Annotated in this window: 55 protein-coding genes and 2 riboswitches (1 of these 57 running past the window's edge); of the genes, 41 read left to right on the top strand and 14 right to left on the bottom strand. The window is 50.4% G+C overall.

What is annotated here, in order from left to right; all coding sequences use genetic code 11:
• The 3 genes from WFK81_RS02225 to sda form a co-directional block, all read left to right on the top strand.
• Positions 1–1,067, top strand: the final stretch of a protein-coding gene (locus WFK81_RS02225) for a DNA topoisomerase III (protein WP_336784823.1). The gene continues 1,093 nt to the left of window position 1, outside the view; the window shows 1,067 of its 2,160 coding nt (coding positions 1,094–2,160); its start codon lies beyond the left edge, outside the window; it ends in the stop codon at positions 1,065–1,067.
• Positions 1,068–1,180: 113 nt separating this feature from the next.
• Entirely contained in the window at positions 1,181–1,852 is a 672-nt protein-coding gene (locus WFK81_RS02220) for a YheC/YheD family protein (RefSeq protein WP_336784822.1), read from the top strand.
• A 333-nt stretch (positions 1,853–2,185) separates the two neighbouring features.
• Positions 2,186–2,329 carry a sporulation histidine kinase inhibitor Sda gene (gene sda, locus WFK81_RS02215; RefSeq protein ID WP_336784821.1) on the top strand — a complete coding sequence of 48 codons (144 nt, stop codon included), beginning with the start codon at positions 2,186–2,188 and terminating at the stop codon, positions 2,327–2,329.
• Here sda and WFK81_RS02210 read toward each other — a convergent pair.
• The gene (locus WFK81_RS02210; protein ID WP_336784820.1) at positions 2,315–2,575 is read right to left on the bottom strand and encodes a hypothetical protein; all 261 of its coding nucleotides are present in this window, start codon (positions 2,573–2,575) and stop codon (positions 2,315–2,317) included. The genes sda and WFK81_RS02210 overlap by 15 nt on opposite strands.
• A gap of 536 nt (positions 2,576–3,111) precedes the next feature.
• Positions 3,112–4,113: an NAD(P)/FAD-dependent oxidoreductase gene (locus tag WFK81_RS02205; protein ID WP_336784819.1), complete on the bottom strand. Its 1,002-nt coding sequence runs from the start codon at positions 4,111–4,113 to the stop codon at positions 3,112–3,114.
• Between the two features lie 354 nt (positions 4,114–4,467).
• On the opposite strand from WFK81_RS02205, the gene WFK81_RS02200 reads away from it, so the two are divergent.
• The gene (locus WFK81_RS02200) at positions 4,468–5,661 is read left to right on the top strand and encodes an NAD(P)/FAD-dependent oxidoreductase (protein ID WP_015846384.1); all 1,194 of its coding nucleotides are present in this window, start codon (positions 4,468–4,470) and stop codon (positions 5,659–5,661) included.
• Positions 5,661–5,921, top strand: coding sequence for a hypothetical protein (locus WFK81_RS02195; protein WP_127493161.1), 261 nt, complete (start codon positions 5,661–5,663; stop codon positions 5,919–5,921). Before WFK81_RS02200 ends, WFK81_RS02195 begins: the two co-directional genes overlap by 1 nt.
• A 47-nt stretch (positions 5,922–5,968) precedes the next feature.
• On the opposite strand, the gene WFK81_RS02190 is transcribed toward WFK81_RS02195, so the two are convergent.
• Together WFK81_RS02190 and hemQ are read right to left on the bottom strand one after the other, a co-directional pair.
• Positions 5,969–6,127 carry a hypothetical protein gene (locus tag WFK81_RS02190; protein ID WP_336784818.1) on the bottom strand — a complete coding sequence of 53 codons (159 nt, stop codon included), beginning with the start codon at positions 6,125–6,127 and terminating at the stop codon, positions 5,969–5,971.
• Between the two features lie 356 nt (positions 6,128–6,483).
• Positions 6,484–7,230: a hydrogen peroxide-dependent heme synthase gene (gene hemQ, locus WFK81_RS02185; RefSeq protein ID WP_336784817.1), complete on the bottom strand. Its 747-nt coding sequence runs from the start codon at positions 7,228–7,230 to the stop codon at positions 6,484–6,486.
• Between the two features lie 158 nt (positions 7,231–7,388).
• Between hemQ and WFK81_RS02180 the strand changes: the two genes are divergently transcribed.
• The 12 genes from WFK81_RS02180 to WFK81_RS02125 all read left to right on the top strand — a co-directional run bounded on the left by WFK81_RS02180 (position 7,389) and on the right by WFK81_RS02125 (position 19,932).
• Positions 7,389–7,676, top strand: coding sequence for a YuiB family protein (locus tag WFK81_RS02180; RefSeq protein WP_127493152.1), 288 nt, complete (start codon positions 7,389–7,391; stop codon positions 7,674–7,676).
• 221 nt (positions 7,677–7,897) lie between these two features.
• Entirely contained in the window at positions 7,898–9,418 is a 1,521-nt protein-coding gene (locus tag WFK81_RS02175; RefSeq protein ID WP_336784816.1) for a helicase DnaB, read from the top strand.
• A gap of 23 nt (positions 9,419–9,441) precedes the next feature.
• On the top strand, positions 9,442–10,398 hold the full coding sequence (gene dnaI, locus WFK81_RS02170; protein ID WP_336784815.1) for a primosomal protein DnaI: 957 nt from the start codon (positions 9,442–9,444) through the stop codon (positions 10,396–10,398).
• 360 nt (positions 10,399–10,758) lie between these two features.
• On the top strand, positions 10,759–12,501 hold the full coding sequence (locus tag WFK81_RS02165; protein ID WP_336784814.1) for a peptide-binding protein: 1,743 nt from the start codon (positions 10,759–10,761) through the stop codon (positions 12,499–12,501).
• A gap of 131 nt (positions 12,502–12,632) precedes the next feature.
• A complete protein-coding gene (locus tag WFK81_RS02160; protein WP_336784813.1) occupies positions 12,633–13,604 on the top strand; it encodes an ABC transporter permease in 972 nt (323 codons plus the stop codon).
• Positions 13,601–14,572, top strand: coding sequence for an ABC transporter permease (locus WFK81_RS02155; RefSeq protein ID WP_336784812.1), 972 nt, complete (start codon positions 13,601–13,603; stop codon positions 14,570–14,572). The genes WFK81_RS02160 and WFK81_RS02155 overlap by 4 nt, the downstream gene beginning before the upstream one ends.
• Positions 14,539–15,564, top strand: coding sequence for an ABC transporter ATP-binding protein (locus tag WFK81_RS02150; RefSeq protein ID WP_336784811.1), 1,026 nt, complete (start codon positions 14,539–14,541; stop codon positions 15,562–15,564). Before WFK81_RS02155 ends, WFK81_RS02150 begins: the two co-directional genes overlap by 34 nt.
• Entirely contained in the window at positions 15,561–16,550 is a 990-nt protein-coding gene (locus WFK81_RS02145) for an ABC transporter ATP-binding protein (protein WP_336784810.1), read from the top strand. The genes WFK81_RS02150 and WFK81_RS02145 overlap by 4 nt, the downstream gene beginning before the upstream one ends.
• A gap of 223 nt (positions 16,551–16,773) precedes the next feature.
• Positions 16,774–17,886 (top strand): sulfate ABC transporter substrate-binding protein, encoded by a 1,113-nt coding sequence (locus WFK81_RS02140; protein WP_336784809.1) that lies wholly within the window; start codon positions 16,774–16,776, stop codon positions 17,884–17,886.
• Positions 17,887–17,918: 32 nt separating this feature from the next.
• The gene (cysT, locus tag WFK81_RS02135; protein ID WP_336784808.1) at positions 17,919–18,761 is read left to right on the top strand and encodes a sulfate ABC transporter permease subunit CysT; all 843 of its coding nucleotides are present in this window, start codon (positions 17,919–17,921) and stop codon (positions 18,759–18,761) included.
• Positions 18,762–18,775: 14 nt separating this feature from the next.
• A complete protein-coding gene (cysW, locus tag WFK81_RS02130; protein ID WP_336784807.1) occupies positions 18,776–19,657 on the top strand; it encodes a sulfate ABC transporter permease subunit CysW in 882 nt (293 codons plus the stop codon).
• A gap of 56 nt (positions 19,658–19,713) precedes the next feature.
• Positions 19,714–19,932 carry a YezD family protein gene (locus WFK81_RS02125; RefSeq protein WP_127493128.1) on the top strand — a complete coding sequence of 73 codons (219 nt, stop codon included), beginning with the start codon at positions 19,714–19,716 and terminating at the stop codon, positions 19,930–19,932.
• 59 nt (positions 19,933–19,991) lie between these two features.
• Here WFK81_RS02125 and WFK81_RS02120 read toward each other — a convergent pair whose 3' ends face one another.
• Complete coding sequence (locus WFK81_RS02120; RefSeq protein ID WP_336784806.1) at positions 19,992–20,138, bottom strand: YqzM family protein; 147 nt, start codon at positions 20,136–20,138, stop codon at positions 19,992–19,994.
• A 430-nt stretch (positions 20,139–20,568) separates the two neighbouring features.
• Between WFK81_RS02120 and uvrC the strand changes: the two genes are divergently transcribed.
• Positions 20,569–22,449 carry an excinuclease ABC subunit UvrC gene (gene uvrC / locus WFK81_RS02115; protein ID WP_336784805.1) on the top strand — a complete coding sequence of 627 codons (1,881 nt, stop codon included), beginning with the start codon at positions 20,569–20,571 and terminating at the stop codon, positions 22,447–22,449.
• A gap of 72 nt (positions 22,450–22,521) precedes the next feature.
• Here uvrC and WFK81_RS02110 read toward each other — a convergent pair whose 3' ends face one another.
• Both WFK81_RS02110 and WFK81_RS02105 read right to left on the bottom strand, forming a co-directional pair.
• Entirely contained in the window at positions 22,522–22,929 is a 408-nt protein-coding gene (locus tag WFK81_RS02110; RefSeq protein WP_336784804.1) for a hypothetical protein, read from the bottom strand.
• Between the two features lie 313 nt (positions 22,930–23,242).
• Positions 23,243–24,835 carry a CPBP family intramembrane glutamic endopeptidase gene (locus tag WFK81_RS02105; RefSeq protein WP_336784803.1) on the bottom strand — a complete coding sequence of 531 codons (1,593 nt, stop codon included), beginning with the start codon at positions 24,833–24,835 and terminating at the stop codon, positions 23,243–23,245.
• Positions 24,836–25,085: 250 nt separating this feature from the next.
• A riboswitch (cyclic di-AMP (ydaO/yuaA leader) is annotated at positions 25,086–25,247 on the top strand.
• Positions 25,248–25,318: 71 nt separating this feature from the next.
• Here WFK81_RS02105 and WFK81_RS02100 point away from each other — a divergent pair.
• Together WFK81_RS02100 and WFK81_RS02095 are read left to right on the top strand one after the other, a co-directional pair.
• A complete protein-coding gene (locus WFK81_RS02100; protein WP_336784802.1) occupies positions 25,319–26,659 on the top strand; it encodes a TrkH family potassium uptake protein in 1,341 nt (446 codons plus the stop codon).
• A 17-nt stretch (positions 26,660–26,676) separates the two neighbouring features.
• A complete protein-coding gene (locus tag WFK81_RS02095; RefSeq protein ID WP_336784801.1) occupies positions 26,677–27,339 on the top strand; it encodes a potassium channel family protein in 663 nt (220 codons plus the stop codon).
• A 342-nt stretch (positions 27,340–27,681) separates the two neighbouring features.
• Here the strand turns inward: WFK81_RS02095 and WFK81_RS02090 are convergent, their stop codons facing one another.
• Positions 27,682–28,560, bottom strand: coding sequence for a LysR family transcriptional regulator (locus tag WFK81_RS02090; protein ID WP_336784800.1), 879 nt, complete (start codon positions 28,558–28,560; stop codon positions 27,682–27,684).
• Between the two features lie 333 nt (positions 28,561–28,893).
• On the opposite strand from WFK81_RS02090, the gene WFK81_RS02085 reads away from it, so the two are divergent.
• The 3 genes from WFK81_RS02085 to sdhB are packed head-to-tail and all read left to right on the top strand — an operon-like array spanning position 28,894 to position 32,111.
• Complete coding sequence (locus tag WFK81_RS02085) at positions 28,894–29,565, top strand: succinate dehydrogenase cytochrome b558 subunit (RefSeq protein ID WP_336784799.1); 672 nt, start codon at positions 28,894–28,896, stop codon at positions 29,563–29,565.
• Between the two features lie 27 nt (positions 29,566–29,592).
• Positions 29,593–31,350 (top strand): succinate dehydrogenase flavoprotein subunit, encoded by a 1,758-nt coding sequence (gene sdhA / locus WFK81_RS02080; RefSeq protein ID WP_336784798.1) that lies wholly within the window; start codon positions 29,593–29,595, stop codon positions 31,348–31,350.
• 2 nt (positions 31,351–31,352) lie between these two features.
• Positions 31,353–32,111 (top strand): succinate dehydrogenase iron-sulfur subunit, encoded by a 759-nt coding sequence (gene sdhB, locus WFK81_RS02075; protein WP_336784797.1) that lies wholly within the window; start codon positions 31,353–31,355, stop codon positions 32,109–32,111.
• Between the two features lie 170 nt (positions 32,112–32,281).
• Here the strand turns inward: sdhB and WFK81_RS02070 are convergent, their stop codons facing one another.
• Entirely contained in the window at positions 32,282–32,590 is a 309-nt protein-coding gene (locus WFK81_RS02070) for a winged helix-turn-helix transcriptional regulator (RefSeq protein WP_336774033.1), read from the bottom strand.
• A gap of 195 nt (positions 32,591–32,785) precedes the next feature.
• Between WFK81_RS02070 and WFK81_RS02065 the strand changes: the two genes are divergently transcribed.
• Positions 32,786–33,184 (top strand): DoxX family protein, encoded by a 399-nt coding sequence (locus tag WFK81_RS02065; RefSeq protein WP_336784796.1) that lies wholly within the window; start codon positions 32,786–32,788, stop codon positions 33,182–33,184.
• Between the two features lie 76 nt (positions 33,185–33,260).
• Here WFK81_RS02065 and WFK81_RS02060 read toward each other — a convergent pair whose 3' ends face one another.
• From WFK81_RS02060 to WFK81_RS02050, 3 genes are all read right to left on the bottom strand, one after another.
• On the bottom strand, positions 33,261–34,106 hold the full coding sequence (locus tag WFK81_RS02060) for a DMT family transporter (protein ID WP_336784795.1): 846 nt from the start codon (positions 34,104–34,106) through the stop codon (positions 33,261–33,263).
• 211 nt (positions 34,107–34,317) lie between these two features.
• Positions 34,318–35,127, bottom strand: coding sequence for a histidinol-phosphatase (locus WFK81_RS02055; RefSeq protein ID WP_336784794.1), 810 nt, complete (start codon positions 35,125–35,127; stop codon positions 34,318–34,320).
• A gap of 41 nt (positions 35,128–35,168) precedes the next feature.
• Entirely contained in the window at positions 35,169–36,071 is a 903-nt protein-coding gene (locus WFK81_RS02050; RefSeq protein ID WP_336784793.1) for a LysR family transcriptional regulator, read from the bottom strand.
• Positions 36,072–36,299: 228 nt separating this feature from the next.
• Between WFK81_RS02050 and WFK81_RS02045 the strand changes: the two genes are divergently transcribed.
• Both WFK81_RS02045 and cysK read left to right on the top strand, forming a co-directional pair.
• Positions 36,300–37,574 (top strand): MFS transporter, encoded by a 1,275-nt coding sequence (locus WFK81_RS02045; protein WP_336785464.1) that lies wholly within the window; start codon positions 36,300–36,302, stop codon positions 37,572–37,574.
• Between the two features lie 62 nt (positions 37,575–37,636).
• Positions 37,637–38,572: a cysteine synthase A gene (gene cysK / locus WFK81_RS02040; protein ID WP_336784792.1), complete on the top strand. Its 936-nt coding sequence runs from the start codon at positions 37,637–37,639 to the stop codon at positions 38,570–38,572.
• A gap of 576 nt (positions 38,573–39,148) precedes the next feature.
• On the opposite strand, the gene corA is transcribed toward cysK, so the two are convergent.
• On the bottom strand, positions 39,149–40,084 hold the full coding sequence (gene corA / locus WFK81_RS02035) for a magnesium/cobalt transporter CorA (protein ID WP_336784791.1): 936 nt from the start codon (positions 40,082–40,084) through the stop codon (positions 39,149–39,151).
• Positions 40,085–40,445: 361 nt separating this feature from the next.
• A riboswitch (SAM riboswitch) is annotated at positions 40,446–40,548 on the top strand.
• A 103-nt stretch (positions 40,549–40,651) separates the two neighbouring features.
• Here corA and metA point away from each other — a divergent pair.
• The 10 genes from metA (at position 40,652) to WFK81_RS01985 (ending at position 50,775) form a co-directional block, all read left to right on the top strand.
• Positions 40,652–41,569, top strand: coding sequence for a homoserine O-acetyltransferase MetA (gene metA, locus WFK81_RS02030; protein ID WP_336784790.1), 918 nt, complete (start codon positions 40,652–40,654; stop codon positions 41,567–41,569).
• A gap of 45 nt (positions 41,570–41,614) precedes the next feature.
• Positions 41,615–42,775: an aminotransferase class I/II-fold pyridoxal phosphate-dependent enzyme gene (locus WFK81_RS02025; RefSeq protein WP_336784789.1), complete on the top strand. Its 1,161-nt coding sequence runs from the start codon at positions 41,615–41,617 to the stop codon at positions 42,773–42,775.
• A 5-nt stretch (positions 42,776–42,780) separates the two neighbouring features.
• On the top strand, positions 42,781–43,953 hold the full coding sequence (locus WFK81_RS02020; protein WP_336784788.1) for an aminotransferase class I/II-fold pyridoxal phosphate-dependent enzyme: 1,173 nt from the start codon (positions 42,781–42,783) through the stop codon (positions 43,951–43,953).
• 153 nt (positions 43,954–44,106) lie between these two features.
• On the top strand, positions 44,107–45,246 hold the full coding sequence (gene mqnC / locus WFK81_RS02015) for a cyclic dehypoxanthinyl futalosine synthase (protein ID WP_132307809.1): 1,140 nt from the start codon (positions 44,107–44,109) through the stop codon (positions 45,244–45,246).
• Positions 45,247–45,798: 552 nt separating this feature from the next.
• Entirely contained in the window at positions 45,799–45,933 is a 135-nt protein-coding gene (locus WFK81_RS02010) for a hypothetical protein (RefSeq protein ID WP_336784787.1), read from the top strand.
• Positions 45,934–46,066: 133 nt separating this feature from the next.
• The gene (locus WFK81_RS02005; protein ID WP_336784786.1) at positions 46,067–47,014 is read left to right on the top strand and encodes a putative sporulation protein YtxC; all 948 of its coding nucleotides are present in this window, start codon (positions 46,067–46,069) and stop codon (positions 47,012–47,014) included.
• A 359-nt stretch (positions 47,015–47,373) separates the two neighbouring features.
• Positions 47,374–49,311, top strand: coding sequence for a threonine--tRNA ligase (thrS, locus tag WFK81_RS02000; protein WP_336784785.1), 1,938 nt, complete (start codon positions 47,374–47,376; stop codon positions 49,309–49,311).
• A gap of 60 nt (positions 49,312–49,371) precedes the next feature.
• Positions 49,372–49,971: a 3D domain-containing protein gene (locus tag WFK81_RS01995; protein WP_336784784.1), complete on the top strand. Its 600-nt coding sequence runs from the start codon at positions 49,372–49,374 to the stop codon at positions 49,969–49,971.
• Between the two features lie 76 nt (positions 49,972–50,047).
• The gene (locus WFK81_RS01990; protein WP_336784783.1) at positions 50,048–50,176 is read left to right on the top strand and encodes a hypothetical protein; all 129 of its coding nucleotides are present in this window, start codon (positions 50,048–50,050) and stop codon (positions 50,174–50,176) included.
• 221 nt (positions 50,177–50,397) lie between these two features.
• Complete coding sequence (locus tag WFK81_RS01985) at positions 50,398–50,775, top strand: hypothetical protein (RefSeq protein WP_132307798.1); 378 nt, start codon at positions 50,398–50,400, stop codon at positions 50,773–50,775.
• 63 nt (positions 50,776–50,838) lie between these two features.
• Here the strand turns inward: WFK81_RS01985 and WFK81_RS01980 are convergent, their stop codons facing one another.
• Positions 50,839–52,131, bottom strand: a complete 1,293-nt coding sequence (locus tag WFK81_RS01980) for an ammonium transporter (RefSeq protein ID WP_336784782.1) — start codon at positions 52,129–52,131, stop codon at positions 50,839–50,841.
• Between the two features lie 315 nt (positions 52,132–52,446).
• Between WFK81_RS01980 and liaF the strand changes: the two genes are divergently transcribed.
• From liaF to WFK81_RS01955, 5 genes are all read left to right on the top strand, one after another.
• Positions 52,447–53,556: a cell wall-active antibiotics response protein LiaF gene (liaF, locus tag WFK81_RS01975; protein WP_336784781.1), complete on the top strand. Its 1,110-nt coding sequence runs from the start codon at positions 52,447–52,449 to the stop codon at positions 53,554–53,556.
• A gap of 6 nt (positions 53,557–53,562) precedes the next feature.
• The gene (locus WFK81_RS01970; RefSeq protein WP_336784780.1) at positions 53,563–54,609 is read left to right on the top strand and encodes a sensor histidine kinase; all 1,047 of its coding nucleotides are present in this window, start codon (positions 53,563–53,565) and stop codon (positions 54,607–54,609) included.
• Complete coding sequence (locus tag WFK81_RS01965; protein ID WP_336784779.1) at positions 54,596–55,261, top strand: response regulator transcription factor; 666 nt, start codon at positions 54,596–54,598, stop codon at positions 55,259–55,261. The genes WFK81_RS01970 and WFK81_RS01965 overlap by 14 nt, the downstream gene beginning before the upstream one ends.
• 74 nt (positions 55,262–55,335) lie before the next feature.
• Positions 55,336–55,749 carry a YugN-like family protein gene (locus tag WFK81_RS01960; protein ID WP_336784778.1) on the top strand — a complete coding sequence of 138 codons (414 nt, stop codon included), beginning with the start codon at positions 55,336–55,338 and terminating at the stop codon, positions 55,747–55,749.
• A gap of 220 nt (positions 55,750–55,969) precedes the next feature.
• Positions 55,970–57,604, top strand: coding sequence for a S1C family serine protease (locus WFK81_RS01955; protein ID WP_336784777.1), 1,635 nt, complete (start codon positions 55,970–55,972; stop codon positions 57,602–57,604).
• Positions 57,605–57,671: the final 67 nt, after the last annotated feature.

Genomic DNA, 57,671 nt, shown 5'->3' with positions numbered 1-57,671 from the left:
ATGCGATTATTCCGACCGATGAATATGTGAATTTATCGGCTCTCAGCAACGATGAGCGCAAGTTGTACGATCTGATCGTGCGCCGCTTTATTGCGTTGTTTTACCCGCCGTATACGTATGACGAGACAAGCGTCGTCCTGACGGTTGGCCAAGACAAGCTGTACGCAAAAGGCAAAGTCCAGAAGGACATCGGCTGGAAGGAGCTTTACGGCGGCAGCGATACGAGATTTTCCGCGGACGAGGACGATGAAGAGGAGAACGGGCGCGGCGAGGACAAAAGCACGCCGGAGCAGCTGCTGCCTGAGCTTGTTCAAGGACAACCTGTCCCGGTGAAGCAGAGCCGCTTGAAAGAGCTGCGTACGCTTCCTCCTGCTCGTTATACGGAGGCTTCCCTGCTCTCGAAGATGGAGAAGCATGGACTAGGCACGCCGGCTACCCGCGCGGATATTATCGAGAAGCTGCTATCTACCGATACGATTGAGCGGTCCCAGAACCGCCTTGTTCCGACAGGTAAAGGCAAGCAGCTAATCGAGCTGGTTGTTGACGAATTGCGCAGTCCGGAGCTTACGGCAAAGTGGGAGCGGGAGCTTGAGCTTATCGCGCACGGCCAAGGAGACGCTAAGCGGTTTATGGCGGGGATCCGGGAGCAGGCTAACAAGTGGGTTACAGCGGTTAAGAATGAGACGAAGGAGTACAAGCCGCATAACTTGACCCATTCGCGCTGCCCGGAATGCGGCAAGCTGCTGATGGAAGTGAAGGGCAAACGCGGCAAGTCGCTGGTCTGCTCCGACCGTGAATGCAGCTACCGCCGTCAGGCGGAGCCCGCGCTGTCCAATAAGCGCTGCCCGCAATGCCACAAGAAGATGGAAATTCATAACGGCAAGGCAGGCAAATACGCGCAGTGCAGGCCTTGCAACGTTATTGAGATGCTGGGCGATAAGCAAGGCGGAAAAGTCAATAAGCATCAGCAGCGGAAGATGATAGAGCAGTACAGCGATAACGTATCGTTGTCCAATAGTCTTGCCGATGCACTGAAAGCGGCGATGAACAAACAGGATAACGAATAATCGGGAGAGGGAGTGCCGTTAAGAGCGGTACTCCCTTTTTTTTGCCCGGACAATCATCCAAGAGACAAACGTTCCTCTATCATATCCTATTAATAGGAAAGGAGATTGATAGCATGGAAGAACAACTTGGGCGGCCAGTCCCTGACAAGTGGGCAAAACAGGCGGCTCTTCTTGCCGACCCGTTTATTGCCCCGCATATTCCCCCAACGAAGCTATACAATGCAGGCAACCTAAGAAGTATGCTTGGCAAGCATCAGATGGTTGTCATCAAGCCGGTCATCGGCACGGGTGGACACGGCGTAATTAAGGTAGCGAAGACAAGCGCGGGCTACAGCTTTACCTCTCATTCGACAACGCATTCTTATGCCAGTTTTGCTGCTCTCAAAACAGCACTCGACAAGAAACGCAAAAATCGTCCTTATCTGATTCAAAAAGGGATCCGTCTCGCCAAGGTTGGCGGCCGTCCGATTGATTACCGGGTCAAATACGTAAAAACGGAAACGGGCTGGGTGTACCGCTCTATGGTAGGGAGGATTGCCAAGCCGGGGTTGTTTGTTACGAACCTGTGCCAAGGCGGCACGATGGTTACGGCGGCAGAGGGAATTCGCCGGTCCTTGTCCCCGTCTCTTGTGGGAGAGAAAAAGCAGAAAATGCGCGATCTGACCGTTGCGTCAACAAGAATGCTGGAGGCCAGGTTCCCAGGCATTGGGCAGTTGGGCTTCGATTACGGCATTGACCTAAACGGCAAGATCTGGATCTTTGAAGTGAATACGAGGCCGCGGTAAGAGGGCTAAGGCCTTTTGTCTTGTAATCTTGTTTGTTGTGCCATTTTTTCATTGAGAATCTACAAGCATATGCACAGAATTTCAATATATTCCATTAATGGGGCAAGTAATTTCGATTAAAGTTTTTTATCACAGTTTGGTAAAAAAAGGCTGTGTATAAATGTATCCACATCATCCACTGCGTTAAATCCTCATTTTTCGACTTGTATTCACATCTCATGCACAGCCTGTCCACAAGGATATGTGTATAATGGGGGCCATTGTTGTTGGGAAAAGGGCATGTTACGATGGGGACAGCTCAGGAAACTTTAGGAAGAAAGGAAGTGTCCAGGTATGGATCTGCTGTCAGACGAGCTGCTGGAAGACACCTACCTTGCCGCTATTCAGTACAAACTGGAAGACGACTTCATCCGAATGCTTCTGCTTGAGATGAAGCGAAGACAAATTAACAAGGCTGCCGGCTCAAACGCTGTTTAACGGATCAATCCCTATTTCCGTAACGGCAGCCTCAACCGTCCGATCGCAGGACGAGCAGTATACAATATGCAAGCAGTTTCTATCATCGGCCGATTGATTCCATGAAGTCATTTCTGTCTCAAGTGGCACGTACGGTGCATAAGGACCAATCAGGTCTGTCATTCGGCCCCAATCTTCCATTGCTTGGCCACAATTGGCGCAAGCTGCATTCAGCGGCTGCATGCCATTGCATACAGGACAAAACATAAGGGTATCCTCCTTGGCTTCGTGCAGATTGCGTGCACTTGAATGAAACGCCAACGTTAGGATACCCTTGTCATTTTTGTTTTACCACAATGGAATTCACAAGTTTTCTGGATAATGAAAACTGGAATTCCATTTGGCGATAAAACCTACATCTAAACGCGGTCGCTCATCATCGAGAGGCAACGATAGAGGTTTTCTCACCACATAAATTATGAATTCACAAGTTTTCTGGATAATGAAAACTGGAATTCCATTTGGCGATAAAACCTACATTAAAACGCGGTCGCTCATCATCGAGAGGCAACGATAGAGGTTTTCTCACCACATAAATTATGAATTCACAAGTTTTCGGGATAATGAAAACTGGAATTCCATTTGGCGATAAAACCTACATCTAAACGCGGTCGCTCATCATCGAGAGGCAACGATAGAGGTTTTTTCACCACATAAATTATGAATTCACAAGTTTTCTGGATAATGAAAACTGGAATTCCATTTGGCGATAAAGCCTACATTAAAACGCGGACGCTCATCCGCTACAGCTTCATGTTGCTGCTATGTCCCGGAGAAAGCTTTGCGTCCGGATCAAGATAGACCTTGGCGTTATTGACGGCGGTGGGAGCTTCCCCGAAACCAACGGCAATCAGCTTCAGCTTGCCCGGGTAAGTCGTAATATCCCCCGCGGCAAAGATACCGCTCACGCTGGTCTCCATTCTTGTATCCACAACGATGGAGCCGCCTTGAATCTCAATGCCCCACTCGGCAATCGGGCCCAGTGAGGACACAAAGCCGTAATTCACGATGACGGCGTCGACTTCGACCTCGGTTTGCTCTTTGGTTTTGACATCGGTAAGCGTTACGCGGCTGATCCGGCCATCTCCGTGGAGAGAGGTAATCTCTTTGGGCGTCTGGACGTCAACCTTCGAGTTCATGAGATTCTCCACGCTATGCTCATGAGCGCGGAACTTATCGCGGCGGTGTACAAGCGTAACCGACTCCGCGATCGGCTCGAGCATTAACGCCCAGTCAACGGCCGAATCGCCGCCTCCCGTGAGCAATACCTTTTGGCCCTTAAACCGGTTTAAATCTCCGACAAAATAATGAAGGTTGCTCTTCTCGTACTGTACGGCCTCGGGGAGCTCCAGCTTGCGCGGTTCAAACGCTCCAACGCCGGCCGTAATAATAACGGCTTTTGCATAATGTACGGATTTATTGGTAATGACTTCAAATAAACGTTCGCTTTGTTTGTTTACTTCAACGACTTTTTCTTCTAATAATACTTCCGGCTGGAACAGGCCGATTTGTTCAATTAACCGATCAACAAGCTCTTGGGCTGTAACTTTTGGGAACCCGGCCACGTCATATATGTACTTCTCCGGATACAATGCTGCAAGCTGACCGCCAAGTTGAGGCATGCTCTCGATAATTTTGACGGATGCCTGGCGCATTCCGCCATAAAAGGCTGCAAACAGGCCGGCAGGTCCGCCGCCAATTATGATAATATCTGCAAGGTTATTTGGCTGCTCTACGGATGACATGGAAAGCACCTCCAATATATTGATGATCTGCTTCCTATTATATGCCTGCCGTTTCCAAGAAGGAAATATTAATTTGTATGCTGCTCTAAAGTTTTTCGTATATTTTGCTCTTGAAGTTTAAGTAAAAACTATGTAATATTTCTGATGTATTGTATGTATGGCGCCGAATTTAGACAGTCAACAGTAGATAAATAAGACTGAAACACGGGTTTTAAGGCGTACAATCGGAGTGATAAATCGGACCAAAAAATGACACAATTCGCTGGGGTAGAAATATAGATCCAGCACGGATTGTGTAATTTTTCACAAACAAAAAGACACATAAACAAGCTAAGGAATGGATGGGATCATACGATGAGCAACATACCCAAAATTGTCATCTTAGGAGCTGGCTACGGTGGTGTGCTTACTGCGCTGCGGTTGCAAAAGGAGCTAAATTATAACGAGGCTGACGTCACTTTGGTGAATAAGCACGACTATCATTATATTACAACGCATTTGCATATGCCTGCTGCGGGAACGGACAATCCTGAGAATGCGCGCGTCAGCATTTCCAAGCTGATTGACGAATTCAAGATCGACTTCGTGAAATCGACAGTCGTACAGATTCGCCCGCAGGACAAAAAGGTTATTCTTGAGGATGGAACTCTTTCGTATGATTATCTGGTCATCGGTCTTGGCGGCGAGCCGGAAACCTTCGGCATTCCTGGTCTTGGCGAGTATGCAATGAATATTAGAAGCATCAATTCTGTCCGCCTGATCCGCGAGCACATTGAGTATCAATTTGCGCGCTTCAAGCGCGAACCGCACCGTACCGACTACCTGACCTTTATCGTAGGCGGCGCGGGCTTTACGGGCATCGAATTCATTGGCGAGCTGTCCGACCGTATCCCTGAGCTGTGCAAGCAGTTCGATGTCGATCCGGCACTCGTGAAAATTTATAATATTGAAGCAGCGCCAACCGCGCTCCCAGGCTTTGACCCTGAACTCGTGGAATACGCGATGGACGTATTGACGAAAAAAGGCGTAACGTTCCGCATCGGAACGGCGATCAAAGAGTGCACGCCGGACGGTGTCGTGGTTGGCGAAGGCGAGGAAATCAAATCGCAGACGGTTATTTGGACCGGCGGTATCCGCGGCAACCGTCTCATAGAGGATGCAGGCTTTGAAACGATGCGCGGACGCGTGAAAGTGGATGACAACCTGCGTGCTCCGGGCCATGAGAATATATACATCGTGGGCGACAACTCCCTGATGTTTAACCCTGAAGGCCGACCGTACCCTCCAACCGCGCAAATCGCCATGCAGCAAGGCGTTGTATGCGCGCATAACCTGATTGCCTCGATCCGCAACCAGCCTTTGAAGGCATTTGTCTTCAGCAACAAAGGCACGGTGGCATCGCTGGGCAAAGGCGAAGCGATCGGTATCGCGTTCGGCAAGAAATATAAAGGCCGCACGGCTGCTTGGCTGAAAAAAATGATCGACCTTCGTTACCTGTTCATTATCGGCGGTATTCCGCTTGTGCTGCGCAAAGGAAAATTCCTGTAATGCGTCACTGCAGCGTTCAAGTCCGCGGATTATTGACCCGGGATGAGCTCGACCGCTACAATGCGTTGATGGAGGTCGGCTCGTTCCTTGAGTCCCAGCAGCGTTATGATCTGTCGTACACGGTGCAAAAAGAAGTGGACATTCTCATCCTGCCCGCCATCGAGCGGCTGAAGGAGAAAGGCCGCGAGCGCGACCGTGCGACCGAGCTCTATCTCGAGCAAAAACGTCTCGGCCTCTTGGACGAGGACGACGAAGATTAACAAACAAAGCTTTCGCTTCGGCGACAATGTCATTAAGTTAAGCAAACTTAATAACATTGCGCTTCGGCGAAAGCTTTTTGTTTTGTGGTCGGAGGCTGGTTCGCCCAGCGATTCGATTTGCGCGATCGCTTCGCTACTTCACCCCGCGATTCGCTTGGCGTTCGCTTGGCAATTCGCCTCGCGATTTCGCCCCACGCTTCGCCCACGCTACGCTTCGCTTCGCGATCTAACGAAACGTCGTATCGCTATTTGCCGCAAATGAACTAGATATCAAATCTAACGAAACGTCATATCGTTATTTGACCGTTTTCGGGCATCATAATGCTTACAATCGGTAAATAACGATACCAGGTTTCGTTAGAATTCCAAAACCGCCATTTTCGGGCAAATAGCGTTACATAGTTTCGTTAGCCCTTTATCCCTAGAAAATAACGCCACCGGAATCATCCGGTGGCGTTATCGGTCTAAAAAATAGGTTGACGATGCCGTAGCAGCTCAAATGGGAATCCGAGAGCAACAGCGATCGGAAGAACATTTGACTGTGTAGGCTCGCTCTAACCTATTACAGCGAGAGCATCGCCTTAAACTTCTCGTCCGTCAGCAAATTCCCTACAAAGAATTCGCCAAAGTCGCCGTAACGAGCGCTGACATCGTCAAAGCGCATCTCGTATACGAGCTTCTTGAACTGAAGCGCGTCGTCGGCAAACAGCGTAACGCCCCATTCCCAATCATCGAAGCCGACGGAGCCGGTAATGATCTGTTTAACCTTGCCGGCATACTTGCGGCCGATCATGCCGTGGCTGCGCATCATGTTGCGGCGGTCTTCCATGCTGAGCATGTACCAGTTGTCGTTGCCCGAACGGCGTTTGTTCATCGGGTAGAAGCAAATATGTCTTGCTTTTGGAAGGGATGGCTTGAGACGCGCCACAACCTCCGGATTTTGCATCGGGTCGCTGCCCGGGGAATTCACGTAGTTGCTAAGCTCAACAACGCTCACATACGAGTGAGCCGGCTGCGTAAACTCGGCGAACAGCGTTTTGTTAAACGCGGTTTCGATATCGTTCAGCTCTTCGAGCGTTTCGCGCAGGTGCATAAAGACGAAATCGGCTTTTTGGCCAACGATGGAATAGACAGCCGTGCTGCCTTGCTTGTTCTCGTCGACATTGCTCCATTCCTTCAGGAAGGATTGAAGCTCGTCGAGCGCCTGGCTCCGTTCTCTATCGCTTGCAAGCCGCCATGCCGCCCAATCCATCGAACGGAAATCATGCAGCGCGTACCAGCCTTCTAATGTAATGGCTACTTCACTCATGGGTAAATTCTCCTCTCGTCTCATTGCTTTTAACATTGTATCGTAAATAATTCAGCAAGAGCAAATGGCGGACTTGTGACAAATGGACAGCTCCGATTGACTTCCTTATTTCCATTATTTAAACTGAGAAGCGAGACTTTCCATAAGGAGAAGAGGACATGCTTCAATTATTTGTAGCCACCGTGCTGTTCCTGGTCATGATGTTCGGCATCGGCTTTATTCTTAACATGCTTCTCAAAACAACCTGGTTTCCAATTTATGTCTTTATAATTGTACTGCTGCCTATCGGCATATGGTCGACGTGGGATCATTCGGTTTCGTTTGTCGACAATTTTACAGAGTTTACATATGTAGACGTTATTCCGGTAATTGGCGCTCTCGCCGGCGCTTATATCAGCGGTTGGGCTATTCGCGCGCTGCGCCGCGGCGGCTATAAAATGTTCTAAATCATACTACGGCTTTCGTTATTCCGAAAGGGGATCGCGGAGCCGTTTTTCATTTCTAAGAAAATGATTAGTTTCCTCTTATACCCGCGTATACCGTGCTCCGCCAAGGATAGCGACAGCCTTTTCACCTTGTCACCTCATATTTCTAGTTTTGTATTCGTCCCCGGTCCTTCTTTTTATGTTAGAATAATAGAAAGTACGAATGAGATGGAGAGATGCAATTGCGCATCGGTAATCTACTGCAATATACAGAACATCACCGTTATTACATTTTTCGAGATTTTTCGCTAAGTAGCTTGGACTATAAAATGTTGTCGCTCATCTATCAGCCGATGATAGGAGCATTTGCTATTGCTTTATATCAGCAGCTTTATCATGGCATTGCCGAAGGAACGTCCGGTTATTCCGCCATTGAAACGCAGCGCAAGCTGTTCCTGGGACTTGGACTGGACATGAACGAACGCGGCAGAAAATATTTGATCGATCAGGCATCGCGCCTGGAAGCGGTTGGGCTTCTGCAGACGTCGCGGGTAGGATTGCCGGATCAGGCGGATGTCATGTACGAATACGAACTGTCGCAGCCGCTCACGCCGGGGGAATTTTTCCGCAATCAGCATTTGACCCTGCTTCTTCGGGACAAGATCGGCAAGTACGCCGTTATTTCGCTTCGGGAATCGTTTGGGGCGCAAGAGCCGGACGAGCTTGCGCAGAAGCAGCTGACCAAAGAGAACATTTCGGTGCCTTTCTATGAGCTGTTCCAGCTGAACACCCAGTCGGTTGACCAGGAGCTTGAACAAGCTTTGACGGAAGTAGCGCCAACGCGCCAGGCTGCGCCTCGGGCACAGCTTGAGACGGCAGGTATTCCTTACGGGGAGATTATCCTTCGTTTTCCGCGTAATTCGGCGAACCGAAGTTATGTGGAGCGGATGCGCGGCAATTCCGAGCAGCTCGCGCAAGTCAATTATGTCGCTTACAAATATAATCTATCCGTAGCGGACATTTGCCGGTTATTGGATGAAGACGGCATTTTCGCTTCGGATGGCGAACTGATCGTAGACGAGATTCAACTTCGCGCGAATCAGCTGTACCGACAGGATAAGAAGCGCGAAGGAGAGCGGCAAAGAACGCTTGCCCGCGTACAGGCGGCAGCCGTTCAACCAAACGAGGCGGAAGAAGAGCTCGTCGAGTTTGGCGTTCAGGAAGAGTATTACATGCTGGTGCCAAGCCAGTTGGCTGGCAGATGCGACGTGCAGCAATATAATATGCTCATGCGGAACGAACCGCATACGCGGTTTTTGCAGCGGTTTTTCCCTGGAGCCGTACCGGATTGGATCGAAAGATCCTTTGAGCGGATTGATCTTAACTACAAACTTCCCGCACCGGTGATCAACGTACTTATTCATTATGTGATAGGCATGAACGATGCGCAGCGCGTAACGAAGACATTCGTGGAGGCCGTTGTGTCCAACATGCTGGTGAAGCAGGTGGATACATTCGAGAAGGCCGTTCTATACGTAAGAGAACAGGCTGAGGTAGAGGCCGACAAGGAACGTCGGAATGCCAGAGCGGCAGCAGGTCTTCCGGGAACGAGGGGGACATCGCGCAACAGCTCCCGCGGAGGTATATCACGCAAGCCTTCTATTCCGATTGTGCAGGATGAAGGAGCGGACGATACGGCTATACCGCCGGAGAAGCTGGAGCAAATGCGCAGGCTGGCCAGAAAGCTGGACGGCAAAGGTTAAAACATAAAGCGGGGTGAAAACGAATGGAATCGCTTGGTGAAATGTTAAAAGCATGGCCTGGCGGTAAGTCTATGACCGATCAAGCGGAACAAAAGCTTGGAGAGCTAATGGCGGACCCTCTTGTTGAGCGTCTGTTCGTAAAGCACCCTGAGCTGAATGAGCATGCGGTACGAATGAATATGAACCGGGTCTATCAATATGTGAAAGAATACCGGAACTGCTCGAACTGTCCGGGATTAAACAATTGTCCGAATGATTTCGAGGGCCATTATACGTTGCTTTCCTGCGAAACGGTAAATGATCAGGTTCAATTGATTGACCGGAAGGTGTCCTGCAAGAAGTTCCTCGCCCGGCGCAGCGAAGAACAGATCAAGAGTCGGATCCGCAGCTTCTATGTGGACGAGACCGCGCTAAATAACGGCTATTCGGCCGATGAAATATTGTTCAACGATCCGAAGCGAACGGAAGCAGCCTATCAGATTCTGGCTTATATCGACAAGACGAAGGAAGAAGGGCTGCAGAAGGAAGGCTTGTACCTGGCCGGCAAGTTCGGCACGGGCAAGACGTTTCTCATGTGCTATCTTCTTCATGAGCTTGCGAAGGCAGGATACTCGGGAGCTATCGTCTACATGCCGGAGTTCGTGGAAGACCTGAAATCAATGATGCATGATCAGGCAAAGCTTCGCGAGACAGTAGAGATGATGAAAGAAACCGATCTTCTCATCTTTGACGATATCGGGGCCGAGAACCTGAATCCATGGGTTCGGGACCATGTCCTTGGATCGATTCTGAATTACCGGATGAACCGGAAGCCTACCTTATATACTTCCAACTATGAGCTGGATGCTCTGGAGAGACACTTCAGCTTTACGAGCAAAGACGGCGATGAGCAGCATAAAGGAGAACGACTGATGAATCGGATCAGGCCTTATGTTGAAGTGGTTATGGTTACAGGCGAGAATAAGCGGGGACGCAAATGAAAAAAAAGAGGCTGCACATTTGTTCAGATGTGCAGCCTCTTTTTTTGAACATACTTTAACTATTTACCGCGTTAATAAGTTATAGTATACTCTCCTCATGGGGAGGTGAGAAAATGTTACATACTTGGAAAAATAAAGTTCAAGATGTACATCTATGGAAGTCGGAATCGGTGATCAGAAATTCAGAATGAACCGTTAATAGCACCTTACTAGTAAATTATGTAGGCGATGTAAACAGAATGCAATACTTACTTTCAAAATAATCAGAAAAATTAAAAGATTTGAACAAAAGAAAAGACAGCGATGCGAATAGACAGCAAAATTGGACTATATCACGTTCAAATTAAAGGAGGAGATAGGATGACTACCCGAAAGAAATCCATGAAGTTTTTGTTCCTATTAAGTATTCTGGCAATCCTGATCGCAGGCTGTTCCAACAAAAATACGAATAACAGCTCCAATTCCCCATCGCCTTCGTCAACAACGGCCGAGGAATCGGCTTCTCCTTCCGCAGAGCCGTCAGAGGATCCCAATGCGCCTAAAGTAGGCGGAACCTTAACGGCAAGTTCATTCTCCGATATCGTATCGGTCAATCCTTTATTTGTTAATGATACTGCTTCTGGCGATATTCAATATTTATTGTTTGCCCAGCTCTATGACCTGGACCGCGGCGGCAACCTGATTGTACAGCCATGGTCTATTGCTGCAGAGCTTCCGCAAATTTCGGAAGACGGCAAAACGTATACGGTAAAAATGAAAAATACGGCCAAATGGAGTGACGGTCAGCCGATCACTGCCGATGATTTGGTCTTTACGATTAATACGATAATTAACCCTAAAACAGGTGCGCCGGGCATCAGCTTGTATGACAAGGTGGGCAGCGTCGAGAAAGTTGACGACTACACGGTCAAATTTACGCTGAAGCAAGTGTATGCGCCATTCCAATACGCTTTGATGGTGAACCCTGTTCCTAGCCATATTCTGAAGGACATCAAGCCGGAGGATCTGCAGGCGAACGCATTTGGTAAAGATCCTGCCAAGACGGTTTCAAGCGGCCCTTGGAAATGGTCGGAATGGAAAACAGGTCAATATGTAAGCCTGGAAGCCGATCCGAATTATTGGGGTGAAGTAAAGCCGAATATTCAAAAGGTTGTTTACAAAATTTACGCCGATCAAAATACCGAAGTTCAGGCACTGATCAAAGGCGATGTAGATACGACATCGGCAATTCCAATTACGCAGCTTGAAGCGGTTGAGAAAAATGGCAAGATCAATGTCATTAAAGGTAAAACGGCCTCTTACGAATATGTCAGCTTCAACTTTGATCCAAACAACTTCCCGGATAAATTTGTTCCGTTCTCTACCCAGAAGAGCCGCCAAGCTATCGCTTACGCTTTGAACCGTCAAGGCATGGTCGATAATGTGCTGAAAGGCACGGGCGCATTGATGAACGCGCCATTCCTGCCAGGCTCGTGGGCCGACCCGGGTGACAAAGCGGTCAACTACAATTATGACGCCGAGAAGGCAAAAGCTCTGCTCGCCGATGACGGCTGGGTTGCCGGCAAAGACGGCATTCTGGTGAAAGACGGTCACCGCTTCTCCTTCGAGCTGCAATATAACGCCGGCAACAGCCGCCGCGAAGCGGTAGCGCAAATCATTCAGCAGAACCTGAAGGACGTAGGCATTGAAGTAAAACCAACCGCCGTGGATTTCGCAACCTGGATCGACCAGAATATCACGCCTGGTAAATACACTGCCATTCTTCTTGGCTGGTCGCTGAGCAACCCGGATCCGGATTCCGAGAGCATCTTCTCTTCGAAATACTTCCCGCCGGCAGGGCAAAACAGCGGCTGGTACAAAAACGAGAAGCTCGACAAGCTTTGGGTGGACGGCTACTCCGTTGTAGATCAGGCTGCGCGCAAAGAGATTTATAATCAAATCGCTACCGAAATTTCGACGGATCTGCCTTACGTATTCCTATATCAATACGGCAACCCGCAAGGCATTGGGCCAAGAGTGAAATATGCACCGGACGATGCGCCGGAGCCAACACATCAAACGGGCTACTTCTATCACATGATCAAATGGTGGCTGACCGAATAAGCGGCATATCAATCGTTTGCAGGAGAAGAGGGCTTGGCCCTCTTCTTCCCTGTAAATTCGATTCTTAGCTGATGCTTACGTAGTAGAATTGTCGCAAAAAGCAGCGACAATTCTTTTAGGAGGATGGGCAAATGACCGAGTTTATTATTCGCCGAACACTTCAGTCCGTCTTGGTGCTATTCCTGATTACGCTCGTGACATTCGGGCTTATCCATGCCGCTCCGGGAGGACCGTTTCAAATCATGCTGGCGCCCGGCTTATCGCCGGAGGCCATGAAGGTACAAGCACATAATATGGGGCTGGACCAGCCGCTTCCTATGCAATATATACATTGGCTAGGCAATTTGCTGCAGGGTGATTTGGGTTACACGTTTAAGAACCATGTGCCGATCAGTGATGTCATTTGGCCAACCGTCAAAAACACGTTTATTCTAATGAGCGTCGCTTGGGTGCTTACGCTTGTCATTGCTATTCCTTGGGGGATCTATAACAGTACGAAGGTATATAGTCTCTCCGATCAGACGGCTTCCTTTATTTCGTATATCGGATTTGCGATGCCGACCTTCTGGTTCGGGATCATTTTGCAGCAGATCTTCGCTATAAAACTGGATTGGCTCCCGTTAGCCGACATGTATTCCATGGACAAAGAAGGCCAGATTGGTAACCTGATGATCCATCTTATCCTGCCGGTAACGGTACTTACCCTCAGCTTCTTGGCTGGGTATGTAAAGTACTCTCGCGCCAGCATGCTGGAGGTGCTTGATCAGGACTATATCCGCACGGCACGGGCAAAAGGGGTGCGGGAAGGCAAGGTCGTCTACAAGCATGCTCTCCGCAATGCTTTAATTCCGGTCATCACCATTGTTGCGCTGGACCTTCCGCTGCTTGTTGCCGGCGCTGCTTTAACCGAGAACGTATTCAACTGGCCGGGGATGGGCCGTTTATTTGTACAGATGGCGATTGCGCGCGAATACTCCGTTCTGATGGCCATCACGCTTTTAATAGCGGTTATCGTAATTGTTGGCAATTTGCTGGCCGATTTGTTGTATGCCGTCGTTGACCCGCGCGTACAGCTGGGCAGGAGAGGGGGCAGATCGGCATGAGTGAAGCGAATGTACAAACCTCTGCCGTTATTTCGCCAGCTGAAGTGAAGGCACCTAAGCCGCTTAAGCGCCCTCCGGGTCCTTGGCGTGTGGCATGGTCCAAATTCCGGCGGAATCCGTATGCGATGAGCGGCCTTGTTGTCCTGCTATTTTTTATAATCGTGGCATTGGCTGCTCCGCTGATAACCAAATACGACCCCGCAAAAATCGATATGATGTTCGTTAACCTGAAAGCCGGTACGGATGGCCATTTGCTCGGAACCGATGAGCTGGGCAGGGATATATTCGCAAGATTGCTCTATAGCGCCCGGGTATCCTTATTGGTCGGATTTTCGGTGGCCATCGGATCCGTGTTTATCGGAACCTTTATCGGAGCGATATCCGGGTATTTCGGCGGATTTATCGATACTTGCTTTATGCGGCTTGTAGATGTGATGAATTCGATTCCGTTATTGTTCCTTAATATTCTGGTTCTGGCCATCTTCGGTACCGAATTCCATTACATGATTATCGTACTTATCCTAACGAGCTGGATGAGCGTAGCCCGCCTCGTCCGGGGGACGTTCCTGCAGCTCCGCGAAATGCAGTATGTAGAGGCGGCCAAAGCGATAGGCGTCTCGAACTTCGGCATTATTTTCCGGCATCTGCTTCGCAACTCGAGCTTCCCGATTATCGTAAACGCGACTTTAATGGTGGGGGCGGCGATCTTAAGCGAATCGGCATTATCCTATCTGGGATTAGGCATTAAAGCGCCGCAAACAAGCTGGGGGCTGATGCTTAGCAACGCCCAGGAATTTATGCTTGTTGATCCGCTGCAGGCCGTGTATCCGGGTGTCTGCATTCTGGTAGTTGTGCTTGCCGTGAACTTTATCGGCGACGGCATTCAGGACTCCCTGAACCCGCGGCAAAAAATGTCCGAGAGGAGGATCGACAGATGGCGGAAAAGTTTCTTGAAATCGAAAATCTAACGGCTGGATTCCTGACGGTGGGCGGTACGGTTAAGGCAACGGAGCATCTGTCGATCTCCATTGACAAAGGGAAGACCGTTTGTCTAGTTGGAGAGTCGGGCAGCGGCAAAAGCGTCACTTCACTGGCCGTCATGCGGCTGATTGATTATAACGGCGGTGCGATTCTAGAAGGCAGCATCAAATTCCAGGGCGAGGATCTGGCGAAACGGAGCCAGGATGAAATGATCCGGATCCGCGGCAACAAAATCGCGATGATCTTCCAGGATCCGATGTCTTCTCTTAATCCGGTCTATACCGTAGGGGACCAAATTGCCGAAAGCATCATGCTTCACCGGAAGAAAGGCAAGAAGGAAGCTCGCAAAATGGCGGTTGATATGCTGCGGTTGGTTGGCATCCCGGCTCCCGAAATCCGGGCCAAGCAATATCCGCATGAGCTGTCCGGCGGAATGTGCCAGAGGGTTGTTATCGCGATTGCGTTAGCTTGCGATCCCAGCCTGCTTATTGCCGACGAACCAACAACGGCGCTGGATGTTACCGTTCAGGCGCAAATTCTCGACCTGCTCCGCAGCCTGCAGAAAGAGCTCGGCATGTCGATTCTGCTTATTACGCACGACATGGGCGTTGCCGCCGAGATGGCAGACCGCATAGCGGTTATGTACGCCGGCATTATCGTGGAGGAGGGCAGCGCGAACGAAATATTCGCACGCCCAAGCCATCCTTATACGGAAGGCCTTCTGAAATCGGTGCCGGGCCTTGAGGGCTCGCGCGGTGAAGAATTGTATACGATCAAAGGCAATATTCCGGGGCTAAGCCAGCTTCCGGAGGGCTGCCGCTTCCATCCGCGCTGTCCGTACGCGAAAGATATTTGCCGGGAGAAGGCTCCTCCGGCTGTAGCCGTAACGGAGGATCATTACGCTTCTTGCTGGATGTATAGGGAAGAAGGCGGAGCGGCAGCTTGGAAAAATGAATCGAAACCCGAGGTGAGCCGATGAACGCGGAATACGTACTGGAGCTGCGCGGAGTCAAAAAATATTTTCCGATTCGGTCGGGTCTCCTGAACCGTGTGGTTGGACAAGTCAAAGCGGTGGATGACGTTACGCTGTCGATCCGCAAAGGGGAGACTTTTGGGCTAGTAGGCGAATCGGGCTGCGGCAAGTCAACGCTGGGCCGGGTTGTGCTTAATCTTCATAAGGCGACGGAAGGCGAGGTCAATTTCAACGGGACGGATGTGCAGAAGCTGGCCGGATCGGAACTGCGCCGGCTGCGCAAGCAGATGCAGATTATTTTCCAGGATCCGTTCGGATCGCTGAACCCGCGGTTTCTGGTGAAGGATATCATCGGCGAGCCGCTAAGGCTGCACGAACGGATGACGGAGGCGGAAATCGATAGGCGCGTCGTCGAGCTGATGGAGCTTGTTGGCCTTGACGCTACGCGCCGCAACCGGTATCCGAATGAATTCTCCGGCGGTCAGCGGCAGCGGATCGGCATCGCAAGGGCGATCGCGTTAAATCCCGAGTTTATTGTCGCGGACGAAGCGGTATCCGCCCTTGACGTATCGGTGCAGTCTCAGGTCATTAACCTGCTGATGAAGCTACAGCGCGAGCTCGGATTAACCTTTCTCTTCATTGCTCATGGTCTTAATGTCGTGCGGCATATCTCCGACCGGGTAGGCGTTATGTATCTGGGAAAAATCGTCGAGGTCGCGCCAACGGAAGAGCTGTTCGCCAAACCGCTCCATCCGTATACGGCAGCACTCTTATCTGCCATTCCAAGACCGGATCCGACGCGGAAGCGGGAGAGAATCGTGCTGCAAGGCGATGTGCCGTCACCGGCCAATCCGCCGTCGGGCTGCCGTTTTCACCCGCGCTGCCCGGTCGCGCAAGCTAGATGCAGCGTAGAAGAGCCGCTGTTAAAGGAGCGGGAGGATGGAAGGCAAATCGCCTGCCATTTTCCGCTGGATGCCGGTTCGATTCAATAACTGAAACAAAAGCCGGGCTGCTGCCCGGCTTTTGTTCTGTCTGCGTTTATAAGTTTAGCTTATATAGTCAATAAATAATTTCCAATTTTCTATTGACAGATGATTGGGCTGACTGGTAATATTCATCCATAACCAACTAAACAGGTAGGAATAATATTATCTACCCGGACCACCGGATGCTAATCATTATTCGTCTGTCAATAAAAATAGGGGTGTGTTGACAATGAAGAGATTAGCAATTATCCGTTCGTTTGTTCTTATTCTTACTTTTACGCTGGCGCTCGCAGCATGCGGCAATAACTCCAACTCCAATTCAAATTCCTCGGGCAGTGGAAATAAAGAAACTCCTGCAGCATCCAATGCGGGCACTGCGTCGGAAGCTCCAACCGAAAAACCGAAAGATGTTGAACTTCTGAACGTATCGTACGATCCAACCCGTGAGCTCTACGTTAAATATAATGAAGCATTTTCGAAATATTGGCTGGACAAAACAGGCCAGAAGGTTACGATCAAGCAATCCCATGGCGGCTCCGGCAAACAAGCGCGTGCCGTTATCGATGGTCTGAAAGCAGACGTTGTAACGCTGGCGCTTGGTTACGACATTGACGCACTGGTAGAACCGGGCCTGATAAAACCCGATTGGCAGACAAAATTCGAACATAACAGCGCACCTTACACGTCCACCATCGTATTCCTTGTGCGCAAAGGCAATCCAAAAGGCATTAAGGACTGGAACGACCTGATCAAAGATGGCGTTGAGGTGATTACACCAAGTCCGAAAACTTCGGGCGGCGCACGCTGGAACTACCTCGCGGCTTGGGGTTATGCCTTGAAGCAAAACAATAACGACGAAGCAAAAGCACAAGAGTTTGTGAAAGAGTTGTATAAACATGTTCCAGTTTTGGATTCCGGCGCACGCGGCGCAACTACGACCTTCGTAGAAAAAGGCATCGGCGATGTGTTGCTTGCTTGGGAGAATGAAGCATATCTGTCTGTAAAAGAACTTGGCCCGGACAAATTCGATATCGTATACCCTTCGCTCAGCATCAAGGCAGAGCCTCCGGTTGCTGTTGTTGATAAGGTTGTTGATGACCGTGGAACAAGAGAAGTCGCAGAAGCTTACCTTCAATATCTGTACTCTGATGAGGGGCAAGAAATTGCAGCCCAAAACTACTACCGTCCAATCAACGAAACGATCGCTGCGAAATACAAAGATCAGTTCAAGGATCTCCAGCTGATGACCATTGATGACTTCGGCGGCTGGAAGACCGCTCAAGAGAAACACTTTAATGACGGCGGCATCTTCGACAAGATTTACGCGCCAGGCTCAAAATAATGGTGACCATAGATGAACGGAGCTGACTTCACATGAAAGGTTCCAAATGGAAGAAATCCAAAAACGTACTGCCGGGCTTTGGCTTGTCGATGGGCTTCACCATCGCTTACCTCAGCTTGATCGTTCTTATCCCTCTCGCCGGTGTGTTTGTGAAAACAACCGGCCTGAGCTGGAACGAATTTTGGGCGATCATTACGAATCCTCGGGTAATCGCCTCCTACCGGATCAGCTTTACGACATCCTTTTTAGCCGCTCTAACCAATCTTGTATTCGGGCTGCTTGTAGCCTGGGTGCTTGTCCGATACCGGTTCCCGGGTAAAAAGATTATCGACAGCCTCGTCGATTTGCCGTTCGCTCTTCCGACGGCGGTAGCGGGTATTGCGCTGACGGCAATTTACGCGCCAAACGGCTGGGTGGGCTCTCTCCTCGAGCCGCTGGGGCTGAAGGTTGCTTACACGCAGCTGGGTATAACCGTTGCACTGATTTTTATCGGTATTCCTTTTGTTGTCCGAACCGTGCAGCCTGTCCTGCAGGATTTCGAAAAAGAAACAGAGGAAGCGGCGGTTATGCTTGGGGCCTACCGGCTGCGTACGTTCTGGAAAGTCATTTTGCCGGAGCTGATGCCAGCATTGTTAACCGGGTTCGCGCTGGCCTTTGCCCGGGGGATTGGGGAATACGGCTCAGTTGTGTTCATCTCGGGCAACATGCCGATGAAAACGGAAATTGCTCCCCTCCTTATTGTGACGAAGCTGGAACAATTCGATTATAAGGGTGCGACAGCGATTGCTCTGGTGATGCTTATTGTCTCCTTTCTGCTCCTGCTTCTAATTAACTACATGCAATGGCGGATTAACCGCCGTACGATAGCGGATTAAGGGGAGGGTTAGCAATGGCTGGAGCAGTTACCGCGCATTTGTCTCAAGAAGCGTCCAAAAGGCCGAAACATATAACCGAATCGACCGGCGTAAAATGGGTATTAATTAGTATCGCCATATTATTTCTCGGGGTTGCCGTTGCCTTGCCTCTTGTATCCGTCTTTGTCGAAGCCTTCAAGAAGGGCTTTGACGTATACAAGGCCGCAATTACCGATCCGGATGCTTTGTCGGCTTTACGTTTAACTTTGCTGGTTGCTTTGATTGCGGTACCGCTTAACGCGGTGTTTGGTATCGCGGCAGCCTGGGCGATCAGCAAGTTCCGTTTCAAAGGCAAGAACCTTCTTATTACGTTAATCGATCTACCGTTTGCGGTATCTCCTGTCATTTCAGGAATGATTTATATTTTAATGTTTGGTGCACAAGGCTTCCTTGGACCATGGCTCGACAAGCATGATATCCAGATCGTTTTTGCACTTCCGGGTATCGTGTTGGCAACGATCTTCGTTACCGTTCCGTTTGTAGCCCGCGAGTTAATTCCGCTCATGCAGGCGCAAGGCGTGCAGGAAGAGGAAGCAGCGGCAAGTCTTGGTGCAAAAGGCTGGCAGATCTTCTGGCGCATCACACTTCCGAATATTAAATGGGGTTTGCTGTATGGCGTTATTCTCTGTAACGCCCGCGCGATGGGGGAGTTTGGCGCAGTATCCGTCGTATCCGGCCATATCCGAGGAGAGACGAATACATTGCCTCTTCATATTGAAATCCTGTATAACGAATACCAGTTCTCGGCTTCCTTCGCCGTAGCTTCCTTGCTCGTTATGCTGGCTGTTCTGACGCTGCTGGTGAAAGCTTTGTTCGAATGGAAAACGAATCAGAATGCACGTGAAAAAGCGGAGTAACAAATTTTTTTTGAACCTAATGCCGAGTAAATCGGTTGATAATGGAGGGGTTAATAATGGCGAAACCGTTGGAAGTAGATCAATTGTGGTTGGACCGTATTCTTGAGCAAGTTAATGGGCTGCAGTATGGTTCTGTCAATATTACCGTACATGATGGACGCATAGTTCAAATCGACCGTACCGAACGCACACGTTACGATCAGCCATCCCATAAGCAGGCGCAGCCGGAGCAAAAGGCTGCTAACGGTGATAACCTTCGCGCCGTTGCTCAATAATAGCAAAGTGAAAAAAGCTCCGTACCGGATATCCGGTACGGAGCTTTTCTTGTTTGTGGTTACGAGATGATGAATTTAATGATGACGGCTGCAGCGAAAAAGACGGTCATAAAGCCGAGCATTCCGCCAAAGCCTGTCATAACGTCCATCAAGTCGTGGCGCGGTTCTTCGTTCACATGCTCGCGCGGATCACGTACATTTTCCATTAGTGGATTACGCCTCCCTTGAAGACCATTCAAGCTTATAATAGTATACCCAACTTTACGAATAATTGTAAAGCTATTCATTGACAATTATAAGGCGAAACATGCGTTCGATATGCTAAAATAAAGGAATAGAAAAATAGCAATAAGCCGATGTTTTCGAAGTAAGAATTACCCCAACCTGGCCGAGGCTGGACCGTTTGTATGGTGATTCTTAGCTTATGCTTACGAAGTAAGAATCACCACAACCTGGCCAAGGCTGGACCATTTGTATGGTGATTCTGAGCTTATGCTTACGAAGTAAGAATTACCCCAATTGCCAAGGTCCGGCCATTTGTATGGTAATTCTTAGCTTATGCTTACGAAGTAAGAATCACCACAACCTGGCCAAGGTTCGGCCATTTGTATGGTAATTCTTTTCAGGAGGGACAATATGGATCAGCAACAACAGAATAAAGCCGTCAGCAGGGCAGAAGCCGAAGAGCTAATCCGCAACAAATTAGCGCTGCTTCCAGATCAGCCCGGCTGTTACTTAATGAAGAACGGGGAAGGCACCATTATATATGTAGGCAAAGCGAAGGTGCTGAAAAACCGTGTCCGTTCTTACTTTAACGGAAGCCATAATGGGAAAACGCAGCGGCTCGTATCGGAAATCCGCGACTTTGACTATATTATTACCTCGAGCAATATGGAAGCACTCATTCTCGAATGCAATCTGATCAAGCAATATCATCCTAGATACAACGTTCTTCTAAAGGACGACAAAACGTTTCCATATATTAAGATTACGAACGAAAAGCATCCTCGTCTTGAGGTTACGCGCCGTGTCGTTAAGGACAAAGGCAAATATTTCGGACCGTATCCGAATGCCTTCGCGGCCCAGCAGACCAAGAAGCTGCTGGACCGGCTTTATCCGCTGCGCAAATGCGGGACGCTGCCCGATAAAGTATGCTTGTACTATCATATCGGCCAGTGTATCGCTCCTTGCGAGTATGAAGTGGAGCAGGGCCAGTACGACGCGATGATTCAGGAAATTACCAAGTTTCTGAATGGCGGTCATGACGCCGTTAAAGCCGAAATTCAGCGTAAAATGGAAGCGGCGGCCGAGGAGCTGAATTTCGAGCGTGCCAAGGAATATCGCGATCAGATCATCAGCATTGACGCTGTTATCGAGAAGCAGAAGATTACGATGAATGATGCCCTCGACCGCGACATCTTTGGTTACGCGGTAGAGAAGGGCTGGATGTGCGTACAGATTCTTTACATGCGTCAGGGGAAAATGATTGAACGGCGCGGCACAACCTTCCCTTATTATGGGGACGAATACGATGACTTTATGACGTTTGTTACTCAATATTACAGCGATAATCCGGCATTGCCGAAGCAGATTTTGCTGCCGCTCCCTGCCGAAGAGGCAGAAGAAAGCGTGGAATCGTCCACGGCCGCGGATGAATTTGCAGCAATGCTGCATAACTGGCTGAAGGTGAAGGTGCTGATGCCGCAGCGTGGACGGAAGAGCGAAGCCGTATCTATGGCTATTGATAATGCCAAGATTGCGCTAGCCGATAAATTCCGTCTGATCGAGCGGGATGAGGAGAGAAGCGTCCGCGCTTCGGAGGGACTCGCCGAATGGCTTGGACTGCCGGAGGTCCGGCGTATCGAGGCGTTTGATAACTCGAATATACAAGGTACAAATCCGGTATCTGCGATGGTTGTCTTTACGGATGGCAAGCCGGACAGGAAGGAATACCGCAAGTACAAGGTGAAGACCGTAGTTGGCGCGGATGATTATGAGACGATGCGAGAGGTTGTGCGGCGCCGTTACGAAAGAATGCTGAAGGAACAGCAGACTCCTCCGGACCTCATCGTAGTCGACGGTGGCAAGGGACAAATCTCCGCAGCTCTTGATATCCTGCAAAATGAACTGGGGCTGTATATTCCGGTATGCGGACTTGTCAAAGATGCGAAGCATAAGACGGCCCAATTGATGACCGGCGATCCGCCGGAAGTCGTGCCGCTGCCGCGCGACAGCCAGGAATTTTATCTGCTGCAGCGGATTCAGGATGAAGTCCACCGGTTTGCGATCTCCTTCCACCGCGAACAACGCGGCAAATCGATGATCGCCTCCCAGCTGGATGCGATTCCGGGAATCGGAGAGAAACGCCGCAAGCTGCTGCTCAAGCATTTTGGCTCCATCAAGAAGATCAGAGAAGCTTCCATCGAAGACTTCAAGCCTTTATCGATTGGCGAGAAGCTGGCTGCGCTAATTTTAGCGGCTTTGAATGAAGAAGAAAAGGAAAAGGAAAAGGAATGAGATAACCTCATACCTAACAAAAGGAATGTAGGATGCCCTCTTGAGGACTCGCTACATTCCTTTTGTTTTATATTACTTACCTTTGCCTTTGCTTTTATCTTTACCCTTGTCTTTACCCTCGTCCTTGCCCTTTTTGCCCGATTTGTTGCCTGCTCCCGCTTCGGTTGTTGCACCGGCGCCGTGTCCGCCGTCGCCGCCGGGACCACGTCCGGCGAGCTGTTTGCCGCCGCCAGGATTTTGATTGCCAGCCGTGCGGTTGTTGCCGCCAGGGCCTTGTTTGCCGCCGCCAGGATTTTGGTTGCCAGCCGTACGGTTACCGCTGCCCGGACCTTGGTTTCCGTCGCCAGGATTTTGGTTGCCAGCCGTATGGTTACCGCCGCCAGGGCCTTGCTTGCCGCCTTTTCCAATGCTTTTGTTAGCTGCATCGGTGTGTTGTTTTTGCTTCTTGTCATTATCGTTATTCTTGTGTTTGTGTGGCAAATCTATCACTCCTCTTATACGTAGTACTAGATTATATGAAGAATGATAGATTTGCTCCTGTACGAGAGTGGATATAAAAGCGAAATGGTCCCTTGCCTATGGATGCCGTAAGCAAAGCCAGCATTTCCTTTCCGCGTTATGCGTGGAAGACATGCGATCATGTTTTGTTGGTTTAATAAATTATATTAATGTCCACAGGATTCCTCTTGGACAAAATGACCGTTTCTATCAAATGGGCTGTTTGGAGTGCCGTTAATACAAAAAGAGGAATGTATCTCAGGGGATACATTCCTCTTTTGAATGGAGAGTTCGTTCAGGCCCTTATAGGGCGCCGGTTATGCCAGGTTTTGATAATCCACGCAACGATAACGGGCAGAACGGCGTAGATAAGGGCGGCGGTAATATTGACGCCTCCTCCAACGCTCACCAGCTCGAAGCCCATAATCAGGCTGTCCAGAATAGCGTGGGTGAACACGGCTGTAATAAATCCATAACGGAGGAAAATAAGACAGAATACCGTTCCGAGAATAACAAGCTCCACGATCCGCGTATAGAACGGGAAGATCGGGTAGCCGACATGTCCAAGCGCCCACATAATCGTTGGAATAAGCGTGGCGATAAACGTATTTTTGAACCATTTCTTGAACAGGGCAATGCCAAACAACCGGAATATCGCTTCTTCGGAGATCGCCGCGCACCAGGCCATCATCGGCATAAGCCACAGCATATCCGTATTGTACGGCGATTGCGTGGCATCGCTGGTTGCCCAGGAGCCGGCAAGAAACTTCATGGCGACCATTATAATCGCTTGAGCGCCAAGGATAATAGCTGCAAAAAGATAGGAAAGGCCAACGCTTCGCCATACATGCTCGCCATAGCCGCGTTCGCGGAAGCCGGGCCATAACGGGCGTTTTTGCGAGCGCCACATCCCGTCACCGGCGACAAGGGCGAAATAAACGGCGAGTCCAACCGGAATCAGCAGCACGACCGTAATGATAACCGTAGCTTTAATCTCGGCATCCGACCGGCTCTGCTCGCCAAAGGTTGCCAATATGCCATCGAGAACGTTCAGATTGTTATATATGTAGAATACGATAAACACCAGGCTGATAAATATCCCGCGCTTAAAGGTCGTATGTCTCCTGTACAGAATCGCGTAAATAAGCGATAAGACAAGGGAGATAAAGCACATGTACACCAGACTGACAACAGACAGCGCGCTGCCCGTCTTCTTCTGGCCTTCCACATAGGCCACGTAGTCTGCCGGAGTTTGGAAGGCTGGCTTGTATCTGGTAATTACCGCTTTATCATTAACAAGGCCGACGCCTATAACAAGCTCAAGCGAAGCGTCGCCAAGCGTATAACCGGTTGGATGAAGGACAGCGTCCCCTTCGTCATTCAAGTACAAACCGTCCAATTCTTCCGGCCGGAATCCTTTTGTCCCGGCAAAAGCTTTCGCGGATGTTTGAACCAGCTCGGCATTGCCTGCGGATTTCGCTCCAAGCCAATGCCAGCCTATAATACTGCCGTTTGTCATGTGGATATAAACATAAGCCTTCGTGCCGTCCTCCAGATCGAGATTGACCTGGAACGTATCGGTCGGGAACTTGGCATCATATTTGTCTTCGAACTCGCGCAGCAGATCTTCCTTGGAGAAATAACCGTTTGCCAAACTGTCTGTCTGGTAAATCGTATGAGCAGATACGGCGCTTTTGCCGAATTGCTCCTTAACGAATCGTTCTGCCGTTGACTCGGCTTTGCTTTTGGCGATGACTTCAGGCGTTGAGCTTGAGAATAGCTGGTCCCCGGCTGCGGGGCCGAACTGGGTAAAGATGAAAATAATTGCGCCTGCAACAGCAGCCCACAGGAACCTTTTCCAATCATGAGGTGCGATGGAAGGGATCATACAAAACCTCCATTTCGAATTCGGACGATGCTTTGTTACAGTAACAATACCATTATTAACCTGAATTATCCAATGAACACGAAAGTAGAGGATGCGAACGGAAAGCGGTGAAATAAGGACTTGCAGCCAGCAAGCGACCATTTGCTTTGTAGCATTGCCTGTTTTTGAACGAATTCCGCTTAATTATGGCTTAGGCTCATTTTGATCGTATCCGTCATTTAGGCGTATAATCGTAAACGTCATATTAATCGAATCGTATCAGCCGAATTTCGTTATTGAAAACGGGGGAACCAAACCGCTGTCCGGAGCAATCCGCCAGCATGGGGTGAATTTCGAGCATTCCGCTTGAATAGGGCTGCCTTTCCAGGCCCGAATCCGTCAGCTAACCTCGTAGGCTGTGTGGAACAGGACTCATTTGCATGGGAGTTCCCGTGCTTTTTTTTATGCCTAAATATGGATGGGTCCCTAATAAAGGAGAGAATTATGCCTAAATATTTCAATATTTTGAGATGGTCGCCTCCAAGGATACTTGTATTTGGCTTTGCCATGATTATCGTTTTTGGAGCCTTGCTGCTGTCAATGCCCTTCGCCTCCAGCGACGGTTCGCGCCTGCCCTTTATAGACGCGCTGTTTACAGCAACCTCGGCGACCTGCGTAACCGGCCTTGTTGTTGTCGATACGGGTACATACTTCTCTACCTTTGGCAAAATCATCATTCTCTCATTAATTCAAATCGGCGGATTAGGCTTTATGACGATGGGTACGCTCATTGCCCTTGTGCTTCGCAAGAGGATTTCGCTTAAGGAAAGGCTGATTCTGCAGGAAGCGATGAATCAGTCGAGTATGGAGGGGATCGTCCGATTAATCCGCAGGGTTATCTTTTACTCTTTGACGATTGAGCTTGTTGGCGCGGTGTTATTCGCTGTTCGATTTGCTTTTGATATGCCGTTTGGACGCGCGGTATGGTACGGGCTCTTTCATGCGATATCCTTCTTCAACAATGCCGGCTTTGATATCTTCGGCAATTTCCGCAGCTTAACGATGTATGTAGGCGATCCGCTTGTTAATATCGTGTCGATGCTGCTTATTATTTTTGGCGGATTAGGCTTTGTGGTCATGGCGGATTTATTGGAGTTCCGGAAAAACAAACGGCTCTCGCTGCACAGCAAGGTTGTACTATCGGCAACCGGCATTCTCATTGCCGTTGGCGCAATCGTTATTTTTATTTTCGAGTTTTCGAACAGTAAGACGCTGGGATCCCTCAATTGGGGCGAGAAAATACTGGCTTCCTTCTTCCAGTCCGTTACGCCAAGAACCGCCGGGGCCAATACGCTCGATTATACCCAGCTTCGGCAGGCGACCGTATTTTTTACCGTTATTCTGATGTTTATCGGCGCTTCTCCCGGCTCTACAGGCGGGGGGATCAAAACAACGACGTTTACGACGATGGTCGGGGCGGTTATCGCCATGATCCGCGGACGGGACGATATCGTTCTTTTCCATTACAGGCTTGGGAAGGATCGGATCTTCAAGGCGCTGACGATTACGATGCTGTCGCTTACGCTGGTCATATTTGTGACAATGCTGCTGTCCACAACGGAAGACCAGCAGTTTCTGCGAATTTTATTCGAGACGACGTCGGCGTTTGGCACCGTTGGCCTCACGACGGGTATTACGCCTGAGCTGACGTTTTTCGGAAAAATCGTCATTGCATTAACGATGTTCGCCGGCAGGCTGGGTCCGCTCACGCTTGCTTATGCGCTAGGACCAAAAACAGAGAAAGAGCTTTACCGGTATCCGGAAGGCAAAATTACGATTGGATAGGGGAATAGGGAGCAAGGATGAAAAACAATCAGTTTGTGATCGTAGGCTTAGGACGGTTTGGATCCAGTCTTGGAAGAGAGCTCATTAAGCTGGGTTATGAGGTGCTGGGAATCGACCGGGATGAGGAAGCCGTCCAGGAGATGAGCAATGTGCTGACCTACACGGTGTCGGCGGATTGCACGGACGAAGAAACGCTGCGATCACTTGGCGTTCGCAATTTCGACTGCGGAGTTGTGGCGATAGGCGATGACATTCAGGCCAGCATACTGACGACTATATTATTGAAGGATTTGGGCGTGAAGCGGGTTGTGGCAAAAGCAATGAGCGAGCTGCATGGACGCGTGCTGGAGAAAATCGGCGTCGATCGCGTTATTTACCCGGAACGGGATATGGGCATCCGGGTTGCCCATCAGCTTGTCTCCCCGAATTTGCTGGATTATATCGAGCTGTCGAAGGAGTACACCATTGCCGAGCTTTCGGTGCCGAAATGCCTGAACGGCAAATCGCTTCAAGATATGAATTTGCGTGCCCGGTTCGGATGCAGCATCGTAGCCATTAACAAGCCTTCCGGTATTATTATTGCTCCTACGGCGGCTGATGTTGTGACGGAAAAGGACGTTATGGTCGTGATCGGAACAAACGACCAGATTGAACAGTTTGAAGAAACCATAATCAGGTGATGATAAGGACAGTGGGCGCTGTTAGCGTTCATTGTCCTTTTTTTGTTGGCTCGCTGGAAGAGGCGGGGAATGGATGGGGCGGGATGGCTCGGCGGGACGGGGTATCTCTTACGGCCGCTGTTGTCATTCCTTTGCTCTGATTAGGATTTACATAGGGGTAGCAAAGGAAGTGACAAAGGCGAACGCTGCGCTCCTCCAGAGATACCCCTTTCCCACCTCGCGCCGCACCCATCCATTCCCCCTGCGAGGGAATGAAAAAGGACAGTGAAGCGCTAAAAAGCGCTACCACTGTCCTCTCCCTAAAGGGAGGGGGAAGAGCGAAAGACCAAGAGCGAACCCTCTTTACTGACCTAGCTCCGCAATCCACCGCCGAACCGCCGGATGAAGATCGGAAGGGTCGTTGTGGATGAGACACGTTGTTCGCTTTGTCTCCTCCAGCTCGCGGATGGGGACAACGACAAGCTCGTTGTCGGCTAGCAACTGCTTGCGCATATAGGAATGCGGAAGCAGGGTTGCCGCGCGGCAGGTGTGAAGCAGGCGGACGATGGCCTCGAAGGAGTCGATCTCCATCCGGACATCCGGCTGCAAATGGTATTTGGCGAATACTTCGTCGGTCAGCTTGCGGTACCAGGTTCCTTTCGAGAACAATATCATCGGCAGCCCGTTTAAATCCTCTATTGAAAGAGGCTCTTCATTCGTAACGGATACGCTGGTTGGGATTACCAGAAGCAGATGGTCGTCAAACAGCGGCACGCAGTGAAGCTGGGAGTCTTCAATCATGGAGGCGATGATGGCAATATCCGCTTTATTGTCGCGGACCAAGGTAACAATCTCGTGGGTTTTGCCGGTTACAGCCTTGATATCGAATTCGGGATGACTGGCGTTTAACGTCTTGATAAAGTCGGGCAGCGTCGTCTGCAGGGTGGTTAGACTGGCTCCGATCGTTATGGAGGTTCGTCCCGCCGCGGTATATTCGGCAACGGAATCCATATAACGACGGTGCAGCTTGCGAAGGTTCACGGCATACTCGTAGGTCAATTGTCCGACGCGGGTCAGCTCAAGCCGTTTGCCGACGCGTTCGAACAGCTTGGCGCCTATCTCCTCTTCGAGCTTTGCTATTTTGCGGGATAACGCCGGTTGTGACAAATTAAGCAGAGCGGCAGCTTTATTCATGCTGGAATGCTCCACAATTGCAGCAAACATATGAAATTCTTCGATCATCTTGGTCTCCCCGATCGCTTATGTGAATTGGTTATAATAAATTATAATAAATATGCAATTCCATTATAAGCTGAAAAGGAGTAGGATTAAAAGGGTGGCATACACGGAACGTTCACAATTTTATACCTACAAAGTGAAGCAAATGCTTGTCGGAGTTCATTCCTAGTGCTTTGCGGGGACCCCGCCGACAAAAAAACGGTAGCGGGAGTGAAACTTTCGTACCTGGTGTCGACTTTTGTTGACGGACTTAAGAGCCGGGGGTACAATGTAGAATGGTTTGTCAACAGTAAAAAATGTCATGGAGCGACCACAGTCTGGAAAGGAGAAGTATTAATGAAAGGAAATTCGTACTACTGGCGCAAGCTTCACTCTTTGCTTGGGGTGATTCCGCTCGGCATGTTTATCATCGTGCACGCGCTGGCCAATTTTCAGGCGTATGAGCGGGGGCCGGAAGGCTTCACTAGAGCGGTTAACTTTATTAACGGCCTGCCTGTCGTAACACTGCTTGAGATCTTCGGTATCTATCTGCCGATTTTGTTCCACGGTGTTTACGGTTTGTACATGGCTTACCAGTCGAACCTCAACTCGGGACGTTTCAAATACGAGCGTAACTGGGCGTTTACGTTGCAGCGTATCACAGGGGTAATTACTTTTATCTTTATTATCTGGCACGTATTTGAGACTCGCGTGCAGGTAGCGCTTGGCAATGTGACGCATGAAGAGCTTGGCTCGACCATGCATAATATCGCAACCAGCCCTGCTTTGTTCATTCTGTACCTCATCGGTATTCTCGCTGCGGTATTCCACTTCAGCAACGGCCTCTGGGCGTTCCTGATCAGCTGGGGGATTACCGTATCTCCGAAAGCTCAACGGGTTTCGGCGAATATCTGCATGATTATCTTTGTGCTTGTATCTGCGCTGTTCATCCTGTCCCTCGTAGCTTTTATGGGTGACGAGTTCAAGGAAACGGCAAGTGCCGCATTGGCATTGACCAATATCGGTTAGTAGTATTTAGACAAGGAGCGAAACGTTATGGCTAAAAATAAAATTATCGTCGTTGGCGGCGGTCTTGCCGGCCTTATGGCAACCGTTAAAGCGGCGGAAGCGGGCGTGCATGTGGATCTGTTCTCCCTCGTGCCGGTGAAACGTTCCCATTCCGTTTGCGCGCAAGGCGGCATTAACGGCGCTGTTAATACAAAAGGTGAAGGCGACTCCCCATGGGAGCATTTTGACGATACCGTATACGGCGGCGACTTCCTCGCGAATCAGCCTCCGGTAAAAGCAATGTGCGAAGCTGCACCTGGCATTATCCACTTGATGGACCGCATGGGCGTTATGTTCAGCCGTACGCCTGAGGGTCTGCTTGACTTCCGCCGCTTCGGCGGTACGCAATATCACCGTACGGCATTCGCCGGCGCAACAACCGGCCAACAGCTGCTGTACGCGCTGGACGAGCAAGTTCGCCGCTGGGAGGCTGCCGGTCTCGTAACGAAATACGAGCATTGGGAATTCCTTGGCGCCGTTCTGGATGACGAAGGCATCTGCCGCGGTGTATCGGCGCAAAGCCTGCGTACGATGGAAGTACATACTTTCATCGGCGACGCCGTTATTCTTGCATCGGGCGGTCCTGGTATCATCTTTGGTAAAACAACGAACTCCGTTATCAATACAGGTACTGCCGCATCTGCTGCATACCAGCAAGGCGTTCATTACGCAAACGGCGAATTTATTCAAATCCATCCGACAGCTATTCCCGGCGACGACAAGCTGCGCTTGATGTCCGAATCGGCACGCGGCGAAGGCGGCCGGATCTGGACGTACAAAGACGGCAAGCCTTGGTACTTCCTTGAAGAGAAATATCCGGCGTACGGCAACCTTGTACCGCGCGATATCGCAACTCGCGAAATCTTCAGCGTCTGCGTTGACGAGAAGCTTGGCATCAACGGCGAGAACATGGTCTATCTTGACCTGTCTCACAAAGATCCAAAAGAGCTTGACGTTAAGCTTGGCGGCATCATCGAGATTTACGAGAAGTTCATGGGCGACGATCCGCGTAAAATTCCGATGAAAATCTTCCCTGCGGTTCACTACTCGATGGGCGGCATGTGGGTTGACTACAACCAAATGACGAACATTCCTGGTCTGTTCGCGGCAGGCGAGTGCGAATACCAATACCACGGCGCAAACCGTCTCGGCGCGAACTCGCTCCTGTCCGCTATCTTTGGCGGTATGGTTGCAGGTCCTAAAGCCGTTGAATATATCAAAGGCCTTAAAAAATCGTCCGAAGACATTTCCTCCTCGGTATTCGACCGCGAGAAGAAACGCCATGAGGACAAATACAATAAGATCCTTGGCATGAACGGTACCGAGAATGCTTATGTAATCCACAAAGAGCTTGGCGAGTGGATGACGAACAACATGACGGTTGTACGCTTCAATGACAAGCTGCAGCAAACGATCGACAAGATCAAAGAGCTGAAGCAGCGTTACCAAAACATCAATATCAACGACTCGCTCAAATGGAACAACTCCAGCGTAGCGTTCACGCGCCAGCTGTGGAACATGCTTGAGCTGTCCGAAGCGATGACGCTGGGCGCTTTGCTCCGTAACGAAAGCCGCGGCGCGCATTACAAGCCGGACTTCCCGGACCGTAATGACGAGGACTTCCTCAAAACAACAAAAGCAACCTGGACGCCTGAAGGCCCGCAAATTTCGTATGAGGATGTTGATACTTCCCTCATTAAACCGCGTAAACGCGACTATACAGCCAACAAGAAGAAAGGAGAATAACAATGGCTCAAACGACAGCAACGAAAACCGTAAAATTCGTGATTACCCGTCAAGACGGTCCGGACTCCGCGCCGTACACCGAAGAGTTTGAGATTCCTTACCGCGCGAACATGAACGTGATCAGCGGCTTGATGGAGATCCAGCGCAATCCGAAAAAAGCGGATGGCGGCAGCACGGCTCCGGTATGCTGGGAATCCAACTGCCTTGAGGAAGTATGCGGCGCGTGCTCGATGGTCATCAACGGCAAGCCTCGTCAGGCCTGCAGCGCGCTGATCGATAAGCTTGAACAGCCGATCCGCCTTGAGCCTATGCGCACCTTCCCTGTCGTGCGTGACCTTGTTATTAACCGCGAGCGCATGTTCAACGCGCTGAAACGGGTTAAAGCATGGATCCCTATCGACGGTACGTATGATCTGGGCCCAGGTCCGCGTCTGGCGGAAGAGAAGCGCCAGTGGGCTTACGAGCTCTCCAAATGCATGACTTGCGGCGTCTGCATGGAAGCCTGCCCGAACGTTAACGATCGTAACAGCTTTATCGGTCCGCAAGCGATCTCCCAGGTTCGCCTCTTCAACGTTCACCCTACGGGTGAAATGAACAAGGCTGAACGCCTTGAGACATTGATGGAGGACGGCGGTATCGAGGGCTGCGGCAACTCGCAAAACTGCGTGCGTTCTTGCCCGAAAGGCATTCCGCTTACGACCTCGATCGCTGCAATCAACCGTGATACGACCAAACAATTGTTCAAAAAATGGCTTGGCTAAGAAGGACGCCCTCCGCAGCAGCGGGGGGCTTTTTCATGCTCATATTTGATAATGATAACTATTATCATTATAGTAAAGCAGTTAATGATGAAAGTCAACTCATGCAAAAAAGCTGTACCAGACGGGATATTAAGTATCCTAGTCCGGTACAGCTTTTTTGTTGTACAGCTTTACATCCATTGCTCGCCCCAGCTTTGAATCGATTCGATTACGGGCTGGAGCTCGCGGCCCTTCGGCGTTAACTCATATTCGATTCGAACAGGCATTTCAGGATAGACAGTTCGTTTCACGATGCTCTGACTCTCTAGTTCCTTCATCCGATCCGTTAACATTTTGTCGCTCATCTCGGGGATCTGCTCTTTAATTTCCTTGAACCGTTTAGGTCCGCCAAGCATGACCCGGATGATAAGCCCTGTCCATTTCTTACCTAAAATGTCGGCCGCAGCTTCATACTTTGGGCACATAGTTGAATAATCCAACGCGATCACCCCTTTTTCTACCTATATTGTAGCATATGTTCTAAGGAAAAGTAAGTTCGTTGGAATAGCCAAATTTGGGTATTTGCTATTTTTTATTTATTTACTTGACTAAAGTAAGTAACATACATTATGATAAGTGCATCAAAGAGAGCGGCCGCTCAACTAACGAGAAAAGATAAAGGGAGAGGTACTATTATGTTAGATACAGGATTATTGATCATTCGGGTTATTATTGGTTTATTGATGATTGGACACGGTGCGCAGAAGCTGTTTGGCTGGTTTGGCGGTTATGGCCTGAAAGGTACGGGCGGATGGCTGGAATCGATCGGAATGAAGCCTGGCGTGTTGATGGCAGCCGGCGCAGGCTTGGCCGAAGTAGCGGGCGGAGTGCTGTTCGGAGCGGGGCTCTGGGTGGAAGTGGGAGCGGCATTGCTGATCCTTACCATGATTGTTGCGATTGCGAAGGTGCATGGCGCTAACGGCCTTTGGGTTACTCAAAACGGTTACGAATACAACCTGGTTCTGATTGCCGTTCTTCTTGGCGTAGCCTTCACGGGCGCTGGCGATTTCTCGATCGACGCATTGCTGAAATAAGGCAAATAAGAAAAAGCACCTCAGGGTCCTGCGCGGGCAGACTCCGGGGTGCTTTTTGCTTTGAAAGGGATAACGGTCAAATCCGGATAATAATAAGCCCGGCGATCGTCAAAATAAAAGCGGCCCATTGGGCACGGTTCAGCTTTTCCTTGTAGACGAGTATGGAGCCGGCTGCGACAACAAGGCTGTTTGTCGCGAAGATAGGCGCAGCCAGATTGGAGGGGCCGGTCGCCAATGCAACGGCATATAGCTGCAGCCCGCCGTATGAGAATATACCGGCTAGAAGCCCCAGCTTCAAACCTGTTCGGATTGCTGCCCGGTCGGTAGCTTTGCGAAGAGGAATCGAGAACCAGATTAGAGATAACGCGTAACCGATAAATAAAATGGGGGCGCTGGACAATCCCAGCTCTTCGGTTACTTTTAATCCGGCATTGCGGAATGTAAAGAACAAGATAGCAGCGGTTACGTACAGGTACCATTGCGGTTGTACGGAAGAGGGAGCAGATTGTTTTTTATACGAAATCAAAACAACGGCAGCAAGCAGCAATACGATCCCCGATGCTTCCGTATAATGCAGCGTCTCACCGTAATATAATGTACCAAGCGCAATGACAAGCACGATATTCATGTTAGTAAGCGGGGACGTTAACGCAGCGGGGCCATAATCCAGCGCCTTCATAAATAGAGCATTGCCAAGAGCAGAGCCTGCCCCGATAATGATTCCGGCCAGCCATATCCGGTAATCGCTTAATTGAGGGATTGTACCTTCTACGGCTGCATGAATGCCAAAGCCTGCCGTTCCCGAGGCGTATAGCCCAAACAACATGACCGAGACATGTCCCTTGCGCATTTGACTTACCTTCATCCACCAGCCTGCCAGTCCAAACAGCATCGCGCTGCCGACTGCGATTGCCAGCCACATTTATTGTCATCTCCTACCTGAATTTGTTACACAATTGAAATAGTTCTGTTACGGTACAAACATATTATTAGGCTATTATAATAAACAAGACCCCCTTTTAATATATCGATTTTGGACCTGTGAGCGCACAGGTCCACTTTTTTTGTCCGAAAACGGAAAAGTTCAAAACAAAAAAAGCTTTGCCGCGAAGGCAAAGCCGGGATCTCTTTTATTACAACGGAACGATGATTTGCTGGCGCTTGCGGTAGAACACCCACTTCGAGAAACCGATTTCCTTCAGCCGCTTGCGAACAAGCTCGAAATTTTCGCCAATTCGGCTTGGCTTATGGGCGTCAGAGCCAAACGTGACATTCACTCCAAAATGAAGCGCTCTCTCGAGAATCGCGTCGGAAGGGTACCACCCGCCGACATCCTTGGTGCCGCCGGAAGTGTTGATCTCAATGGCAACGTCGCATTGGGCGATAACACGAAGGGTTTCGTCAATTACGTCATCGGCCGGAATGTCGGAGAAGGCCGGATAATACCCCTTCATTGCATCGATATGGCCCAATATATCGAACATGCCGCTGCGGGCGGATTGCTGGATAAGCTCGTAATACGTGACTTTTTCGGAAATCTTCTTCTTATCGGACAAACCTTTCCAGCGGTTGCGGTTAAAGATGCTCACTCCGTTCACCTGATGGACCGAACCAATCAAATAGTCAAACGGGACATTGCGGTAGGCATCCCGATAGGTATCGGCATGCTGCGGGAAGAAATCCGACTCCATGCCAAGAAGCACTTCAATACGGTCTTTATATTTTTCCTTGAGGCGAAGAATTTCGTCTACATAGCTCTGGAAATCGCTTCGGGCCATAGCGATGCCGGGGAAAGGCTGGTCCTGCTCGCTTCCGAAATACGGCGAATGGTCGGAAATGCCGATAACTTCAAGGCCTGCGTCAATTGCGGCAACAATGTAATCCTCGATCATGCCGTCGGCGTGGCCGCAACGTTCGTGATGGGTATGCAAATCGAATTTCATGATGAGTTCCTCCTGAAAACGAAATGATTCGTAAGTATGGTTTACTCGCTGCCAAGAAATGATTGCTCAGGCATGCCTTTTAAGTCGCTTAAAAACTGCTGCATGGCTGTATTTAAATATCGGCCGGATTTGTAGACGACAGCCACCGGGTGCTCCGGCTCAAGCTCTGCGACTTTGATGATTTTTAACGAGCCAAGCTTCAACTCATTGGCAATGGACAGTTTGGATACGACGGCAATGCCAAGATTTATTTCAACCATTCGTTTTACTTCTTCGCTGCTCGACAGCTCCATAATAATATTCGGCTGCATATTGTTCTTCTTGAAGATTTGATCCAGGAAGCGGCGGCCCAGCGTGTCGGGCGCAAGCATGATAAAGGGGAAGTCCTTGATCATATCTATCGTAGTATGCGCTACTTGGCTTAATGGATGAGCGGGAGAAGCAACGAGGACAAAGGAATCGTAATAAAGAATGGATGTGTCCATGTTCGGATTTTTTTCCGAGATGTAAGTAATGCCCATATCGACAGAACCGTTCTCTACGCTGGCTAGAACTTGCGAGGACGGCATCGTATGAATCGTCGTTTTGATCAGCGGATACTGGTCCTGGAAGTAAGATAACACCCGGGGCAATATTTGAATGGCCATGGATGAGGTTGTTCCAAGAACAATATGGCCTTGAGGTATCGCATTCAGATCGGACAGCTTCTGCTTTAATTCTTCAACAACCGCAAGTATTCTCTCCGCATGCTCCAGAAAAACTTTTCCGTGGTCGGTCAAGGTAACGGGTTGATTGCGATCGATGAGAACTGTCTTGAACTCGTCCTCCAGCGTCTTGATTTGAGCAGAGACGGCCGGCTGCGTCAAATTCAGCAGCTCGCCTGCTTTGCGGAAGCTCATCGTCTTGGATATGGTGAGGAGCGTTTCAAGCTGGCTAATATTCAATTCAATCCCCCCTCGAACATGATCACTATATATTATAAAGCAAATGGATGATTACAGCAAAAAAGCGGTCAAGCTTCAAAAATTCTTAAGAAGATGCTTCCGAAGCATGATGACCGCAAACGGTGAATGTTAATTTTTTGTATGGCAATTCAATTTAAAAGGAATAAATGGGGGACCGTCGAACTATTGCTGAAGTATGGCCAATACCTAAAACTGGGGGCGTTTGTTCTGGATCATAGAGCATTGCGTGGCTGGAAAATGTACGACTGGGCAAACTCCGCCTTTGCCACTACGATGATGGCAGCGGTGCTGCCGGTTTATTATTCCGATGTCGCAGGCGTTCATCTGGCGGGAAACAGGGCCGAGACCTATTGGGGTTATACGCAAAGCATTGCGATGCTGCTGGTGGCCGTGTTGTCGCCGATACTTGGGGCGATTGCCGATTATACGGGCTCCAAGCTGAGGTTTTTATCCGTATTTATGCTGCTTGGCGTCTTGTCCTGCGTATTTATGGCGTTTGCGGGGGAGGGAGATTGGCTTCTGGCCTCAAGCCTGATGGTGCTGGGCTCCATAGGCTTCTCCGGAGGAAATACCTTTTATGACGCGATGCTGGCGGACGGCGTGCCGCAGGAGTTAAGGGACCGCGTCAGCTCGCAGGGCTATGCCTACGGTTATGCCGGAGGCGGCCTGCTGCTGCTTATTAACGTTATTATGATCGAAGGCTGGGATAAGCTGGGCTTCCCAAGCAAAACGTTTGCTACCCAAATGGTCTTTATTACGGTGGGGATTTGGTGGCTCCTGTTTTCCATTCCGATTCTTCGCTGGGTGAAGGAAACCCGGAAACCAGCCGCGGATCTTGGCAAAGGCGAAGTCATCCGGGCCGGTTTTGCGCGGATTGGAAAGACCTTTTCTGTTATTAAACGATATCCCGAGCTGCTGAAATATATGGCTTCTTTCTGGTTTTTTAACGATGGAATCAATACGGTTATCGTTATGGCAACGATTTACGGAGCGGGCATCGGAATAGAGACAAGCGACCTTATTATCGCGCTGCTTATTACGCAGTTTGTCGGTTGGCCGTGTACCTTCCTGTTCGGCAGGCTTGCCGGACGCTTTGGCTCGAAGCGCATGTTGTATTATTCCTTGTTCATTTATGTCCTGATCGTCGGGCTAGGCTTCTTTATGACCAGCGCTATTCATTTTTACGCGCTTGCTATTATGGTTGGCTTTGTTCAGGGCGGGAGTCAGGCGGTGGCCCGTTCGATCTATGCCAATCTGGTGCCGCCTTCACGGACGGGCGAGTTTTTTGGCTTTTTGGCGCTGTCCAGCAAGTTCTCCTCCTTCGCGGGGCCGTTCGTATTCTCCGTTGTAGGGACGATTACCGGATCGAGCCGGGTAGCGATATTATCTTTGATTGCCTTTTTTATAATCGGAATCGGTTTATTATGGAAGGTTAATTTGGAGAAAGGCGCGAGCGAAGCCGCAGAGGAAGAGATGGCATAAGCAGGCTTCCGAAGCAAATGCTATAATGGGTAGTGATCCAATAAAGAAAGGTGCGATGATGAATGCCAAACATTTATAGTAATTTGACTGAGCTGATCGGCAATACACCATTGCTCGAGCTTACTCATTACAATAAGAGTCAAGAGTCTCTTGCGAAAGTTATTGCAAAGCTGGAGTACTTCAATCCCGCCGGCAGCGTGAAGGACCGGATTGGTTTTGCGATGATCAAGGATGCGGAGGAAAAAGGCAAGCTTGTGCCGGGCTCCGTTATTATTGAACCAACAAGCGGCAATACCGGCATTGCGCTGGCTTTTGCAGCGGCGGCTTTGGGTTACCGGTTAATTATTATTTTGCCGGAGTCGTTCAGTATCGAACGCCGCAAGCTGCTGGAGGCGCTTGGCGCGGAGCTTGTGCTTACGCCGGCATCCGAGGGCATGTCGGGGGCAATCCGCAAAGCGGATGAACTCGCTGCTCAAATTCCAGGCTCGTACATACCGATGCAATTCAGCAATCCCGCGAATCCCGAGATTCATAAGACGACAACCGCCGAAGAAATCTGGCGCGATACGGACGGCCAGGTGGATATCTTTGTTGCCGGCGTAGGTACGGGCGGCACGATTTCCGGAGTAGGCGAACGCTTGAAGGAGCTCAATCCAAACGTGAAGATTGTTGCCGTTGAGCCGTTTAATTCCGCGGTATTATCCGGCGGCGAGAGAGGTCCGCATCTAATCCAAGGGATTGGCGCAGGCTTTGTGCCGGACAACTATAACGCGTCTGTCGTAGACGAGATTATAACGGTCAAAAACGAAGACGCGTACCGCACTTCCCGTATGCTGGCACGCAGCGAAGGCCTTTTGGTCGGCATCTCTTCCGGCGCAGCGGCATTCGCAGCTTCCCAACTGGCGAAGCGTCCCGAGAACAAGAACAAAACGATCGTAGTCTTGCTCCCCGACACGGGCGAACGTTACCTGTCGGCGAATTTGTACGACGAAGCTTAATATGGCGCGAGAGATATTTTCTCTCTAGAGAAGCACAATAAGACCCCGCGAGGGTCTTATTGTGCTATTAGGGGGTTGAAGTGGCAGAGATAAGACCCTGCGAGGGTCTTATCGGCTACGCGAGCAAGGTGAAACTGGCGAAAACGGTCAGTTGGCAATGGGATAAGACCCCACAAGGGTCTTATTGTGTTGTAAGGGGGTTGGAAGTGGCAGTGATAAGACCCTGTCGGGGTCTTATCACGCTTATTGTTAATTCGGGCTCGTGCGCAGCGCCTGAGCCCCTTTCGGCCCTCTCAGCACAGCCGCCCGGGGGTTGCGGGCGGCTGTGCTGGGAGCGGGCGGTCGGTCGGGGAGGGGCGCAGGGGTAAGGGGGAGATCTCCATTGAAGAGCGGAGCGTCCGCCTTTGTCTACACTTTGCAACCTTGGAACATTAAGTTCAGGCAAAGTGTAGACAACAGCGGCTGAAAGGAGATCTCCCCTGTCCCCGTAGCACACCGACCCGACCGACCCGCCGTCCCATCCACAAAAAAGCACACAGCAAAAAGCCGCCCCAACACCAGGGCGGCTCCCCACACTCATAACCAATTTTTCTTCCTAAACACTACCAGCATTCCTACTCCTAGCGCCAGCATGATGCCAAGCAGGATGATGGATCCGCCGCGCATATGCATGCCCGGAATATAGTCGAAGTTCATCCCGTAGATTCCCGTAATAAAGGTCAATGGCATGAAGATCGTGGTCATCGCGGTAAACACGCGCATGATTTCGTTCGCCCGGGCGGAGATGGTCGACTGATAAGCTTCTCGCAAGTTGCCCATGAGCTCTCGGTACGTGTCGAAGGACTCGGCGATTTTTACGGCGTTCTCGTAGATGTCGCTGAAGTACTTTTGCAGCTGGTCATCGATCAGCTTCAAATCCCGCTTGTTCAGCGTGGCGATGAGATCCTTTTGCGGGCCAAGCACTTTCTTCAGCCACAAAATCTCGCCGCGCAGACCGATGATTTCGTTCAGATGCGTTTTTTTCGTATTCATTAATATATCTTCTTCCAGCATTTCGATCCGGTTGTCGATCCGGTCGCCTACCAGGAAGTAATTGTCGACCACGATGTCGACGAGATGGTATAGGAAATAGTCCGGCCGGTTGACTTCCTGCTCCCAGAGAACGGGTTTCAGCGTGCGCAGCTCGTTCAGCTTTTGCTTCGTAATCGTAATAATATAATGACGGCCTAGAAAAATATTCAGCGCGCGGAGGAAAATCTCCTCGTCATCGAACCGGATACTGTTAATAACAATAAAATATTGGTTTTCATAAATTTCGATTTTCGGGCGCTGTTCTTCTTCGCTCAGGCAGTCTTCGACGGCCAGATCATGCATGCCGAACAGCGGCTGCAGGATCGCGAGATCTTCCACGTCGGCATCAATCCAATAGAAGCCTTCCGCAGCCGGAACCAGCGTCTCATTAATGTCTTCGATCAGGGTAAATAACCCGTTGTTTACATGACGAATTTTCATCCGAGCTTCTCCTCTCTTGTGACGAGCTGCCGGATGAACGAGCAAAAGAACGGACTTAAAACGCAAACGCCCGCTTGAGCAACGATAGATCCGGCAGCTGCCGTATTCGGTTGTTGTCAGGCTTAGGTCGATCGCCTTCCATTCCGTTTGCACTCCTTTACCCTTTATTCTTCATGAAAAATCGGCTTTTAATCCTTGTCTAGTATACTCCCGCACACGCTTTACATTCAAGCGGAAAAATAGGCCGACTGACCTTTTGGAAGGCCTTCTACAGCATATGTTAATAACGTCCTTGACGCGAATGGCAGAATCCATTAAAGTTAACATTAGAATTGGATTTCGACAACCGAATAGAACCACTTTCTTATCAAGAGCAGGCGGAGGGACTAGCCCGATGAAGCCCGGCAACCGGCGTAAGCACGGTGCTAATTCTTGCGGAAACTTAAGTTTCTGAGAGATGAGGGAGGCGAGAGCTCTTTTTTTGATGAGCGCACGACCTTTTCTCACGGCAGAAAGGGTCTTTTTTGCGTTGAGAAGGCCGATATTCGAGCAAAGGAGTGAATCGCAATGCCGATTAAAGTACCTGATTCTTTACCAGCCAAAGAAATTTTGAACAATGAGAACATTTTCGTTATGGATGAAAGCACCGCTTTCCATCAAGACATCCGTCCGTTACGGATTGCCATATTGAATTTGATGCCTACCAAGGAAACGACGGAAACGCAGCTTCTTCGCCTGATTGGCAATACGCCGCTGCAGGTGGAGATTGTACTGCTGCATCCGAAGACCCATACATCCAAAAACACGTCGCACGAGCATCTGGAGTCGTTCTACAAAACCTTCGATGACATTAAGGACCAGTATTATGACGGTCTTGTTATTACCGGCGCTCCCGTCGAGCATCTGGACTTCGAGGACGTGAATTACTGGGAAGAGCTGAAGGACATTATGGATTGGAGCAGACGTCAGGTCACTTCGACCTTCCATATCTGTTGGGCCTCGCAGGCAGGCTTGTACCATCATTACGGCGTACCGAAATACGACCTGGACAAAAAGATTTTCGGCGTGTTCCCGCATACAACCGAGAAACAGAACGTGAACCTGCTCCGCGGCTTTGACGAAATGTTCTTTGTGCCGCAGTCCCGCCATACGGAAGTTCGCCGCGAGGATATCGAGAAGATTGGCGATCTGGATATTTTGTCCGAATCCGAAGAATCCGGCGTATATATTGTAGCTTCCAAGGACGGCAGACAAATTTTCGTCAGCGGGCATTCGGAGTACGATCCGCTTTCGCTGAAATACGAATATGACCGCGATAAAGCAAAAGGGCTGGAGATTGATCTTCCTAAGAACTATTTCCCGGGAGATAATCCTGAAAAACTTCCTTATTCGACATGGCGCTCCCATGCGAACTTGCTGTTCTCGAACTGGTTGAACTATTATGTATACCAACAAACGCCTTATGATCTGGGCGCGGGTATCTAAATAATAAATTAGACATGACGAAGACGAAGGAGACGGACGAACTTTATGAAAATTGAAAGTCATCTTGCGCATATCGGTTCTGAGAAGGAGCCTGTTACGGGTGCGATAAGCTTCCCGATATATCAAGCAACGGCGTTCCGCCATCCTAAGCTTGGCCAAAGCACGGGCTTTGATTACGCCCGTACCAAAAGTCCGACGCGTACCGTTCTGGAAGAAGCGGCGGCTCAGCTCGAATCCGGCGACGCAGGGTTTGCCTGTAGCTCCGGTATGGCCGCTCTGACCACGATCTTCGCTTTGTTCAGCCAAGGCGACCATCTGATTGTCTCGCTTGATCTTTACGGCGGCACATACCGTTTGCTCGAAAAAATCATGTCCAGATACGGCGTTACGGCTTCGTATGTAGATACCAATGATCTTGACGGCATGTCGGAGCTGCTTCAGCCGAATACGAAGGCGGTTCTGATCGAGACGCCAACAAACCCGCTTATGATGATTACCGACCTGGAGCGGGTATCCGCATGGGCGAAGTCCAAAGGTCTTCTTACTATTGTAGACAATACGCTGCTTACTCCGTTCTTCCAGCGTCCTATAGAGCTTGGCGCGGATATCGTTGTCCATAGCGCAACCAAATATTTGGGCGGTCACAATGACGTTCTTGCCGGTCTGATCGTAACGAAAGGAAAAGAGCTCTCCGAGCAAATGGCCTTCCTGCATAACTCGCTTGGCGCCGTTCTTGGACCGCAGGACTCCTGGCTTCTGATGCGCGGCATGAAGACGCTGGCGCTTCGCATGGAACGCCATCAGCTCAACGCAACGGCTATTGCGAATTATCTGCTGGAGCATGAGGCGGTTGAGGATGTCTATTATCCAGCGCTGCCTCATCACCCGGGTCATGAAGTGCAGAGCAAGCAATCCTCGGGCAACACCGGCATTTTCTCCTTCCGTCTGAAGGATGCCCGTTACGTAGAGCCGATTCTCCGTCATATTAAGCTGATCGCGTTTGCGGAAAGCCTTGGCGGCGTAGAGTCCCTTATGACTTACCCGGCTGTTCAGACTCACGCGGATATTCCGGTTGAAATCCGTCAAAAGATCGGCGTCGACGACCGTCTCCTTCGTTTCTCGGTAGGAATCGAGCATGCGGATGATTTGATTGCCGATCTGGAGCAGGCTTTGGCTGAGGCAAAACGCGAAATCGAGGGGGCTTAAGCGCCATGAGCGACAGACATAATCCCGAAAAAATCGCCGGACGCCACTTTGCGACAAAGCTGCTTCATTTCGGCGCTGAAATCGATGAACAAACCGGCGCGTCCAGCGCGCCGATTTTCCAAGCTTCAACCTTCCATCAGGCGGATATTCAAAATCCTCCGCATCATGATTACAGCCGTTCGGGCAACCCTACCCGCGAGGCGCTCGAAAACTATATCGCTTTGCTCGAAGGCGGTACCCGAGGTTTTGCTTTCGCTTCCGGCATGGCGGCGATCTCGACGGCGTTTATGCTGCTGTCCGCAGGCGATCATGTCATCGTAACGGAAGACGTGTACGGCGGTACATACCGTTTGCTTACGGCTGTGCTCACCCGTTTCAATATTGAAACCACGTTTGTCGACATGACGGATTTCGACCAAGTAAAAGACGCGATTAAACCAAATACAAAAGCGGTATTTATGGAGACGCCGTCCAACCCGACGCTCAAGATCACGGACATCGCTCGCGTGAGTGGCTGGGCGAAAGAAAACGGCCTCCTGACGATGCTCGACAATACGTTCATGACGCCTTACCATCAGCGTCCGTTCGAGCTTGGCGTTGACATTGTGCTTCATAGCGCTACGAAGTTCCTGAGCGGCCACAGCGACGTGCTCGCTGGACTTGCCGTAACAAACGATGAAGCGCTCGGACGCCGGCTGTATCAGCTTCAGAACGGACTTGGCGCGGTTCTGAGCGCTCACGAGAGCTGGCTTCTGATGCGCGGCATGAAGACGCTGCAAGCCCGCATGGAGCATAGCGAGCGCAGTGCCCGCAGATTGGCTGAATGGCTGAATGATCATCCGGAGGTTACCAGAGTCTACTACCCTGGTCTCGAGGATCATCCGGGCCGCGAGATTCACGAGAAGCAGTCTAAGGGCTACGGAGCTGTCGTGTCCTTCGATGTAGGCAGCGGAGAGCGTGCTGCATCGCTTCTTAGCCGCGTCCAGCTGCCGCTGGTAGCGGTCAGCCTTGGCGCGGTGGAGAGCATTTTATCCTACCCGGCCAAAATGTCGCATGCGGCAATGCCAAGGGAAGTTCGCTACGAGCGGGGAATTACGGACGGTCTGGTCCGTTACTCGGTAGGGCTTGAAGATATCGATGATCTGATTGCCGATCTGGACGCTGCCCTGCGCGGATAATTTTTGTTCAAAATAAGCGAAAAATGCGGCTGTCGTTTGCGACAGGCCGTATTTTTTCGTTTTTCCGTAACATACGAAAGATGACGGACAAGAACGAGATATGATAGGATTAGTTGATAGCTATTAAGAACGGAAAGATAAGGAGGTCTTGCGATGTCTACGTTGGACCAGATTTTGGATAAGGCGCTGCAGGGCGAACGGATTACGTTCGACGAATGCGTAACGCTGCTTGAATCCGATGAAATCGAAAAAATGGGCGAGGTTGCGAATCAGCTGATGCTGAGACGCCATCCTGAACCGATTACGACATTTGTCGTGGGCCGGAACGTCAACTATACAAATATTTGCGATGTTTATTGCCGGTTCTGCGCGTTCTACCGCGCGCCGGGTTCGAATGAGGGCTATGTCCTCTCGAACGAAACGATACTTAATAAAATTCAGGAAACCATCGATGTAGGCGGTACGGAGATTCTGATGCAGGGCGGTACAAACCCGAATCTGCCGTTCTCCTACTACACGGACCTGCTCCGCGAGATCAAGCGCCATTTCCCGGACATTACGATGCATTCCTTCTCGCCTGCAGAGATTCAGAAGATGAAGGAAGTATCGGACGGACTGTCGCTTGACGAGGTGATCCGCCAGCTGCATGAAGCCGGCCTTGATTCGCTGCCGGGCGGCGGCGCCGAGATTCTCGATGACCGTACCCGCCGTAAAATCAGCCGTCTGAAGGGCTCCTGGACGGATTGGATGGACGTCATGAAATCCGCGCACCGTCACGGCATGAATACCACGGCAACGATGGTATACGGCTTTGGCGAGACGGCGGAGGAGCGTGCGCTTCACCTGCTCCGCATTCGCGATGCGCAGGATGAATGCATCGCGAACGGTTACGATTCGAAAGGCTTCCTCGCGTTTATCTGCTGGCCGTTCCAGCCGGATAACACCAACATGAGGAAGGTGGAGAAGTCGAAGCCTGAGGAATACCTGAAGATGGTTGCGGTAAGCCGCATCATGCTCGACAATATCGACAACTTCCAGTCCTCCTGGGTGACGATGGGGCCGGAAATCGGCAAACAGTCGCTCTCGTACGGCTGTAACGACTTCGGCAGCACGATGATCGAAGAAAACGTCGTATCCGCTGCGGGCACCACGCACAAAGTTAACATCGAACTTATTCTTCAGCTTATCCGCGAGTCCGGCAAAATTCCGGCACAACGCGATACGAAATACAATACGCTTAAGATGTACGATGACAACGAGCATGCTTCGAAAGACTTTGTTATGCAGAACTAATAAGATATAAGCATCCCGGACCCGGTTAAAGGGGCTTGGATGCTTTTTTATTTTGGCTTCAGTGTGCGTGCGGCTCCATGCTGAATGCCAGATCATGTTGTGCTAAGATAACGGCTCCAAACTCCTTGCTCGAAAAAAAAGTTTATCTCCATCAGCCAACGGAGTAACGCCATCGTCTACATTGGATTATCTCCAATAAAAATGTACTGGTGATGCCCAGCAGGACCATACGTTGGATTCGCTCCAGTATAATGCGCTAATTAAAGGGATTTGCCCGAAAAAAAGAAAATACGCTGGACTGAATTCAACGTAAACTTGAAATGAGCCTGTAAAGGGGAGAGTTTACTGGAGTAACTCCAACGTAGCTACTTTGAAGGGGGGGCTTGAGCATATTGAGCCACTACTTCCGGTCATTTGTTTCGAATTTAACGGAGCAAAGTTTAACGCTCCGTTAAATATAAATTGCTGCCCGAGGAAAACGGGCAGTTAACAATACCTTCGCCTCACCACAGTGGCGGAGTGAGGCTTGGTTTATGAGCGCTGGGTGGCGGTGTGAGCGGAGCGAAAGTAACGTACTGGAGAAGCGCAGCGTTCGCCTTTGTTTCCCGGATTTCAACCGCAGCGCGTCTTGAATCGAAGAAATCCGGAAACAACAGCGATCGGAAGGACGTTACTTTCGCGCAGTGAAATCCCAGCCTGGTCAGCCCCGAAAAGAAGCCAGCACACACCTCCGCCACTCCCCATCATCTCCCACCACTCCTTTCGTATATACCCAACCCCCCAGCCATATACTTATAAGGGGAATGAAAGGGGTGAGCTCATGGAGCTGTTTACCGTAACGCTGCCTTCGAACATGGAGCAATCGGCTGCCCAATTAGCGGCCTTGATGGCGGAATACACAACCAATGATCTACATATCGCAAACATCGAACGAAACGCTATTGCGTACACGCTGCTATCCGATAAGGAAATTAGCTGCCAAGCGATCCTGCCGTATTTTCAACTGGCTGACCATAGCCAATCGGTGTTTCAAGCGGCTTCCAAAGCGCTTGCCGAATTCATCGTAACCGATATGGAACCAATCATACTGGCGGCCATCATTCGGAGAAAATACAGGAATAATCACGCCATCGATGCGCCAGTCATCGAAAAATATTGCCACGAGCTGCTTCACGGAACCGAATGGGATGGTCTCGGGACGAGATTTCTGGATGCCGACCGGCAGCGGCGCAAATCGAAGGTTGCCGACGAAATCGATCGTTACCTGCAGGAAAATTCGGCTTTGAATCTGGATGGCTTAACTTCCTTCCGGCTTCAGTCTTACCGGACGGAGCTAGCCGAAATTGTAGACTATGCGTTGGATGAATATGTCCTGGATAAACAGTACCAGGAGTTTATTTCGCTGCTGAAATATTTTGTAGGCTTGCAGGAATCCAAAGTGCCGATCGTCCATCTCGTGCATAAAGGAAGCCATGAGTTTGTCCTCTACAACGAAAAATTTCAGCCTTTCGAACCGAAGCCCCACTCGGACAAGTTAGTGGCCGAGATGCTGGAGACCGAGATGAATATCGAAGATATGGTCATCAGCTCGCTGATTGCCGTCTCGCCTAAGCATATTATGATCCACACGAGGCAAGAGGATATGCAGGTCATCCGGACGATCGAAACGATTTTTGACAACCGCGTATCGGTCTGTACCCAATGTCCGGCGTGCAGTCCATGCTTTGAAGGAAACGGAACCATCCAGCCTGACAGCCGCATCTATTGACCAATGAGGGACAAAGCGGTTATAATGCTCATAACAATGCGAAAAGCAATGACAAAGACATGTATTTGCCCCGTAATGTCGGCCCAGAGAGAGGAAACCTGGCTGCAATTTCCTTCATGACATCAGCAAATATACCCCTTTGTAGCTGTGCGGTTGAACGTGAGGCCTTCTGATGAGGCCGCTATTAAGCTGCACCGGATGTCTCCGTTATCAGATCAATACAAGGATTGCCTCGAATACAAGAGAGCAGTCGAAGTAGGGTGGAACCACGGGTAATCAAGCACTCGTCCCTTTGCGGGATGCGTGCTTTTTTTGCATTCATCCCGCCTGCTATGCCAACTTTTTCAGGAGGGAAATCCATGTCTATCAAAGTTACTTTTCCAGACGGCGCGGTTCGCGAATATGCGGCTGGAACAACAATCGAAGAAGTAGCCGGCTCGATCAGCCCGGGTCTGCGTAAAAATGCAATTGCTGGTAAAATCAACGGCAAGGTCGTTGACGTATATTCGCCAATCGAATCCGATGCGGCGATCGAGATCGTTACCGTGGAATCGGCGGACGGCCTCGAAGTGTACCGTCACAGTACGGCCCACCTGATGGCCCAAGCCATCAAACGCCTGTATGGCAACGCAAACGTGAAGCTGGGTATCGGTCCCGTAATCGAGGACGGCTTCTATTACGATATCGATATGGACCAGTCTCTGACTCCGGAGGACTTGACCAAGATCGAAAAGGAAATGCAGCGCATCGTTAACGAGAACCTCGATATTCGCCGGCGTGTTGTAAGCCGCGAAGAGGCGCTTGCGATTTTCACCGAGCTTGACGACAATTTGAAGCTGGAGCTGATTCGCGACCTGCCGGAGGATTCGGTTATCACGATGTATGACCAAGGCGAATTCTTTGATCTTTGCCGCGGACCGCATCTGCCATCCACTGGCCGAATCAAAGCCTTCAAGCTTCTTAGCGTAGCGGGTGCCTACTGGCGCGGCGACTCGAAGAACAAGATGCTGCAGCGTATTTACGGAACTGCTTTCGCGAAGAAAGCCGAACTGGACGAGCATCTGCACTTCCTGGAAGAAGCGAAGAAACGCGACCACCGCAAGCTGGGCAAAGAACTGAAAATGTTCACGTTCTCCCGCGAGGTTGGACAAGGCCTGCCTCTATGGCTGCCAAACGGTGCGAAGGTTCGCCGTACGCTGGAGCGTTATATCGTTGACCTCGAAGAACGTCTTGGCTACGAGCATGTTTATACGCCGGTTCTCGCCAACGTGGAGCTCTATAAAATTTCCGGTCACTGGGAGCATTACAGCGAGGACATGTTCCCGCTGATGGCTCTGGATAACGAAGAGCTTGTTCTTCGCCCGATGAACTGTCCGCATCACATGATGGTCTACAAGAGCGACATGAGAAGCTACCGCGATCTGCCGGTCCGCATTGCCGAAATGGGCACGATGCACCGCTACGAAATGTCCGGCGCATTGACAGGCTTGCACCGCGTGCGCGCGATGACGCTGAATGACGCGCATATCTTCTGCCGTCCGGATCAGATCAAGGAAGAATTCGCACGCGTTGTCAACCTGATCCGCAAAGTCTATGAGGACTTCGGCATCAAGGAATATCGTTTCCGCTTGTCGTACCGCGATCCGCAGGATACCGAGAAGTACTTCCAGAATGACGAGATGTGGGAAATGTCGCAGCGCATGCTGCGTGAAGTAGTCGAAGAACTTGGCCTGCCATTCTTCGAGGCGGAAGGCGAAGCGGCATTCTACGGCCCTAAGCTTGACGTTCAGATCAAGACGGCGCTTGGCAAGGAAGAGACGTTGTCGACCGCACAGCTCGATTTCCTTCTGCCTGACCGCTTCGAGCTTGAATATATCGGCGAGGACGGCAAGAAGCATCGTCCGGTCGTTATCCACCGCGGTATCATCAGCACAATGGAACGGATGACTGCCTTCCTGCTCGAGAACTTCGCGGGCGCATTGCCGCTGTGGCTGTCGCCGGTTCAAGCGAAGGTTATCCCGGTATCCACCGCTTACGAAACTTACGCGCGTGAAGTGGAAGAAAAGCTTCAGCTGGCTGGCATTCGCGTAGAGAGCGATCTGCGCAACGAGAAGCTGGGCTACAAGATCCGCGAAGCACAGCTGGAGAAGCTGCCTTATATGCTTGTTGTAGGGGAAAACGAAGCTCAATCGGGCTCGGTTTCGGTACGCAAGCGCGGCGAAGGCGATATCGGCGCAAAGCCGGTAGCAGAGCTGGTTGAGCTGCTGCAAAAAGAAATCGCAACAAAAACAATCTAAGTCTCATGCATAAAGCTTGGACCGTTTGGGAAATATTCTTCTGAGGAGGAAGCTGCCCAAATGGTCACAAGCTTTTTTACTTGTACAAAAACAATTTCAAGCCTGGCGATAGCCGCCTTGTTGACAGGAGGAGCTGAGGCTTCAAGCCTTGCAGCGGCACCCGCAGCCAAGCATGAGATTCATGAAGCATTGAAGGAGAGCAAGGATGGCAAGAAAGCTCCTGCGGCTGTTGAAGCCATTGCAGAGCAGGCTATATCCACGGTTCAGGTGGTAGCCACCGGTTATACCGCGGGTTATGAGTCGACCGGAAAGCGTCCGGGTCATCCGCAATACGGAATCACCTACTCTGGCGTAAAAGTCAGGAGGGGACAGGTATCGACCGTTGCGGCGGATACAAAGCTTTTTCCGATCGGCACGCTGCTTTATATCCCAGGCTATGGCTACGGCGTAGTGGCGGATACCGGTTCGGCCATTAAAGGCAACAGGCTCGACCTATACTTTGAGACGATAAAAGATGTATATAAGCAGTGGGGCAAGAGAACGGTTGATGTCCATGTGCTTCGCAAGGGCAACGGCAAGCTGTCGCAGTCCTGGCTGAACCAAATTAACCGTGCCGTAGAAGCGGGCAAACCGATCCCGCAGACCTATCTGGAGTCATGATCCCGTGCTGTTCCGTCCTGCATAATAAGCCTTCGCGCAGCCATACTAAGGTTGGACGGGGAGGTGAGTGACTACCATGGCTAAGAACAAAAACAACAAAGCTCAAAACAACAAGTACAATGCTGAATTCGCTGAAGAATTCAACAACCAAAACGCTACAGCTGGTAAAACAGCTAACCAAGCGAATCAAAAAGCACAGAAGTAACTACTTAACCAATCAACAAGAGGAGCCGTCTCCGGTTCCTCTTTTTTTCGATTCCCCCGCATTGAAAGGCGCTTCGCAACAGAAAGATAACCCGATCGACTTGAAAATATTGTTTTTGTCAAATTTTCTAATGTTACATAAATTGAGTTTTCAAGAGCGATTCTTTGTTGTATGATTAGGTATGTAATAAATAATCACGCAATGAAGACAGGTGAGTTGACATGACCGACCCAATTATCCATACGAATCATTCTTCGACCCATCATCGCAAAGCGGCTGAAGTGCTGCCTTTTATTGATGCGTACGTAGCGAAGAAAGAGCAGGAAATCGCAGAAATCGAGCAAATGGTTGAACGTTATGAGAAGCGGCGTCTGAAGGAAGAACGGGCTTACCAGTCTATGTCCACGTTGCGCCGGTTATTGTCCGGCCGGAAGCCGGATCATCATTTGGCCGTTGAGTACATCCATTTCGTTAAAAAACCGATGGAGCAGGTTCGCGCGCTCCGGCTAGAGATCGAGCATGCAAGATCCATTCAGGTATCGTCGCCGACAGATATCGTAACCGTCTCCGGAGACCTGGTTAATGAACTATATCGATAATACTTATACCTATAAATAAACGGCGTTCCCCTTCGGAGGAACGCCGTTATTTTTCTTATGCTATTACTTTCTTGTGATGTGGTCTACATCAATGAAATCATTCTCCTGGCTGTATGCAGGAACGCCGTGAATCCCGACATCGAGGCCAACAAGCTCCTCGTCTTTGGATACGCGCACCGGCATCGCTTTGCGGATCAGCCATAATACGGCCCATGTCAGGCCAAATCCCCAAATGGCAATAACGACAAGCCCAAGGGCCTGGGCGCCAAGCAGATTCCACCCGCCGCCGTACAACAAACCGTAGTAGCCGTTTCCGACGCCTTCGGAAAGCTCCGGAATTGCGCATAATCCAACGGCCAAGGTGCCGATGCTGCCGCTTACGCCATGCACGGCGAAAGCTCCAACCGGGTCGTCGATTTGTTTGCGTTCCATGTATTCCGTAACCAGAACCATCGCAATCCCGCAAATAGAGCCGATCCAAATCGCAGCGCCGTCAGAAACAAAGGCGCAACCGGCTGTAATTCCGACAAGGCCGGCGAGAGAACCGTTAATAACCATTGGCGGGTCCGCTTTCCGATAACGGAACATCGTAAACAAAATGCAGATTGCGCCGCCCGATGCCGCGGACAGCATGGTTGTTACGGCAATGTGGCCAATTGCCGCGTTGGTGGCGCTAAGCGTGCTTCCGGCGTTAAAACCGAACCAGCCGAACCAGAGAATAAAAGCGCCAACCGATGCGAGCGGCAGGTTGGAAGGAGATACGATGTTTACTTTGCCGTCAGGCGAAAACTTGCCGATCCGCGGACCGATAAACAAGGTTGCGGCAAGCGCTGCAAATCCGCCTAGAGCGTGGATGGCTGCCGAACCGGCAAAATCGATCATGCCAAGCTTGCCTAACCAGCCGTTAACCGCCCATATCCAATGTCCGGACAACGGGTAGATCAGACCGGTCATGGCGATCGTAAGCAAAATATAAGCGCGGAAATGAATTCGTTCCGCAACTGCTCCGGATACGATGGAGATAACGGCAATAACAAAGGCGCATTGGAACAGCCAGAAGGTTTCGTGGGAAATATTTAGACTGATGTGAGACAAGTCTCCGTTAAGCATGAAACCGGATGAGCCGAACAAGCCGCCGATGTCTTTGCCATACATGATGGCAAAACCGAAGAAATAAAAGACAAGTGCGCCAAATACAATATCGACAAATACTTTCATAATAATGCTGACCGCATTCTTCTGCCGGACAAAACCGGCTTCAAGCAGGGCAAATCCGCCTTCCATCAGCAAAATCATTGCTGCTGTCAAGACAACCCATATGGTATCCAGCCCTCTCGACAGTTCTGCTACATCCATTGATTCAACTCCCGTTGTTCATAGTCGTTATTGATGTAAGGTTTCTCTGTCTCTATGAATCCGCTCACCATTATAAATAGCCGAAGTAAGTAATGTCAACGTATTAGCGTAATGTTTTGTAACGCAGTCTAACTTTTTTTTACATATTTTTATGGAATGGACTCGAAACGTTGGCAACTGACCTAACAGTTCATTATAGACTCGGTCTCCAGACCGATGCCAAGTTCAATCGGCCGTCCCTTTATCTCCCTTCATTCATTAGCTATACTAAGTAGCAATAAGACATTTTGAAGTACAGGCAGGGAGTTGACTATATTGAATGGAAGCTTTCTAAACCGGCTGTTATCGGGTCTTGTCATCATTTCCCTTGGCGTATTCTTTTTATTGAAACAACTGGGCGTGATTGATTATGACATTAGTATTGGCGAGATTATCTCCAATTATTGGCCGGTCGTGCTGCTCTGGATCGGTCTGCACGGACTGCTCGCGGGCCGTCAGGGGCATGGCTCCGGCTGGTGGGCGGGGATAATGATTATACTCGGCTTTCTGTTCCTGGGCCATAACCTGGAATGGTTCGCCTGGTCGTTCAGCGACATCCTCTCCTATGCTTGGCCGATCATCATCATCCTGGTAGGCATTAGCTTCTTGCGACGTCCGAGGCACCGCCATCATGAACCGCCGCAATATGACGACGAGTGGAAATCGTATAATGCTTATACCGATTACAAAGGAGACGTGCCGTCGGCCCCGCCGCTTCATCCGGATCCGACGAAGCCGGGCAGCATGGACGGAATGGATGAATCCGGCAGTGATGGAGAAGCCTCTGGCTTTGCCGAAAGGAACGAACGCGGTGAGCCGGCCGGGGACTACCGCGAGGAACCGCTGCATCGCATGAGACATCATGATATGAAACAGCAACTGCGCCGCCAGCTTCACGAACAAAAGCGTCATATCCGGGAGCACAAGCAGCAGGTAAAGGAGCATATCCGCGAGCATCGTCAGCGGGCGAAGCACGGCTCTTTTGAATATTGGAACCACGATCCGCATGCGCAATCAAGATCGGGATTTATCGGAGATATTCATATCGGCCAGGATTATTGGGAGCTGAAGCCGCTTAATATATCGCATTTTATCGGCGATACCATCGTGGATTTAACGAAAGCTCAAATACCGTATGGCGAAACGAAGATTTGCATTTCTTCCTTTATAGGCGATGTCAAAGTCTATGTGCCCAACGATTACGAGGTAGGCGTACAGGTCGTGTCGAGCGCTTTTGCGGGCGACGTGAAGATTCTGGGCCAGAAGGAAGGCGGGATGTTCAAGAGCATTAACATCCATTCCCCTTACTATGAGGAAACGGATAAAAAAATCAAACTCGTCGTTAGCACGTTCATCGGCGATGTTCGTGTGACGAAGGTGGGATAGACGGCTATGATCGTTCGATTGTTCCGCGGCGGCAAATGGCAGCTTCTCACGATGTTTGTAGCTTCCTCCGTAACCGCGCTGCTGCTAGGAATCGCCGTGTGGGTGGGGTTAGCTGACGGGGACTATGCACAGACGGAAGTGCGCTATGGCGCAGTGTCCGTCTTTCTGCTTGTCAGCGCAGGCTTCGGGTACTGGACGGGCCAGCATATTCAGAGGCGGATCGATACGCTTCAGCTTGCTCTGAAGCAAGCGGTAAACGGAAATTTCGATGTTCGGATTACGGAATCCGGCGACTCTTCCTTTTCGGAGCTGTACCGCGAATTTAACGATCTTGCCGAACTGATGCAGGAGAGAATGAAGCGTCTTCAGATGACCGGGGAAGAACAGGTGATGTCGCAAGCGGCTTCTAATGAAGCCGCGGTTCAGGAGGAACGCAAACGGCTTGCCCGGGATTTGCATGATACGGTCAGCCAGCAGCTGTTCGCCATGCACATGTGTGCTTCCTCGCTGCCGAAGCTTCAGGAAATCGACCGGGAACGGGCAGCTTCCGTACTGGATCAGCTTATTCAGATGTCTACGCTTGCGCAGAAGCAGATGCGGGTCTTTATCGCGCAGCTTCGGCCGATGGAGCTTGAAGGGCGCACGCTGCTGGAGGCCCTTGATAAATGGTTCCCGGATTATTGCCGGCAGAACGGTCTGCAGGGCGTATTCGACTGGCGGTTGACAGAGCCTCTAACGGAAGCCAAGGAGCATCAGTTGTTCCTTATCGTTCAGGAAGCAATGGCGAATGTCGTGAAGCACTCCGGCGCAAAGAGCTGCTCGCTTAGTCTGACGGAGAATGAGCGGCAAGTTGTGCTTAGTCTGCAGGACGATGGCGCGGGCTTCCGCGCGGATCAGGTAAGGCGAGGATCATATGGATTGTCTACGATGCAGGAACGGGCCCAGCAGCTGGGCGGCCTGGCTGAAATTATAAGCAAGCCGGGCAGCGGCACGCGAGTAAAGGTGACGATACCGAAAATGTGGCGGAGGAATGAAAACGATGAGCGGGACTAATACGTTAAAAGTTATGATTGTGGACGACCATGATATGGTAAGAACGGGGTTGCGCACGTATATAATGCTGGAGCCCAAATTCGAGGTCGTAGCTGAAGCGGGAAGCGGGCAAGCTGCGATCTCGATGCTGGAGGACGGTCTGCCTTCCGGCATACCGGATGTTGTCCTGATGGACTTGATGATGCCGGGCCTGGACGGTATTGAGACAACCCGGCAGCTGATCGCCAAATATCCGAATTTGAAGATCATTATGCTTACAAGCTTCCTGGAAGATGACAAGGTGTACGGAGCCATAGAAGCGGGTGCGGTCAGTTATGTCCTTAAGACCGTGTCGGCGGAGGAACTGATCTATGCGCTTCACGGGGCGGTCAAAGGCATGCCGGTTATGACGGCGGATGTCTCGCAAGCACTGACAAGAGGCCTGCGACAGCGTACGGCCCAATCCGGAGACGAGGAGCTGACGGAGCGGGAGAAGGAAGTGCTTTTGCTTATTGCGGAAGGACGCTCCAACAAAGAGATTGGCGAAGAGCTTCATATCAGCGTAAAAACCGTCAAAACCCATGTCAGCAATCTGCTGATGAAGTGCGAGCTGGAGGACCGGACGCAGCTGGCGGTGCTGGCCCATCGCAAAGGCTGGGTAAAAAACACATAAAGGGCCAAAAGGCGGGACATATTATCCTTTAGCGGTTATATAAGCAAGAGATGCCAAAGGAGAGCTGAACTGTCATGATTCCACTTTCGTCATCGCTGGAAGCCCGTCAGCAAGCATTTACCGATTCCAGAGACTGGCTGGAGCAGCACCAATTCTCGCTCGGCGGCAATTGGGACTATACAAACGGTTCCTTTGACCGGGCGTTGGATGAAGAGAATAAAGTCTGGCTTCGACTGCCTTTTGAAGTGACGAATGGCAGCGTAGTGGATGTTAACGCGGATACGAATGCCATTATTACGTTCGCGCAGCCATACGTGCTGAGGCACGAATACCAAGAGGGTAATGACCCGGAAGCAAGCGCCCGGGTAGTAGGAGCGTTATTCGACCAGTTCCAGGCGCCTTCGGATCCGGATGCACGCGTGGACCAGAAATGGGTCGGCAAGGCGAAGGAAGTTCTTAAAGAGGTCGAAAGACTGTTCCCACAATAGAATATCGCACGCCAAGCTCTCTATTCAGAAATGGGGAGTTTGGTAGAGTCATACGAAAAGTGCATAGAAATAACGTCGTCAGACGTTTTTTTTATGTTCGTTTTAATTCATTTTAAGTTTGTTTTAAGGTAGAATGTGCATGATAGGAATACAGGAATTAAGCGCCGATCAATGAAAGATTCGGTTGCTTTAACGGAATAGATCAAGGAGGAGAACGGAAATGGACGATCAGAACAAAAAATACGACGATTTCTTTCAGAATCGTGCTAACGGTGACGATGACAACAATCCGCGCGAAGAAGACAACACAGCATCAACAGCTGAAGGATCGGAAGCTCCGGGTAAAACTTCCTACTATTATTCATACGGGCCTTTCAAATCTTCCGCGCAAGATGATAACGGAGCGAGCGTACCGTCCCGGTCTAATCCTCAGGATTATTACACGGCAGCATCCGGCGACAGCGAGCCTGAGCTTGAGCAGCCAAAGGTTGAAGTAACACCTCCGGTGCCGATGAGGCCATTTACTTATAACCAGCAATCCGGCAAAAGCGGCTGGCAGAACCGCGAACCGCGAAAGAAAAGCCCGATTAAAGGAATGTTTGTTTCTTTCCTCGCCGGCGTTGTTGTGGTTGGCGGATTGATGGGCGGTCTGATGTACGCCTCGGATACAAACAATTGGTTTACCAGCAACTCGGTATTTTCCTCGAAGCAAGACAGCACAGCTAACGCGGGCTCGGGCTCAACGGCATCCGGCTCGGCAAGCAGCAATGGCGGCGCGTCCGTAGCGGCAGCAAGACCGGATAACATTGCTACGCTTTTCGAGAAAGCGAGCCCTGCGGTTGTGAAGATCGAGACTTACGTGAAGCCTCAAACACGAAGCAACGGCGGCGGTGGCGGGATTTTGGACGATCCGTTCTTCCGGCAGTTCTTCGGTGAGGATGCGCCGGACGCGAATCAGCAGCAGGACAATAACAAGAAAGACGACAGCAATCTGCAGGCGGCGGGAATAGGTACGGGCTTCTTCTTCGAATCCGACGGCTATATTCTGACGAACCAGCACGTGGTTGCGGATTCCGATAAAATCGAAGTTACGGTACAAGGCTACGACAAGCCGTTTACGGCTCAGCTTCTGGGATCCGACTTTAATCTTGACCTTGCCGTACTGAAGATTACAGGCGATAAAGCATTCCCTACACTGCCGCTTGGCAGCTCGGATAAAATCAACATCGGCGATTGGGTCGTTGCGATCGGCAATCCGTATGGCTTTGACCATACCGTAACCGTAGGCGTGCTTAGCGCGAAGGAACGTCCGATCGATATTCAAGATACGGACGGTACGCGCGAGTACAAACACTTGCTCCAAACCGATGCTTCCATTAACCCCGGCAACTCCGGCGGTCCGCTTCTGAATGTGAATGGCGAGGTTGTTGGTATCAACACCGCAGTCAGCTCGCAGGCACAAGGCATTGGCTTTGCGATTCCGACAAGCACTATTCAGGAAGTACTGGATACGCTCAAAAACAACAAGGAAGTGCCAAAAGAGCCGGTTCCGTTCATCGGCGCAGAGCTGGGTGACGTAACGGATGCGATTGCGAAGCAATTGGGCATGGATAAAGCGCAGGGCTCGATTGTCAGCAACGTTTACTACAACTCTCCGGCCTACATTGCCGATCTGAAGCAATTCGACGTCATCGTAGGTATTGACGGCAAATCGTTCAGCGGCACGCAGGCGCTGATTGACGAGATCAAAAAGCGCAAGGTAGGCGATAAAGCCGTTCTGAACATTATCCGCAGAGGCGAGAAAATGGATCTGCAAGTCGTAATTGGCGACAAAAACAAATTTAACGCTCAGTAAGCGATAAAGTAAGCGCAGAGGAAAGTCTCTGCGCTTCTTTTCTAGAAAAGACAAGCTATACAAGGGG

Origin of the sequence: Paenibacillus sp. MMO-177 (genome assembly GCF_037147795.1) — a bacterium.
In the GTDB taxonomy this organism is placed as follows: Bacteria; Bacillota; Bacilli; order Paenibacillales; family Paenibacillaceae; genus Pristimantibacillus.
Note: the sequence above shows the minus strand (reverse complement) of the source record. Positions and strands in the feature narration are given on the sequence as shown.

Excerpts from the sequence above, each read along its gene's own strand:
- WFK81_RS02220 (WP_336784822.1), top strand. The coding sequence starts at position 1,181 with ATGGAAGAACAACTTGGGCGGCCAGTCCCTGACAAGTGGGCAAAACAG.
- sda (WP_336784821.1), top strand. The coding sequence starts at position 2,186 with ATGGATCTGCTGTCAGACGAGCTGCTGGAAGACACCTACCTTGCCGCT.
- WFK81_RS02210 (WP_336784820.1), bottom strand. The coding sequence starts at position 2,575 with ATGTTTTGTCCTGTATGCAATGGCATGCAGCCGCTGAATGCAGCTTGC.
- WFK81_RS02205 (WP_336784819.1), bottom strand. The coding sequence starts at position 4,113 with ATGTCATCCGTAGAGCAGCCAAATAACCTTGCAGATATTATCATAATT.
- WFK81_RS02200 (WP_015846384.1), top strand. The coding sequence starts at position 4,468 with ATGAGCAACATACCCAAAATTGTCATCTTAGGAGCTGGCTACGGTGGT.
- WFK81_RS02195 (WP_127493161.1), top strand. The coding sequence starts at position 5,661 with ATGCGTCACTGCAGCGTTCAAGTCCGCGGATTATTGACCCGGGATGAG.
- hemQ (WP_336784817.1), bottom strand. The coding sequence starts at position 7,230 with ATGAGTGAAGTAGCCATTACATTAGAAGGCTGGTACGCGCTGCATGAT.
- WFK81_RS02180 (WP_127493152.1), top strand. The coding sequence starts at position 7,389 with ATGCTTCAATTATTTGTAGCCACCGTGCTGTTCCTGGTCATGATGTTC.
- dnaI (WP_336784815.1), top strand. The coding sequence starts at position 9,442 with ATGGAATCGCTTGGTGAAATGTTAAAAGCATGGCCTGGCGGTAAGTCT.
- WFK81_RS02165 (WP_336784814.1), top strand. The coding sequence starts at position 10,759 with ATGACTACCCGAAAGAAATCCATGAAGTTTTTGTTCCTATTAAGTATT.
- WFK81_RS02160 (WP_336784813.1), top strand. The coding sequence starts at position 12,633 with ATGACCGAGTTTATTATTCGCCGAACACTTCAGTCCGTCTTGGTGCTA.
- WFK81_RS02155 (WP_336784812.1), top strand. The coding sequence starts at position 13,601 with ATGAGTGAAGCGAATGTACAAACCTCTGCCGTTATTTCGCCAGCTGAA.
- WFK81_RS02150 (WP_336784811.1), top strand. The coding sequence starts at position 14,539 with ATGGCGGAAAAGTTTCTTGAAATCGAAAATCTAACGGCTGGATTCCTG.
- WFK81_RS02145 (WP_336784810.1), top strand. The coding sequence starts at position 15,561 with ATGAACGCGGAATACGTACTGGAGCTGCGCGGAGTCAAAAAATATTTT.
- WFK81_RS02140 (WP_336784809.1), top strand. The coding sequence starts at position 16,774 with ATGAAGAGATTAGCAATTATCCGTTCGTTTGTTCTTATTCTTACTTTT.
- cysT (WP_336784808.1), top strand. The coding sequence starts at position 17,919 with ATGAAAGGTTCCAAATGGAAGAAATCCAAAAACGTACTGCCGGGCTTT.
- cysW (WP_336784807.1), top strand. The coding sequence starts at position 18,776 with ATGGCTGGAGCAGTTACCGCGCATTTGTCTCAAGAAGCGTCCAAAAGG.
- WFK81_RS02125 (WP_127493128.1), top strand. The coding sequence starts at position 19,714 with ATGGCGAAACCGTTGGAAGTAGATCAATTGTGGTTGGACCGTATTCTT.
- WFK81_RS02120 (WP_336784806.1), bottom strand. The coding sequence starts at position 20,138 with ATGGAAAATGTACGTGATCCGCGCGAGCATGTGAACGAAGAACCGCGC.
- uvrC (WP_336784805.1), top strand. The coding sequence starts at position 20,569 with ATGGATCAGCAACAACAGAATAAAGCCGTCAGCAGGGCAGAAGCCGAA.
- WFK81_RS02105 (WP_336784803.1), bottom strand. The coding sequence starts at position 24,835 with ATGATCCCTTCCATCGCACCTCATGATTGGAAAAGGTTCCTGTGGGCT.
- WFK81_RS02100 (WP_336784802.1), top strand. The coding sequence starts at position 25,319 with ATGCCTAAATATTTCAATATTTTGAGATGGTCGCCTCCAAGGATACTT.
- WFK81_RS02095 (WP_336784801.1), top strand. The coding sequence starts at position 26,677 with ATGAAAAACAATCAGTTTGTGATCGTAGGCTTAGGACGGTTTGGATCC.
- WFK81_RS02090 (WP_336784800.1), bottom strand. The coding sequence starts at position 28,560 with ATGATCGAAGAATTTCATATGTTTGCTGCAATTGTGGAGCATTCCAGC.
- WFK81_RS02085 (WP_336784799.1), top strand. The coding sequence starts at position 28,894 with ATGAAAGGAAATTCGTACTACTGGCGCAAGCTTCACTCTTTGCTTGGG.
- sdhA (WP_336784798.1), top strand. The coding sequence starts at position 29,593 with ATGGCTAAAAATAAAATTATCGTCGTTGGCGGCGGTCTTGCCGGCCTT.
- sdhB (WP_336784797.1), top strand. The coding sequence starts at position 31,353 with ATGGCTCAAACGACAGCAACGAAAACCGTAAAATTCGTGATTACCCGT.
- WFK81_RS02065 (WP_336784796.1), top strand. The coding sequence starts at position 32,786 with ATGTTAGATACAGGATTATTGATCATTCGGGTTATTATTGGTTTATTG.
- WFK81_RS02060 (WP_336784795.1), bottom strand. The coding sequence starts at position 34,106 with ATGTGGCTGGCAATCGCAGTCGGCAGCGCGATGCTGTTTGGACTGGCA.
- WFK81_RS02055 (WP_336784794.1), bottom strand. The coding sequence starts at position 35,127 with ATGAAATTCGATTTGCATACCCATCACGAACGTTGCGGCCACGCCGAC.
- cysK (WP_336784792.1), top strand. The coding sequence starts at position 37,637 with ATGCCAAACATTTATAGTAATTTGACTGAGCTGATCGGCAATACACCA.
- corA (WP_336784791.1), bottom strand. The coding sequence starts at position 40,084 with ATGAAAATTCGTCATGTAAACAACGGGTTATTTACCCTGATCGAAGAC.
- metA (WP_336784790.1), top strand. The coding sequence starts at position 40,652 with ATGCCGATTAAAGTACCTGATTCTTTACCAGCCAAAGAAATTTTGAAC.
- WFK81_RS02025 (WP_336784789.1), top strand. The coding sequence starts at position 41,615 with ATGAAAATTGAAAGTCATCTTGCGCATATCGGTTCTGAGAAGGAGCCT.
- WFK81_RS02020 (WP_336784788.1), top strand. The coding sequence starts at position 42,781 with ATGAGCGACAGACATAATCCCGAAAAAATCGCCGGACGCCACTTTGCG.
- mqnC (WP_132307809.1), top strand. The coding sequence starts at position 44,107 with ATGTCTACGTTGGACCAGATTTTGGATAAGGCGCTGCAGGGCGAACGG.
- WFK81_RS02005 (WP_336784786.1), top strand. The coding sequence starts at position 46,067 with ATGGAGCTGTTTACCGTAACGCTGCCTTCGAACATGGAGCAATCGGCT.
- thrS (WP_336784785.1), top strand. The coding sequence starts at position 47,374 with ATGTCTATCAAAGTTACTTTTCCAGACGGCGCGGTTCGCGAATATGCG.
- WFK81_RS01995 (WP_336784784.1), top strand. The coding sequence starts at position 49,372 with ATGGTCACAAGCTTTTTTACTTGTACAAAAACAATTTCAAGCCTGGCG.
- WFK81_RS01990 (WP_336784783.1), top strand. The coding sequence starts at position 50,048 with ATGGCTAAGAACAAAAACAACAAAGCTCAAAACAACAAGTACAATGCT.
- WFK81_RS01985 (WP_132307798.1), top strand. The coding sequence starts at position 50,398 with ATGACCGACCCAATTATCCATACGAATCATTCTTCGACCCATCATCGC.
- WFK81_RS01980 (WP_336784782.1), bottom strand. The coding sequence starts at position 52,131 with ATGGATGTAGCAGAACTGTCGAGAGGGCTGGATACCATATGGGTTGTC.
- WFK81_RS01970 (WP_336784780.1), top strand. The coding sequence starts at position 53,563 with ATGATCGTTCGATTGTTCCGCGGCGGCAAATGGCAGCTTCTCACGATG.
- WFK81_RS01965 (WP_336784779.1), top strand. The coding sequence starts at position 54,596 with ATGAGCGGGACTAATACGTTAAAAGTTATGATTGTGGACGACCATGAT.
- WFK81_RS01960 (WP_336784778.1), top strand. The coding sequence starts at position 55,336 with ATGATTCCACTTTCGTCATCGCTGGAAGCCCGTCAGCAAGCATTTACC.
- WFK81_RS01955 (WP_336784777.1), top strand. The coding sequence starts at position 55,970 with ATGGACGATCAGAACAAAAAATACGACGATTTCTTTCAGAATCGTGCT.